This is a genomic window from Ralstonia insidiosa, from assembly GCF_008801405.1.
GTDB classification, from domain to species: domain Bacteria; phylum Pseudomonadota; class Gammaproteobacteria; order Burkholderiales; family Burkholderiaceae; genus Ralstonia; species Ralstonia insidiosa.
This window is the reverse complement of the sequence record NZ_VZPV01000001.1, coordinates 3,243,210-3,298,000: the sequence shown is the minus strand read 5'-3', so window position 1 is coordinate 3,298,000 and position 54,791 is coordinate 3,243,210. Positions and strand designations below refer to the sequence as shown.

Genomic DNA, 54,791 nt, shown 5'->3' with positions numbered 1-54,791 from the left:
CTGCGTTGGCGACGTTGGGCCACAGCTTGGTGTGGGAGAGCCGGCCGGTGCCGGCATCGGTCACCAGCTCGGCCAGGCGTTTGAGGATGTAGCGCAGCAGCCGGATCATTTCAGCGTGGCCAGCGCCAGGCGTACGCCTTCCTCAATGAGCGCAGCGCTGTAGGGCTGCATGCCGTTTTCGTGTCGGATGATTCCGCTCACGATGCAGCGCAGCGTGCCGCCGTCCGTCAGGTCGATGCGTGCGTCGGGGTGGACGGCCAGAGCCTGGGCCACTGCGGCGATGTACGACTCGGTGTCGTTTTCGTTGGGCGGTGCCCAGCGCGAAATCACCTCGCGCACCGTGTCGATACCTGGGCCACCGATGCCGGGCATGCCGGTCTTGCTGCGGTAGTTGAGCAACACGACCGCCATGGCACGGATGCCAAAGCGCGGCTCGGAGAACTGGCAAAAGTCCTTGTCCGTGCGCATGTGCGACGGAATCAGGCCCTGCCAGTCGTCTTTCCAGCGGATGTTGCCGGGGTTGTTGTTGCGGATACCACGTGGTTGCACGGTTCACTCCCTGACATGTGTCCAACTCCACGGCAGTCTCGCGCGTGCGTAGTGGGGACTGGAGTTGGACAGATGTCAGGGAGTACCAAAGACAAAGCCCCGCGCTTGGCGGGGCTTGTTGTCGGGGAAGGTAAAGAACGCCGGGTCAGTTTGATGCGTTGCGCCAGGCGCGAATCTGTGTGCGCGCGTCTCGGATGCGTGCGGCCAGCACCGGACGAGGAACGTCGGACAGATCAGCTTGGGTGAACTGGACGGCGATAAAGCAGTACCCCCGCGTCTGATCGCGGCGATACATCGCCCACTCATAGCCGCCTGAAATCGGACGCTTCTCGTTTGCGACCGACTTTCCGCGCCTCGCAACATACGTGGTCATAGCGGGCTCGTCGTCCTGGTAGTTATCGCGTGGTGTCGGTTGCTGCATAGGGCCTCCCGAAATTTCGGCCTATTGTGCCACTTACCGTTAAAACAACACATTCTGTGCGCTGGACGCCGGACCACTTCTATCGGTCTCGTTCAGGATGCGCCAGATCTGGCGGTCACTCTTGCGAAAGCGCGGCGCCATCTGGGCTACGGCGCGCATGGCAGCCATGCGCTCGACCTGCGTCAGTCGGTCGAACTCCGCGCGGATCTCCCGGTTGCGCAGCTCGCGCAGCGCCTCGGAACAGTTGGCGAAGTACAGTTCCTGGCCGCCGAACTTGCCGACAAGCTGCAGGGCCGCTTCATCTCCGATCACATCGGCAACCAGGCGGAACTGCTTTTCGCCTGCGGCGCTCTTGCGCACAGGCACGCGGTAGGTTGAACCGCCGAACGTCTCGACAAGCTGCAGCGCAGCGGCGGCGCCAACGGCGTCGACCACCTGGTGAATCACGCGGGGCAGCAGGCCCTGGACGCTTTCAAGCTGCATGCATCACCCGTTTCGGTTGGCGCTCATCTGGAGCGCGGCGGTCAGGCGCCAGAGCTGATCGCGGTCGCACCACTCCAGCTTGTCGACGTTAAACATGCGCTTGGCCATCGCCTCGGCGTAGGCCCACGGCTTGCCGCTGTCGGCCAGCAGCGCCTCGATCTTGCCGACCAGGCGTGCACGGTCGCCACCGATGCGCGGCTTGCGGCCGGTCTGCTTGGTCGGCTTGAAGCCCGAGCGCTGCAGGTGCGCCAGCACCTTGGTGGCGCCGGCATCGTCCAGGTCTTTGGACGACTGAACGCCGCCGACCGACTGCAGCATGGCGCGGTAGGTATCCTCATCCATGCCGAGCTGCTTTCGGGCAATGTGGATCTTGGCCAGGTTGGCGCGGGATGCCATGGTTATGCCGCCTTCGCTTCGGGCTTCGGGTAGCCGATGCACACCAGTTGGATGTCGCCGCACGTCTTGGCGAAATGCCGCAGCATCGGCTTGGCCGAGGACCAGGTCGGCGAGTAGTGGGTGACCTTGGCATCCAGGTCTGGAATTTCTTTTCGCACCCGACGTACACCGTAGACCTTAGTCATCCCTGTGCGGAATTCGGTCGTGTACTTGTGACGGTGCATCGGGCGCATGAAGCGCTTGGCCTCTTCGCAGTCGCCTTTGACCCAGCTTCCCTTCCACTCACCGTTGACGTACACCATCAATTCGTACTTGAGTGGTTTCACTTGCGAGACATGAATATCCACCCGATACCCGTCGCACATGAGACGGACCATTCCGTAGGGAACGGCCAGTTCGTCCTCAATAGCGATGATCTGCTCACGGGTCAGTTTTGCCACATCACTCTCCTTTGCTTTTCGTCGCTGCCTTTTCTGGCCGTCCCGCCATGACCGCGAACACGTTGATAACCGTCGCCGCGATCAGGAACGCCCAAGCGACGTAACGGAAAAAATCGACCATCCAGCTCATTCCTCCGCGTCGCCATGCTGCTCAGCGCGACGATGCTCGATGAAGGCCAGGACGATCACGGCGCTGGCAAGAACGTGGGCCAGCAGAACGATCCCTTCAGAACTCATCCAACACCCCCTGTTGGTTTTGATTTGGCTGCTCATCAGTGCCTGGTCACCACACCGGGCAGACGCCCGCTCACGCGGGCGTTTCGCTTGTCGCGTGGGGTCAGTTCACCAGCGCCTTGAGGTCGCTACCAGGTTTGAACTTGGGAACACGCGCAGCTGCCACCTCGATCTCTTCACCCGTGCGCGGGTTGCGTGCGAGACGTGCGGCGCGCTCGGTTACGCTGAAAGTGCCGAAGCCAATCAGGGTGACGTTCTCGTCGTTCGCTAGGCCGGCCTTGATACCGCTCAGCGTCGCCTCCAACGCCTTGGTCGCGTCCGCCTTGGTCCAGCCGGTTGCGACGGTGATGTGGTCGATCAGATCAGGCTTGTTCATGGTTCGATTTCCTTGTTGGTTGGGTTGCCGGGTTAAGCCGACCCGGCGCGGGTTGTACTCATCACGGCGGCCATAAATTCGATGGCGTCGCGTGTGTGGTTGCACGAGTCCTTGAAGACGTAAAGGGCATCCGCCTTCGCGCTGTCGATCGCCGCTTGCCACTCAGTCGTTGCCGCTTGCTGGCCGGTAACGAGGAAGTAGTCCCCGTCAGGCAAATGGCGCACACCGTCTTTCCAAGTGATGCCGATGGGCTTGCCATCTTCAACAGCTAGTAGTGCGATCTGGAGAGTCTTAGGCGTAGTCATTGCGCGCGCTCAGACCTTGGCGATATCGAGCAGCACCGCCTCGTACTCGTCGCTGCCCTCAATGCGCTTGTAGAACCGCACGTAGCTCTTGGTGCCGACCACCTGGAGGCTGTCCCCAATGGCCTGCATGGCCTGTTTCCAGCGCTCGTCCTTGATGTCCAAGTTGCGCAGCGACAGCACGCGACCGGTGTTCAGTTCGCCTTCCTTGTCGGTGTCGAAAGCGCGCTGGATGATGGCTTGAATCTCCGGGCGCGATCCCTCGGCCCACTCGGTCAGAAGCTCATCGATGATCGCCTTGGCCGCCTGCAGGCGCTCGTCGAATTTCAGGTTCTCGGCGCGCGAGAGCTGAACCTTGTACTTGCCGTCGAAGCTGTGCAACGTCACGTTGCCTTTCTTGCCACCGCGCTTGACGCCGTACTCCTCGGCCGACATCTCCACAAATGCCTCGATGTCCTGGTAGGCAGCCTGCTTGATCTTGCGCAGAACCTCCTGCTCGGCTTCGGCTTTCTGGAACAGCTCCTGCACCAGTTGGTCGCGCGCCAGGTCGATGGGCTTAACCAATTCCTTGGGCACCAGGTGTCCCTGGGCGTTGGTCATATAGCCCGCGTGAGCTGAGCTGTGTTGCGTTGGCATGAATTACTCCTGGTATGGATGGGTTAATGCTTGGTCGTGGAAGCCGGCGCGTGATGTGCTGTTGTGCCCTTGCCTGACACCACCACAACTTGTCCTTTCCACTTGCTCAAAGACCGGCGGCGTACCTCGGCTGCGTACGTGCTGGCCTGGTCGAATGCCTTATGGGAGATCCAGCCGATATTCCTGGCATAGACCGCCAGCGCGAGAGCGCTGGCCACCATCTGGCAGACCTGCAGCGGATTCAAATCGGGTTCGTGTGCGGCGTCCGCCAGGTACTTGCAGTAACCCGATGCCACTACTTCCAGCTCGCGCGTCCAGGCAATCGGCTCCCCGCACGCCTGCTGGAAAGCGCGCTTCTCGATGTCCGCGATCAGCTCTTTAGTCAGCATGAGTTTCCCCACTAGGTTGTGCGCGCCGGCTCCCTGCCGCGCGCAATAGGTTTTGACGAACGTCGGCCGGTGGAGCCGAACGTTGGGGTGTTTCAACGGTGACGGCCCGCATGCGCTCCGGTTGCGTGCCCATGCCGGCGTGTCCAGCCCGCTGCGCTTCGGCCCTTTGCTCGGCCGTCGCGGCTGCCTTGCTGGCCAGCCCGACGACAACGGTGTGCAGGTATCCGTGCGACTTCAGCGGCAGCTTCAGCGACCCGGCGTCACGCCGTGCGGCCATTTCCTCGAACGCCTGGCGCCAGTAGTCGAGCGGTGCCGGGTGCGTGACGCCGTGCACGTCGCGGACCGTGCCGGCCTTGATCGATGCAACGACCTCGGCCAGGACCGAAGCAACGCGCTCGTACCGCATTTCGGTCTTGACCGGCGCGAACATGCCGACGTAGCCGAGCAGCGGACGCAGCAGCTTGGCGCCGTCCGTGTGGGCGTTGACCAGTTGCAGGATCGCGTCACGCACGCCTTCGTGGGCGAACACCACGTCAACAGACAGCGGGTTTCTGCAAACCGGGCAAGTAAATGAGGGAAGTGGCATCAACCCTCCTTCAGACGGTCGGGCGCGGTTGGCTGTACACATGGCCTTGCGCTTGGTTTGAGATCTGACCTGCGTTGAAGGCCAGGAGAGCCACCACGAGCGTCCAAACGACGAAGCCCAGGCGGGTGTGGAGAAACTGGCGGATAGTCATGCGCTTGCGCATCACAGCCCCCGGTCCAGTTGTGCGAGGCGCGCCAGCAGCTTCTCTTCGTTCTGGCGGTACAACAGCTCCAGGGCGGATTGATTGCGCTCGGCCTTCATCAGCTCTTCGCGCATCCAGTCGACCTCGCGGTTTCCACGCGTCAGCTCTTTCGTCTGGCGGCGCAGCTTGCGTTGGATGGCCATGCGCTCCCGCATCAGCTTCCATTCCGCTGCCAGGCGTTTGGCAGCAGCGGCAACCTCGCTGCGAATGCGGGCCAGGCCGGTGCGCAGCTCAGCCGTGACCAGGTTGTCGAATTGCGGGCCTTTGGTGACGACCAGGCTGCCGTGGAGTGCCCGGGGCACTGTTCGTTGATTGCGCTTCATTGCGAGGGCTCCTTAACGGTTAAGTCGACTTGGGGGCCGCCCACTTCGGGCAGCGGCAGGGTCTTGGTGTCCAATGCGGCCATCGGCATGTCGGGCTGCTTGCCTGATTTGCTCGGCGCACGCTTGACGACGACTGGCGGCGGTGCTTTCGGCTTCGGCTTGTACTGGCAGCCCTGGCACGCTTGCCAGTGGTGCATCTTCATTGGGTTGTGATTCGGCGCCTTGCCCAGGGCCTTCTCGCGGCAGTGCTCGATATCGACCTGCTTGCCGTCATACGTGCACGTGATGCGCTCGAATGCCTGGCGATAGCGCATCTCGATCCGGGCGGTGCTGGCGGTGCCCTTGCCGTACTCGCCGAGTCCGTTCAGCAGGATCGAGAGCGTCGGCCGCGAGACACCCATGCGCTCTGCAACCTTGGCGGTCGTGCTGGCCTTGACCTCGCGCTGCAGGCCGATGAACCAGCTTTCGACCATGTATGCCGGCAGTGGCTTAACGTCATTGCTCATCGTCCATCCCCTTTTGCTCGGTCCACATCACCCGGTTGTATTTGGGGTTGGGATCGAAGACCTGGCACGCGCGCTGGATCATCGGGGCACGCGGGCCGGTGTCGAGCTTGAGGAAGTACCGAGCCGGCACAGGGCAACTGCCACGTACGGCAGGCTTCGTTTCTTGCAGGTAGCCAGCCGCAGCCAGGTACAGCACATAGTTCTTCGCGGTCTGCACCAGTACCGGGTGCGAGGCCGTGCTGCACATGCCCGCCAGCTCCCGATAGTTGAAGTCGTTGCCCGGCTTGCTGAACATGCGGCGCATCGTTCCCCACATGGCTTCGTTACCTCGGCCTTTGGTCACGATCTCCCCGGTCCTACGGACGCGGGGGGCCTCAACGCCGTTATCCCGGACGAGACGGTAGGACTTGCGCACCGCAATGCGGCCGGCCCTCTCGTCCGGGATAACCTCGATGAATCCAGCCTTGAGCAGGTTCCTGACGTAGTCTTCGATGACGCCTTCCAGGCCACCCACGACCTCGGCAAGGTCGCGTTGCGTAAAGCACTCGCGGTGGCGGCGCATGGCTTCCCAAACGCGCTGGCGCGGAGACTTGCCGCCTTTCATTTCGAGGTGGGCGGGCTTACGCGACATGGGCGTCCCCCTCCGCCTTCTGGCGCTTGCTGCCCGTTGCTGCAGGCTGGTACAGCTCGCGGTCGCCCCACAACGCCAGCGTCATTTCCGACTCGGCCAGCATCATGGCTTCCTCGTGAATGCGAGCGAGGTTCACGCAAACGCGGCGCACTGAGCCGGCGGCCTTGGCGACCACGTGTTCGAGCAGATCGTCGGCGATGGTGACGCCGCCGTGGCAGTAGATCGGCACGAGCTTGCGCGCGTCATCGAGCGAAACCGGGGCCGCTTCGATGCGGGCCATGACGCGGCTATCGAACGCTTCCCAGCTCCGGAGCTTGGCCGGGATGCGCTGATCACCCACGAGCAGCAGCGTGCCGTGGCTGGCTTCGTAGATGTCGCGTACCAGCTCGATCATCGAGCCGTTGCGCAGACAGTTGTTGAACTCATCGATGATCAGCGGACGGCGGCTGCCGCGCAGTTGGTCGGCCACCTGGTCGAGCATCGCCGGGATGGTCTTCTCGGGCTCGATGCTCATTTCGGCCAGGATCTTGGCCAGCAGCGTCTTGCGATTCCAGGCGCTGCGCACCTGCACGTAGTAGCCGCGCATTTCGGTGGCGACGGTGTTGCAGGCCACTGTCTTGCCCGTGCCGGGCGGGCCAAACATCACGCCGATGCCAGGCAGGCCATTGACGCGTGCGAGCAGCTTCTCCAGCGTGACGGCAACCAGGTGCAGGTTGGTGATGGGGGCGACCAGATTGACGGTCGCGGGGCGTTGGGTCATGATTCAGGCTCTCCTGTTGCTAATGCGTTGCTGCTGCTACAGCAGCGCGTTGGTTAAGCGGGTGTCTTCAAGCGGTCTTTCGCTGCCATGTCCGGAACTCGGCGGTCTCCTGGTAGGTGTGCCGCCATTTCCTTGCCTTCTCGCTGTCGATTTCCTCCTCTTTCAGGTTGATCAGCCGCTGCCATTCGGCGTAGCGGGCTTCTGTTGTCGTTGGCACTGACCAGACCGGCGCATGGGCCGTGCTCATCGGTGTGGCCACCGGCGCCTTAACGTCGATGGTTTCCACGTCCAGTGCCGCCTTCGCGCGCTCTTCGAGCTGGTCGCGGCGAATGTTCATGAAGCCGGGGATGACGATGGTGTCGCTGGGGTTCAACTCCAACGCAGGGGCGCCGTGCAGTTCCTCGCGTACTTCGGTGAGCTTTGCCTGCAGACGCTTCTCGCGGCCCTCGGCGCGCTTTTCGCGCGCACGCTCGATGACCGACATCGGCATGTAGTCCCGCTTGTTGGCGTCCAGCTCGGCGGTGCAGATGAAGCGGCCGGTGTCGTCGTACACCCACACCGTGCTGGGGTCGTGGATGTCGTAGCCCACGGCAAGCTGCTCGCCGTGGAACTCCTCCAGGTCGCGGTTGAAGTAGCGATTGCCGAACACCTCCAGCTCGGCGCGGCGCACGGTGCGCAGCACTTGCGGGCGGAACAGCGGCAGCGCGTCGTCGTCGTGCACGCGAGCCGGCTCGAAGCCCTTGTCTTCAAAGGCTTGCCATTGCTCGTTCGGCGTCATGTGGCGGCGGCGGCCGGATGCCGGGTCAACGATCTTGGGCAGCGAGCGGTGCGGGCGGTCGTTGTACTCGTCCACCTTCTGCTGCGCGAAGGTCACGAACTGCTGCCAGGCCATCAGAGGCATGGCCACCACCTCGCCGCGCGTGGCGATTGCCTTGCGGGACAGCTTGAAGGTGGCCAGCTTTGCCTCGCGGTCCATGTCGTGGCCGATGTAGCCTTCCACTTCGCGTGCAGCCTTAACCCAAATGGTCTGGTGCAGCTTCTCAATGACGCCGCGCGCTTGCGAGTTGTAGGGCAGGCTGTTGACCATCTCCATGCCCAGCCGACCCATCAGGCCGGTGGCTTCGTCGGTCATCATCGAGTTGACGTAGCCGGAGCCGTTGTCGACATAGAAGATCGCGCAGATACCGCGCTCGATGCATGCCATCCGCAGGGCATCGAGCACTGCAAGCGCGCTCTCGGCCAGGCCGACCGACCAGCCCACCACCTTGCGGGTGGCAATGTCGACCACGGTCGTGATTTCCGGGCGGAAGGGGCGACCGTGCAGCGGGTGCTGGACTTCAGCGTCGAAGGTGTGGCCGTCGGCGCTGTAGATGTCGCCCGGCAGCAGGCTCTCGAACCCGCGCCGGATGAACGGCTTAATCGTCTTCAGCTCGCGCGCACCCATGCGGCCGGCTTCGCGGCTCACGTTGCCGATCTTGGCCAGGAAGCGGCGCACCTGGTGCACGCTTGGTACCTCCACGCGTGGCACCTGCGTCCATTCCTTGAGGAACAGTTCGTAGGCGTGTGCCACCGAAGGCTTCTCCGGCCGCTGGAAGTGGCCCAGGAAGAACGGCGCCCATGCCGGCACGGACATGTCCCGCTCGGGGAGCTTGGGCACCAGGTTGCCGCAGCGCTCATATTCAACGAACCGCAGAATGCTACGAACCGAAGGCAGACCGTCCGCGCTGCTGCGCCCGCGTTCGTCGCGGGCGAGCTTGAGCATGGCGACCAGCTGCTCGCTGGCGGTGCCGATGCGTGCCATGTCGAGCAGGACCGTGGCGGCGCGCTTGCGGGTGTAGTGCGAGCGCTCCATCAGGGCGTTAAGTGCTGCCAGTACTCCCTTTCGTGCATCGGCCTTCAGCGTCTGTGCGCGGGTTTCGTCGCGGCGCTGGTGCGGCGTGAGTTCGCGGGCCGCAGCGGTCGGGGCGGCGACGGCCACCAACTGCTGGGCTGCCTTCGCGCGGATCGAGTCCATCACCTCGGCAGGCGGTGTGTACTCGCGGCGGGTACCGCCTACGCCGGTCGTTTCGACAAACGGCCAAGATTCGCGGGCAGCCTTTGCAATCAGCTTCCCTTTGGACGTCGGTAGGACAGGAAGACGCAACTCAGCAAGTTCGCTCGCGCTGTAGCTGGCTTTCACGACGACAGTGGAGGCCATGTTAAATTTGCCGTCCATTTTTGAACCGAGCCAGCAATGGGACTAGGCAACTACGCGTCAGCCAGCAGAACGCTCGCGGAAGAACTTGAAGCGCTTCTAAGCGAAGAAGACGTAGTCGAACTCGCAGACGAGTTAGGGCGCCTAGGATTCGATGCGTTGCTGGCGTGGACCGAGCAGAATGAGTTGGCGATTGCGCAGTTCGCTGCCGCAACACCGTCTGTACGCAAGCGGAGGAAGTGGAGCAGCCCGTTTGAGCGCTCACTTTTTGTGCTTGCCGCCGCAACGCATTGCCGCATGGGGCAGGCGCTGCTTGATGTGCTTGTCCGGAGCGAACCCTATCTGCAAGCAGGCGGCTCCTATCGTGACACCACATCCAGTGCTGGGTCGATATACCTAGAGCTTTGGCGCACGCGCATTCCGTACTGGCCAGAGGCCTTTCTTCGTTGGGCGCCGTCGCCTTTTGATTCGGATTGAGCACGACTTAACCCCGCTTGATCCGTTCGGCGATCTGACCGAACAGCTTCTCGTCCATCTGGCCTTCGATGGCCTTGGACTTCGCAGTCAGATGGCGCCGCAACACCTCCATGGCGCCGAACTCGGCGCACAGGACTTCCTCGGCGGTGAGCACCTTGCGTGCGAACTGCGCAGCAAGCCAGTCCAGCGGCGTGAAGTCCTGGCAGACCATCATCACCGCCATGAAGGCGTCCACAGGAATGCGGCGGTCGGCCTGGCTCGGGGCAACCCACAGGTCCAGGTGCGCCTTGGTGACCGGGCGGCAGAGGATGTCGGCCATGCCATCTGCAACACGTTCGCGGGACAGGCCCTTGCCGAAGGCGGCATCCAGCGCGGAGACGAGCGCCTGGCGGATGCCTGCGTCCAGAGCGTTCTCGCCTTTGACGGCAACCACGCCGGCGGGCGTCTCGACGGCGAAGACGTCGAAGTTAAGAGCGAGCTGGCCGGCGCTGTGCGCGGCGCGGCTGGATTGACGGCGCTTGTTCATGGTTAAACCCCGTCGATCCGGTTACGGGCTTCCTCGATCGACATGCCGCCGCTCAACAGCTCGGCCAGCATGTGCGTGAGATAGCCGACCTTCATGTTGGCGCGAATGTCTTCGGGCATCTGCTGCTGCCACTTGGGCAGATCAGCGTCGGCGCGGTCGCTAATGCGCTTAGCCAGGTCTTGGACGTCGAACATGTGTTCCCCCGGTGCTAAAAGTGGATCGAAGTACTAGGCAGCGGCTTTAACCGTGTCGAAGTGCGCCGTCCCGCTATACTTCTGGGCGTAGCGAGGGCGGATGCGCCGGCCTTCCGGCGTCCAGCGTTCGGGCCATAGTTCATGGCCCGGAACGTTCAGAAAATGCATGATGGCCAGTTCACCGGAGTAGGCGGGGCGGGTCAGAGCATTGCGGACGGTCGAAGGCGGCAAACCGTTCTCCCGCGCCAGGTCGTTCATCGTGCTGCCCTTCTTGCGGATGGCGGCCTTGATGTCTTCGCGGTGCCATCCGGCGGCTTGTTTTTTGCTCATGGCGGTCTCTTCGCATCCACCGGCATTCGCCGGTTTTTTGGTCGGGGCGTAGTCCCGAAGGTCTGGTTTAGCGAAGATTAAGTGTTCCGAAGAGTTCCGTCAAGACTATTCCGCATGGGAACACTTGGATGATTCGCGCCCTTAGCGCGTAATCCATGTAACCCATTGATTTTATTGATGCGAAAGCATCTGCCCCTTGGCGCATGAAGTGTGCCTTGACGGGAATACTTTTAGGGGATTGAGTGTGCCGCCCGAAAAGCTCTACTCGGCAGCCGAAATAGCCAAGATGCGCCTGGAAGGCTTGCCCACGACGAAGGGCAAGGTCATCGAGCGTGCCGCCTCTGAGGGCTGGCAATTCGAGGAGCGCAAAGGCATAGGTGGCACGCGCCGCATGTACGAGATACCAGCCCGTTACCTGCCGCGTAGCGGCGGGGCTGGGGTGGCGGACGTTACCGAGGCGCCTAGGCAGCCCGCCAAGGTTGTCGGCACCGTCGTGGCTGGTACATCAAAGGTTGACCCCAAGCTGTTGCAGCTCGCTGAGGAGGCTTTGGAGGAATGGCAGCGCGAGCGTGGCTTGCGGCTGGACGCTCAGCGCCGGTACGCGGTGGTTGCTGTACTGTACGACTACCTCGCCCGTGGTGCCGACCAAGCAGACGCCGCCGATATGCTCAGGGTGATTAGCGGGGAGTGATGCCGCTGCATTAACTCCCCCCGATCGGGGGCGGTTATACCGCCGGGCAAACGCTAGGTTTTTCCCCTTTTGGGGGATTTCCCGGTGGTTAATCTGCAAGAAAATAAGAACAGACTTAAGTCTATTTTAGATGACGTGGTTTGCGTTACTGCAGTGGGTGCCGGGAAACCCGCCAGGGGAGCGCTTCTTGGGGTAGTCGGCGACGGTGGCGCAGAAGCTGCGAACGACGGCAGATTCAGGGGTTTCTTGGTGTCTCGACTGCGTTTTGCCGCTCGCCGCGCACTTTCCAACTGGTTCTGGGACAAAACGCGCGCAAAAACGCGCATTTTGTTCGTAGTTTTTTGCGAAATTTCTGGGGAGCTGTTTAACGTGTGGGAACCCGACAACCCTTGCAGTCAGGCCGTTTTCGGCTTTTTGGGCCGTTTTGGTTGAGAGGTCAAAACGAGCACCCCCCCACATGAGGTTGGCCTTGTCGTTTGGGCTGGTGCCCAGGGGGGTTGGCTTTTGGTTTTTGACTTTCCCTGCCCTATGCGGCGCCTTGAATTTCTGTTGCAAGGAGGAAAAAAGAAGGGGAACTGTTTGAGCGAAGCGAGTTTTCCCCTTCTCCTCCTTGCGACATAAATTCAAGGAGTCTTTCGCCGCATCGGGCGCGCCTTTCTTTGCTTACTTTCTTTGGCAAGACAAAGAAAGTGAGTCGGCCCCGGCAGGGGACGATACCGGGGATAGACCACCCAGGCTCAATCCCGCCCAAACTCCTCACCCATCTCCTTACCGCGTGCAGCGGCTGCATGCATGGCACGTACAAACGCGGCCTTGATGCCGGCACCTTCCATCGAGGTGAGCGCCGCATAAGTCGTTCCCCCCTTGGACGTCACGCGCTCACGCAGCACCTCCACCGGCTCATTCGACTGCCCAGCCAGCGTGGCCGCGCCAATAAACGTTTCCACCGCCAGCGTGCGCCCATCTTCCGCCGACAGCCCCAGTTCCTGCGCCGCCTGCTGCATCGCCTCGATGAAATAGAACACGTAGGCCGGGCCGCTGCCCGAGATGGCGGTCACAGCATCAATCTGTGCCTCGGCAGGCACCCAGATGCTCTTGCCGACCGCATTGGCGATGGCGCTCGCCGTGGCGCGATCGACTTCCGACAGGCCATCGTTGGCCGCCAGCCCCGTCATGCCCAGGCCCGACAGCGCCGGCGTGTTCGGCATCGCACGCACGATGCGCGCATGCCCATTCAGCCAGCGCGACAGGTCCTGAATGCGAATACCCGCCGCGACCGACAGCACCAGGCTGTTACCCAGATGCGGTGCGAGCTGTGCACACACCTCACGCATCTGCTGCGGCTTGACGGCCAGGACGATCACGTCGCGGTCGGCCAGTTCGGCGCCGGGGGCAGCGGCGGTGTGGGCGCCCCAGGTTTGTTCGGCGCGTGTACGGGCCGGCTCGGTCGGGTCGACCACCACGATGTTGGCGCCGTGCGCGCCCTTGGCAATCAGGCCGCCGATGAGGGCTGCCGCCATGTTGCCGCCGCCGATGAAGCCGAGTTTCAGAGTGTCGAGCATGAGAGTGGTGGGGTCAGGAACAACGGGAAATCAGGCGGGCGCATGCGCATACTGCCGCGCCCCAAAGATGGCACTGCCGACGCGTACGATGGTGGCGCCTTCGGCAATCGCATCTTCCAAGTCTGCGGACATGCCCATCGACAGGGTATCGATGGCGATGCCCGCGTCCTGCAGTTGGTCGGCCAGCGTGCTCAGTGCAGCAAAAGGCGCGCGCTGGGCAGCCGGGTCGTTGGTCGGTTCAGGCACGGCCATCAGGCCGCGCAGTTGCAGGCGGGGCAGGGCCGCCACGGCACGTGCCACGGCAAGGACCTCATCGAAATCAGGCAGAAGGCCGTGCTTGCTCGCCTGGCGGCTGATGTTGATTTCGAGGCAGACCTGCAGTGGCGGCAGGGTATCGGGGCGCTGGGCGGAAAGGCGTTCGGCAATCTTGAGCCGGTCGACGCTGTGCACCCAGTCGAAGTGCTCGGCTACAGCGCGCGTTTTGTTACTCTGCAGGGGGCCGATGAAGTGCCAGCCGATCGGGTCTGCACCAGTGCGCAGATCGGCCAGTGCGTCAATTTTGGCGAGGCCTTCCTGCACGTAGTTTTCGCCAAAGAGGCGTTGCCCAGCGGCATGCGCGGCACGCACGGCATCGGCGTCGAACGTCTTGGAAACGGCCAGCAATATGACACCCGCGGGGTCGCGCGAAGCCAGTGTGCAGGCCGTTGTGATCCGCTGACGCACGGCTTGCAAGTTGGCGGCGATTACAGACATAATCCGGCGACGTTTGTTACAAATAAACAAGGCTCCGGCACGTTGTCAACAATGGCCGGCAGCCCCCGGGATGCGCCATTGCGACGCCTGGGCGACATAAAAAAGTCGGGGGTCATTATAAGATGGACATCGCGCAGCTTCTGGCGTTTTCCGCCAAGAACAAGGCGTCGGACTTGCACCTGTCGGCCGGCTTGCCGCCGATGATCCGGATCCACGGCGACATGCGCCGGATCAACGTGCCACCGCTCACGCACCAGGACGTGCACTCCATGGTGTACGACATCATGAGCGACGGGCAACGCAAGGTCTACGAAGAAAACCTGGAAGTCGACTTCTCGTTTGAGATCCCGGGACTCTCGCGTTTCCGGGTCAACGCGTTCAACCAGAACCGCGGCGCGTCAGCTGTGTTCCGGACGATTCCATCCAAGGTGCTCTCGCTGGACGACCTGAAGGCGCCGGCCGTGTTTGCCGACCTGGCGATGAAGCCGCGCGGTCTGGTGCTCGTCACGGGCCCGACGGGCTCGGGCAAGTCGACCACGCTGGCGGCCATGGTCAACCACCGCAACGAAAACGACATGGGCCACATCCTCACGGTGGAGGACCCGATCGAATTCGTGCACGAATCCAAGAAGAGCCTGATCAACCAGCGCGAACTCGGGCCGCATACGCACTCGTTCGCCAACGCGTTGAAATCGGCACTGCGTGAAGACCCGGACGTGGTCCTGGTCGGCGAATTGCGTGATCTTGAAACGATTCGCCTGGCGCTTACCGCCGCCGAAACCGGCCACTTGGTGTTCGGCACGCTGCACACCAGCTCGGCTGCCAAGACCATCGACCGGGTCGTCGACGTGTTTCCGTCGGACGAGAAGGAAATGGTCCGCACCATGCTTTCCGAATCGCTGGAAGCAGTGATCTCGCAGACGCTGCTCAAGACGCGCGACGGTTCGGGCCGGATTGCGGCGCACGAGATCATGATCGCCACGCCGGCCATCCGCCACTTGATCCGCGAGAACAAGATCTCGCAGATGTACTCGATGATGCAGACCAGCAGCGGCATGGGCATGCAGACGCTCGACCAGTGCCTGTCGGAGCTCATCAAGCGCTCGGCGATCAACTACGCAGACGCGCGCGCCATCGCCAAGAACCCGGATGCGTTCGCGAACTGATGCACGGACGCGCTAACTGGCACTGACACGTTAGCGCGCACACCAATTCCTTCTAGGAGGGGCACGCCATGCTGGATCGCGAAGCCGCCACCAAATACATCCACGAACTCTTGCAGTTGATGGTGAACAGCCGTGGCTCGGACTTGTTCATCACGTCGGAATTCCCGCCCGCCATCAAGGTGGATGGCAAGGTCACGCCGATCTCGCAGCAGCCGCTGAGTGCGGTGCAGGCCATCGGTCTGGTCAAGTCGATCATGAACGAGAGGCAGTTGCGCGAGTACGAAGACACCTCCGAGTGCAACTTCGCCATCACGGCACCGGGCGCGGGGCGCTTTCGCGTGTCAGCGTTCATCCAGCAGGGCCGTGCCGGCATGGTGCTGCGGACCATCAATACGAAGATTCCCTCGCTGAGTGAGTTGGACCTGCCGCCGCTGCTCAACGAGATCGTGATGAGCAAGCGCGGGCTGGTGATCGTGGTGGGTGCCACGGGCTCGGGCAAGTCGACCTCGTTGGCTGCCATGGTGGGCCATCGCAATGCCAACTCGTACGGCCACATCATCACCATTGAAGACCCGGTGGAATACGTGCACGCTCACCAGAACTGCGTGGTGACGCAGCGCGAAGTGGGTGTGGATACCGAGTCGTGGCACGTGGCGCTGAAGAACACGCTGCGCCAGGCGCCGGACGTGATCCTGATCGGCGAAATTCGTGATCGCGACACGATGGAATACGCCATCCAGTACGCAGAAACCGGCCACCTGTGCCTGGCCACGCTGCACGCCAACAGCTCGAACCAGGCGATCGACCGGATCATCAACTTCTTCCCGGAAGAGAAGCGTCAGCAGTTGCTGATCGACCTGTCATTGAACCTGCGCGCGATGATTGCGCAACGCCTGTTGCCGCGTCAGGGCAAGAAGGGCCGCGTGCCGGCAGTGGAGATCATGCTGGCGACGCCGCTGGTGCAGGACCTCATCTTCAAGGGCGAGGTGCACGAGCTGAAAGAGGTCATGAAGAAATCCCGCGAGCAGGGGATGATCTCGTTCGACCAGGCGCTCTTCGATCTGTATGAAGAAGGCAAGATCAGCTATGAAGATGCGCTGCGCAATGCCGACTCGCTGAACGATCTGCGCCTGCAGATCAAGCTGCACAGCAAGCGCGGCGGTCAGACTGATCTGTCGGCGGGGACCGAGCATCTGAACGTGGTGTGATGTTTGTTCTGGGATGGATGCGGTTGGTCCATCCCTTGTTTCATCCCCTGCCGGGGCTGACTCACTTTCTTTGTCTTGCCAAAGAAAGTAAGCAAAGAAAGGCGCGCCCAAGATGGCGACCCCCTCCTTGAATTTCTGTCGCAGGGAGGGAGAGCGGGCAAACTCGCTGCGCTCAGACAGGCCCGCTCTCTTTTTCCTCCCTGCAACAGAAATTCAAGGCGCCATCTAGGGCATCAACGGCCAAACCGGTGGTGTGCATGTGTCGGCGCTGCGCCGCGCTTTGATTCCCTGCCCCCTTGCCGCAGGGCAGGGAAAGCCACACCGGCGCGGGACTGGCGTTTCTGGCATTCTCCGGCCAGACTTGAATTGTCCTTTCCACCTTTCTCTCGGGGTTTCCCATGTCTGATGTCTACGCGTTCGAGGCAGATTCGCTGACAGGACAGCGCGTGCCGCTTTCGCAATATCGCGGCAAGGTGCTGTTGATCGTGAACACGGCAAGCAAGTGCGGGTTCACTCCGCAATACGCGGGGCTGGAGGCGGTGTACAAGCGCCTGGGCGAGAAGGGCCTGGAAGTGCTCGGCTTCCCCTGCAACCAGTTCGGCAAGCAGGAGCCGGGCGAGGCGGAGGAGATCGGCGCGTTCTGCGAGAAGAACTACGGCGTGTCGTTCCCGATGTTCAGCAAGATCGACGTGAATGGCGACAACGCGCATCCGCTGTACAAGTGGCTGACGTCCGAGAAGCCTGGCGTGCTGGGCTTGGAAGCGATTAAGTGGAACTTCACCAAGTTCCTGCTGCGCCGCGACGGTACGGTCTACAAGCGCTATGCGCCGTTGACCAAGCCGGAAGAGATCATCGGCGATATCGAGATGCTGCTGGCAGAGCCCGATCCGGTTTGACTAGCAGTCAGACCCACGCACCTTGCGCATGAAATCCGCCAGCGAGCGCTCGGCGGATTCTGCAAACTGCCGCTCCAGGATGTCGACCTTGACGCAACGGTCCAGGCGGAAGGTGCGGTAGTCCTGGCGGTGTTCGCACCACGCGGCCACCAGCCACACCTGCCCCCAGAAAAACAGCCCGAGCGGCTGGATGCACCGCTCGGTCAACTGGCCCTGCGCGTCACGGTAGGAGAGCCGCGCGACAGCGTGGCGGCCGAGTGCGGAATGCAGCGTATCGAAGACCTGCTTGACCTCGTTGCCCATGCCGTAGCCGGGCGCGAAGATGCGCGTGGTCTCGGCTTCGGAGCGGCGTTCGGCGGGCAGAGCGCCCATCAGCTTTTCCAACGCGGCTTCGACCGAGCCGGCCATCGTGCCGCCGCTCCACGCCTTGATCATCCGCGCGCCTGCGACCAGCGCCTCCACTTCATCCGCAGTGAACATGAGCGGGGCCAGATCGAAGCCGGCGCGCATGCGGTAACCGATGCCGGCCTCGCCTTCAATCGGCACGCCCGAGATAGAGAGATCGCGGATGTCCCGATACACCGTGCGTTCGGACACACCCAGGCGGTCGGCCAGCATCGCCGCCGTGGTTAAACGGCGGCCTCGCAGGATCTGGGCAATCTGGAACAGGCGGTCAGCGCGGCGGGTCATGCGCGGCATTGTAGTGGGCTTCGGGCCGGGTGCCATGCTCGCCATGATTCGACCACCTAAGCCCGCCTGAGCCCACTAAGCGCCGAAGGGCGTCAGCTCGCGCTGCGGGTGGATATCGACCACGTCGACCTGCTCGCCACGGCGCAGCATGCGCTTGCCCAGCCGGGGGAAATCGGCAATCTCGATGTTCAGATGCTCGCCACCGCACAGGTAGAGCAGGTCGTCCTTGCCGCAGTTGCGCAGGTGGTGCGCAATGCCGACGGGGAAGGCCATGAAATCGCCCGCGCGCACGGTAAAGATGCTGTCGTCGATATCCGCCTGCGCCTCGCCCGAGAGGATGTAGATCCATTCCTCTTCACGCTGGTGCGCGTGGTAGACAAACGACTCCTTGCCTGGCGGTACGCGGGCGTAATTGATGCCGGTGCGCTTGAGCCCGAGCAGCCGGCCCATCATCGTGCCGTGGATTTCCGACAGGCTGTTCCAGGGGTGCGAAAACGACTGCGTGCGCGCAGCAATGTCGGCGGCGCGCATGAGATACGGCGATTGACTCGGCATGGTGTTGTTCTCTATGTCTGTCAGGAGGCCGGCGCCCGCGCGCCGGCCGGTACAGTCGTCCCGCGCAGCGTTACTGCTGCAACAGGTACGACTGCGTCTTGGCATCGGGCTCGTGCAGGCCGACGCGGTTGCCTTCGGTGTCGACGATGTGGGCGATGCGGCCCATGTGGTCGGGCAGCGTCATCGGGCCAAACACGCACTGGCCACCGCTGCCGTTCACGCGCTCGAGCACGGCGTCCAGATTGGGTGCGTTCAGGTAGACCACGCTGCCCTTGTCAGACGGGGCAAAGCCTTCGCCCTTGACCAGCGCGCCGTGGATGGTCGTCTCACCTGCCGGGAACACGCCCATGGTCAGGTCGCCCATGTCTTCCTGCTTGAGCTGGGTGTCGAAGACGTTCTCGTAGAACTTCACCGCGCGCGGGAAATCGTTGGCGGGGATTTCAAACCAGTTGATGACGCTTGCCATGGTGCTCGCTCCGGTTGGTGAGGCAGGCAGCTTGAGGGGGAGGGGAGCCTGTCTCGTTAAGGTGGAGCGATTGTGGCGGGGGGCTCCTGACAGCGTTCTGTCAGGAGCCTTCAGGAAGACGCGAAGTGCCGTCGGCAAGGCCCGGACAGCCAGCGTCGGGTCAGAAAGACCCGGTGCTCGGTCTGCGAGTGTCAGCGGCGGCGCTCAAAGCGTCGGTGTCGGGTCCCGCAGGGCTGATGCCGAGTCTTCGAGCGTCTGCGTTGGGTTTCGGGGCGTGAGCGCCGGCTCTCAACGTGTCAGAGCCGGCTCTCAAAGTCTCGGCAATGGCTCTGAACGTGCCGCGTGTCGGGGCTTGGAGAGCCGGCGGCAGGTCAGAAAGAGCCGGCGGTGGCACTTGGAGAACCCGCGCTGGCTCCGGGAGCGCCAGCGGCCGGTTTGGAGACGGTCAGTGCGGAATCCAACCCGCCAGCAGCGGCACGAGTATCGCCGTCAGCACCCCGTTCAGGCCCATACCCAGCGCCGAGAATGCACCCGCTTCCGGGCTGACCTGGAACGCGCGCGCCGTACCGATGCCGTGCGCCGCAATGCCGGTCGCAAAGCCGCGCACGCTGTACGCACGGATGCGCAGCAGGTTCAACAGCCGCGTGGCGGTGGTTGCGCCCACGATGCCGGTAATCAGCACCAGCACGGCCGTGATGGTCGGGGAGCCACCGATCTTCTCCGAGATGCCCATGGCGATCGGGATCGTCACCGACTTCGGCGCCATGGAGCGCAGCGTTTCCGGCGTAGCACCCAACAGCCACGCGATGCCCACCGCCGACACCACCGCCACGACCGACCCGGCCAGCAGCCCGCACATCAGCGGCAGCGCATGCCGGCGCAGCTTCGACCACTGCTGGAACAGCGGCACGGCCAGCGCCACGGTGGCGGGCCCCAGCAGGAAGTGCACGAACTGCGCGCCGTCGAAGTAGGTCTTGTACGGCGTGCCCGTCAATGTCAGGAGCGTGCCCAGAATGACCACCGCAATCAGCAGTGGGTTGACCATCGGATTGAAGCCGCTGCGCTCGTGCAGGCGCACGCCGATCAGGTAGGCGATCAGCGTGGCGGTCAGGCCCAGCAGCGGGCTGGCGGCCAAGTAGACCCAGAGTTGGTACAGGTTGGGTGCCATCGTGTTCATGGGGCAAGCTCCTCGTTGGCCTCGCCGTGGTCACCCATCCGGCGCATCAGGGCGCGTGTGACGAGCGCGCCTGCAGCAATCGACAGCCATGTCGACACGACGGTCGCCACCACGATCGGCAGCCATTCCTGGCCGATGCGATGCAGTTGCGTGATCACACCCACGCCGGCCGGCACGAACAGGATGGTCAGGTGACGGAGCAAGTCGCTGACGGTGCCCTGCATGACTTCGAGCACGCGGCCTTTGTCCACCAGCAGGTAGATGACCAGCAGCACCATGCCGATCACCGGGCCGGGCACCGGCAGGTGCAGCGAGTACGTGAGCAGCTCCCCTATCGACTGGAACGTCAGCAGGATCGCGAAGGTTTGCAGCATGGGGCCTCCGGGCAAAACGAAGCGGGCAGTATAGAACCGACGCGCCGACGTTTCAGGCCAGCATCCGGTCCACCAGCTCGATCCAGTGCTCGACCGGCGTATCCGTGCCGCTCTGCAGATGCGTGACGCAGCCGATGTTGGCGGTGACGATGCGCTCGGGCTGCGTGGCCTGCAGCTTGGCGAGCTTGTCGTCGCGCAGGCGGTAGGCCAGCTCGGGCTGCAGCACCGAATACGTGCCCGCCGAGCCGCAGCACAGGTGGCTGTCGGCGCAGAGCTTGACGTCTACGCCCAGCGCGCTGAGCAGCGTTTCCACCGCACCACGAATCTGCTGCCCGTGCTGCAGTGTGCAGGGCGGGTGCCAGGCCACGCGCGGGCCTTTTGTCCCCCCGGCTTCAGGCTTGGCCTTCTGCAGCAGCGCATCGGAGAAGGCTGGCAGCACTTCGCACAGGTCCCGCGTCATGGCGGACACGCGCGCAGCACGCTTCGCATAGACGGGGTCGTCACGCAGCAGGTGGCCGTAGTCCTTGACCATCGCGCCGCAGCCCGAGGCCGTCATGACGATGGCCTCCGCACCGGCTTCGATATGCGGCCACCACGCGTCGATGTTGGCACGCGCGTTGCCGAGGCCGCCCACGTGGTCGTTCATGTGATAGCGGATGGCACCGCAGCAGCCTGCGCGGTCTGCGCTGATGAGCTGCACGCCCAGCTTGTCGAACACGCGCGCCGTGGCCGCATTGATGTTGGGCGACATGGCGGGCTGCACGCAGCCTTCGAGCAGCAGCATCTTGCGGGCGTGTGTGGCGATTGGCCGCACACCGGCGTACGGCTGTTTGGCCGGGACTTTGTTGCGCAGCACTTGCGGCAGCAGCGGACGTACTGCCTGCCCCAGCTTGAGCGCGGGGCCGAACAGTGCGGGCCGCGTCAGGCTCTCGCGCAGTACCCAGCGCACCGCGCGCTCGCCCAAGGGGCGCGATTCACCACGCGCATCGAGCTGGTCATCGACGATCTTGCGGCCGATCTCCACCAGCCGGCCGTAGGTCACGCCGGACGGGCAGGTCGATTCGCAGTTGCGGCAGGTCAGGCACCGGTCCAGGTGCAGGCGCGTGGCCTGACCGGCGGGCTGGCCTTCCAGCACCTGCTTCATCAGGTAGATGCGCCCGCGCGGGCCGTCCAGCTCGTCGCCGAGCAGTTGGTAGGTCGGGCAGGTGGCCGTGCAGAAGCCGCAGTGCACGCACTTCTGCACGATGCTTTGGGCTTCTTCGCCGTCGGGGGTGTTGCGCAGGAACGCCGCTAGCGTGATTTGCATGATGAGCGTGCTTTAGAAATCTGCGTACAGACGGCCCGGGTTGAAGATGCCGTGCGGATCGAAGCTGTCTTTCAGGCGCTTGTGCACCGCCATCAAGGGCGCAGCGACTGGCGTGAAGATGGTGCTCGTGCGATCGCCGTTGCGGAACAGCGTGGCGTGGCCACCGGCCTTGTTTGCGGCATCGCGGATGGTGTCGGCGGGGGTACTGGCGGTGTTGATCCACCAACGCTGACCGCCGCCCCATTCGACGAGTTGTTCATCGGCGGACGCGTGGCCGAGTGCGAGCGGCGGCGTGGCTGGGGGCAGGGCGATGCGCCACAGCGGCAGGTTGCCTTGCACTGCGCGGGCAAAGAACGCATGCGACTGCTCGCGCAAGTCACGCCAGAACGAAGCGGCTTCCGCATCGTCAACACGCTCGCCGCCGAGCTTGGCGATGGCGGCGCGCACTGCCGCATCGGCACCGCACAGGCGCACCCACAGCGCACCGTCGATCCACGCAGACGCGGCAATTGGCAGCGGCTGGCCGCCCCAGCGGTTGAGCGTATCGATGGCTTCCGCTTGCGGCAGGGCAAAGCGCAGCGTCGCATCGCAGAACGGCATCGGCAGCACCTTGAGTGACACCTGCACGACGAGGCCCAGCGTGCCCAGCGCACCCGCCATCAGGCGCGAGACGTCGTAGCCGGCCACGTTCTTCATCACCTGGCCGCCGAAGTTGAGCAGGTCGCCACGGCCATCCATCACCACTGCGCCGAGCACGAAATCACGCAGCGCGCCCACCGATTGCCGGCGCGGGCCGGACAGGCCGGAGGCAAATGCACCGCCTACGGTGGCGAGCTTGCCGTCCGCAGCAAAGTGCGGCGGCTCGAACGCCAGCATTTGCTTGTGTTCGGCCAGCGCGGCTTCGATCTCGACGAGCGGCGTGCCGCTGCGTGCGGTGATCACCAATTCGGCGCAGTCGTAATCGACGATGCCGGACCACTCGCGCGTGTCAAGCACGGTGCCATTCGGCGTCGGGGCGCGGCCGTAGAAATCCTTCGTGCCGCCACCACGCAAGGTCAGCGGCGTGCGGCTATCTGCGGCCTGCGCGATGGCGTCGCGAAAGTGGGCGAGCACGGGCGAGAGGGCGGTGTCTGGCGTGGTTGGCATGTCAAACCTTCGGGGTGCAGCTCACGGGTTGTTCGCGGTCTCTGCGGTTTCGGCAGGGAGAGGCGGCAGCTTGGTCGCGCAGCGCTTGCAGAACACGGCGTCTGCGTCGTGGCCTTCGGTGGCGCAGTGCGTGCAGGTGCGTGTCTTGGGCGAGCGCTCGCGCATGGTGTTCACCAGTTCCGCGCCGATGATGCCGGTGGGGAACGCGATGATGCTGTAGCCGAGCAGGATGGTCATCGACGTGATGAACTGGCCGAGCGGCGTTTTCGGCACCAGGTCCCCAAAGCCCGTGGTGGTGAGCGTGACCACCGCCCAGTACATGCTGACCGGGATGCTGGTGAAGCCATGCTGCGGCCCTTCCACCACGTACATCACGGTGCCCAGGATGATGGTGATGATGAACACCGTGCCCAGGAACACGAAGATCTTGTGCCGCGCGTTGACCAGCGCACGCAGCAGCACCTGCGCTTCTTCAAAGTAGATCGTGAGCTTGAGCACCCGGAACACGCGCAGCAAGCGCAGCAGGCGCACGTCGATCAGGTAAGCCAGTTCCGGTGCGAACACCGCCAGCCAGGTCGGCAGGATCGAGATGAAATCGATCACGCCATAGAAGCTCAGCACGTAGCGCCACGGCTTGCGCACCACCAGGATGCGCATGATGTATTCGGCCGTGAACAGCAGCGTGGCCAGCCATTCGATCACGGTGAAGAGCGTGCCCGCGCGCTCGTGCACGCTCGGCAGGCTGTCGAGCATCACCACCAGTACGCTGGCAAGAATGGCGACCAGCAAGGTCACGTCAAACTGGCGCCCGGCGCGGGTTTCGGCCTCGAAGATGATGATGTACCAACGGCGGCGCCAACCCTCTTCTTCGGGTTTGCCGAGGTATTCGCCCAGGCGCGCGTTATGGGCGTGCCACCGGTATCGGTTGGTGCTGGAGGGGTTCTGGCTCATGGGCAGGCTCAGAAGCGCGGCAGATCCGGATGCGGCAGCAGGCCGTTGCGCACGTGCAGCTTGCCGTACTCAGCGCAGCGCGCGAGCGTGGGGATGGCCTTGTCGGGGTTCAGCAAACGCACGGGGTCGAAGGCAGCCTTCACGCGCAGGAAGGCGTCGCGCTCTTCAGTCGAGAACTGCACGCACATCGAGCTGAGCTTTTCCACGCCAACGCCGTGTTCACCGGTGACGGTGCCGCCCAGCTCCACACAGGTCTCGAGGATGTCCGAGCCGAACAGTTCGGCGCGGTGCCATTCGTCTTGGTCTTCGCCGTTGAAGAGGATGAGGGGGTGCATGTTGCCGTCGCCCGCGTGGAACACGTTGATGCAGCGCAGGGCGTACTTCTGCTCCATCTCTTGAATGCGCCGCAGCAACGTGCCGATGTGCTTGCGCGGGATGGTGCCGTCCATGCAGTAGTAGTCGGGCGAGATGCGGCCCGCTGCGGGGAAGGCGTTCTTGCGGCCGCTCCAGAACTTCAGGCGCTCGGCCTCGCTTTGCGAGACCTGGATGCGCGTGGCACCGGATGCGCGCAGCACCTCGCTCATGCGCGCGATTTCTTCGGCCACCTCTTCGGGCGTGCCGTCGGATTCGCACAGCAGGATGGCGGCGGCGTTCAGGTCGTAGCCGGCGCAGACGAATTCTTCCACGGCGGCGGTGGCGGGCTTGTCCATCATCTCCAGCCCGGCCGGGATGATGCCCGCGGCAATCACGTCCGCCACGGCGTTGCCGCCGGACTCCACATCGTCGAAGCTCGCCATGATCACCTGCGCCAACTGCGGCTTGGGGATCAGGCGCACCGTCACTTCCGTCACCACGGCCAGCATGCCTTCGGAGCCGATCACGGTGGCCAGCAGGTCAAGGCCGGGCGCGTCGGGCGCCTCGCTGCCGAATTCGATCACCTCGCCGTCCATCATCACGGCGCGCACGCGCAGCACGTTGTGCACCGTCAGGCCGTACTTGAGGCAGTGCACGCCGCCGGAGTTCTCGTTGACGTTGCCGCCGATCGTGCAGGCGATCTGCGACGACGGATCGGGCGCGTAATACAGCCCGTGCGGGTTGGCCGCCTCCGAAATGGCGAGGTTGCGCACGCCTGGCTGCACGACAGCGGTACGCGTGTACGGATCAACCTTGATGATGCGCTTGAACTTGGCCAGCGACAGCACCAGCCCGCCCGGCGTGGGCATCGCGCCACCCGACAGGCTCGTCCCTGCACCGCGCGGCACCACGGGCACACCCATGCGGTGACACACGCGCAGGATCTCGACGACCTGCGCTTCGGTATCCGGCAACACCACGGCCAGCGGCACCTGCCGGTAGGCGGCTAGGCCGTCGCATTCATAGGGGGTGGTGTCTTCGCGCTCCCAGAGCAGGGCCTCGTCGGGCACGATCTGCGACAGCGCGGCGACCAGTTCGGCCTGCAGGGCAGACGGGTCGCGGGCGGTATTGGGGAGCGGCGCGTTCATGGGGTGTCTCTCTTGGTGATCGCCCGGCTACGGTGGCCGGGGCGAGAGGGACTATAGCCCGGCCGCCGCACCGCGCGGCGTGTTAAGGACTTTTGCGGTGATGAATTTGGCTCGCGCAAACGGCCAATCCGGTTCATCGCGGTGCAGCAAGGTGCTGCCGGCTTACCAATCCAGCCCAAGCAGCCAATCCACAAAATGCTGCGCCTCGGGCTTCATCGGCGCCTGCTCGCGCTGGACGATGTAATACGCATGCGGCGACGTCGACTCAATATCCAGCAACCGCACGATCTGCCCCGAGGCCAGCCAGTTGCGCGCCATGGCCTGCCGCACCAGCGCCACGCCCTGGTTGGAGGCCACGGCCTCCAGCATCAAACCGATGTCGTTGAAGAGCGAGCCGGTCGACGGCTCCGGCGCGTCCAGCCCCGCCGCCTCAAACCACGGGCGCCACGGCTCCAGCGGGCTGCGCAGCAGCGTGAGGTTCAGCAGTTGCGAGGCTTCGGTGATGGTGTTGCCGCTGATCTGCTCGAAGTACGCGCGCCCACATGCCGGGAAGACGGGCTCGTTGAGCAGCAGCGTGGTCTTCAGGTCCGGATAGCGGCCGGTGCCGTAGCGGATTTCGACGTCGGTGTCCTCGGCCTTCACGTCGAGGAACGGGATGGAGAGATGCAACTCCACGTCGATGTGCGGATACAGCGCGTTGAACTCGGGGATGCGCGGCACGAGGTGCTGGCGCCCGAAGGTGGGCGGAATCGCCACGCGCAGCCGCGCGCGCTGCTTGCTGAATTCGGGCCGCGCCAGCTCGTGCAGGCTCTTGAGCGCGTCCTGCACGCTGCGCAGGTATCGCGTGCCGGCGGCGGTCAGCCGCAGCGCTGTGCCGGTGCGCACGAACAGGTCTTCGCCCCACAGCTCTTCGAGGTTCTTGATGCGGTGGGACACCGCGCTGGGCGTGACCGACAGCTCTTCAGCGGCACGCGCAAAGCTGGCATGGCGCGCCCCCGCCTCGAAGGCAATCAGCAGATGCAGCGGAGGAACGCGCTTGAAGACGGAGGACATGCGGGCCGCGGACGGTTGCGTTACAGGTGGAAGATCTTGCCGGGGTTCAGGATGTGCTTCGGGTCCAGCGCTTGCTTGACGCTGCGCATCAGGTCGATTGCATCGTTACCGTGTTCGGTGATGAGGAAGTCCATCTTGTGCAGGCCGACGCCGTGCTCGCCCGTGCAGGTGCCGTCCATGGCAATCGCACGCGCGACGATGCGCTGGTTGATGCGCTCGGCTTCTTCCAGTTCTTCGGGCTTGTTCGGATCGATCAGCAGCGCGACGTGGAAGTTGCCGTCGCCCACGTGGCCGACGATGGGGGCGGGCAACTGCAGCGCGCTGGCGAGCAGGTCTTTCTCGGTTTCCACCACGCACTCGGCCAAGCGCGAGATCGGCACGCACACATCAGTGGTGACGGCGCGGCAGCCGGGCTTGAGCTGCAGGAAGGCGAAATAGGCGTTGTGACGGGCGTTCCACAGGCGGCTGCGGTCTTCGGGGCGCGTGGCCCATTCGAAGCCCTGGCCCTTGTGTTCGGTAGCGATTGCCTGGACGGTCTCGGCTTGTTCCTGCACGCCGTGCTCCGAGCCGTGGAACTCGAAGAACAGCGTCGGCATTTCGGGCAGCGTCAGCTTGTCGTACTGGTTGATCGCGCGGATGGCCAGCGCATCGACAAACTCCACGCGCGCAATCGGCACGCCCATCTGGATGGTGTCGATCACGGCGGACACCGCATCGCCCATGCTCGGGAACGCGCACACGGCGGCGGACACGGCCTCCGGCTGCGGATGCAGCTTCAGCGTGATCTCGGTGATGATGCCCAGCGTCCCCTCGCTGCCGATGAACAGGCGCGTCAGGTCGTAGCCCGCCGACGATTTGCGTGCACGGTTGGCGGTCTTGATGATGCGGCCGTCGGCGGTCACCACCGTCAGGTTCAGCACGTTCTCGCGCATCGTGCCGTAGCGCACGGCGTTGGTGCCGGACGCGCGTGTTGCGCACATGCCGCCAATGGACGCATCGGCGCCCGGGTCGATCGGGAAGAACAACCCGGTATCGCGGATCTCGGTGTTCAGTTGCTTGCGCGTGACGCCCGGCTCCACCGTCACCGTCAGGTCTTCCGGGTGGACGGACAGCACGCGGTTCATCTGCGAGAGATCGAGGCTCACGCCGCCGGCCACGGCCAGCAGATGGCCTTCGAGCGACGAGCCCGCGCCGTACGGGATCAGCGGAATCTCATGCTCGAAGCACAGTTTGGCGACGGCAGCGACGTCCTCGGTGGTCTGCGCGAAGACGACGGCGTCGGGCAGCATCGGGTCGTAGGCGGATTCGTCGCGGCCGTGGTGGGCACGCACGGCTTCAGCGGTGGACAGGCGATCGCCAAAACGGGCACGCAGTGCATCGAGCATGGCCTGCGGGATGGGCCGGCGAATCAACTGGGAGGGCGGTGCGGGGTGGTTCATGGCTGCGGGTGTCTCCGACAATGTTGTGCGGCTCTGGCCGGCCTAGACGATGATTCTAACGCCGGGGCTGTCTGTGGCTTGCGATAATGTCGGCTAGACACACTAGGAGACGCACCGTGGGCAACCGCTTATCGAAGATCGCCACGCGCACCGGCGACGACGGCACCACTGGCCTTGGCGATGGCAGCCGCACAGCCAAAGACAGCCTGCGCATCGCCGCCATTGGCGATGTCGACGAGCTGAACTCGCACATCGGTGTACTGCTGACGGAAACGCTGCCCGAGGGCGTGCGCGTGGCACTCACTGCCATCCAGCACGACCTGTTCGACCTGGGCGGCGAGTTGTGCATTCCCGGTTACACGATGGTCACCACCGCGCACGTGTTGCGGCTCGACCAATGGCTGGCGGACTACAACGCCGACCTGCCGCGCCTGGCGGAATTCATCCTGCCCGGCGGCAGCCGGGCGGCGGCGCAGGCGCACATCTGCCGCACCGTCGCGCGCCGGGCGGAGCGCAGCATCGTCGCGCTCGGCCGGGCCGAGACCATTGGCGAGGCACCGCGCCATTATGTGAACCGCCTGTCGGACCTGCTGTTCGTGCTGGCGCGTGTGCTCAATCGCGCGGACGGCGGCACGGATGTGCTGTGGAAGCGCGACGAGCACAAGCCGGCGTAATTACCGTCGACGCCAAAACAAAACGGCCCGGTCGTTGCACCGGGCCGTTTGCTTCTTGCGGACGCGTGGATCAGTTCACGCTCGTTGGCGTTGTGGTGCTCTGTGCCACGGCGGTCAGGCCTGCCAGCTGGCCCGGCGTCGTGATGGTCAGGGCTTGCGACGGCGTCGGCGCCGGGAAGCCGCCTTCGGCCAGCGCTTCCTTGATCGTGCGGTTGGTGTCGAAGTAGACCTGCCAGTAGTTGTCGTTGTGCGTGTACGGGCGTACCGCCAGCACCGGTCCGACCAGGTTGAACTCCAGAATCTCCACGTCGACCGCCGGATCGGCCAGCACGTTGGGGATGGCCGCGATTTTTTCCTTGAGCAGCGCGATGGCGGCACGGTGGTCGGCGCTGCCGGCCAGTTGCGCCTTCAACTCGACGCGGCGGAACGGGTTGGAGGTGTAGTTCTGGATCGTGTCGGCGAAGATCTTGCCATTGCCGACAATGGTGATCACGTTGTCCGGCGTGTTGATGGTCGTGGCAAACAGGCCGATCTCCTTGATCGTGCCTGTGGTGCCGCCAGCCGTCACAAAGTCGCCCACCTTGAACGGCCGCAGCACGATCAGGAACGCACCCGCTGCAAAGTTCGACAGCAGGCCCGACCACGCCATGCCGATGGCCACGCCGGCCGCCGCAATCAGCGCCGCGAACGTCGTCGTCTGGATACCGAAGTAGCCCAGGATGCCGATCACCAGCAGCACGTTCAACGTGACGGTGATGATCGAGCCGACATAGCGCAGCACGGTGGGGTCGACCTTCTGCCGGCCCAGGGAGTTTTCCACCAGGCGCACGGCCAGGTTGATCAACCAGCGCCCAACCACCCAGAAGACGATGGCGCCGAGGATCTTCATGCCGACATCAGCGGCGTACTGCTCCACGATCGCCTGGTACTTGCTTGCCGTGGTGACGGCGGTATTGACGGCGGTGTCCGCCAGGGTGTCTGCCATGGTTGCCTCCGGGGTGGGCAGGGGAATCCTCCTACGATATGTCAAAGACAACGCACTTGTGTGACTTTGATGTCTTTTGCTCACATTTGTTATATATCCGGCGCTTTGTGCAGCGGACAACAAAAAAGGACGCCCGCAGGCGTCCCTTCTCAAATCACGTTGATGCAGCGTGTGGGCTTAGTTGCCGCTGCCCGGCACCAGGCGGCGCTTGCGTACCGCGTCGGCCAGCGTTTCCAGCACCTTCAACGAATCGTCCCAGCCGATGCAGGCGTCAGTCACGCTCTGGCCGTAGGCGAGGTCGGACACCGGCGTGCCTTGTACGTGGTCCTGGCGGCCGGCGTTGATGTGCGATTCCACCATCACGCCGACGATGCGGTTGTCGCCCGCTGCCATCTGGCGGCCGATGTCTTCGCACACCGGGATCTGGTTCTCGTGTTTCTTGCTGCTGTTGGCGTGCGAGGCGTCGATCATCAGGCGCGCGGCCAGGCCCGACTTGGAGATGGCGTCGCAGGCTTCCTGCACGCTGGCGGCGTCATAGTTGGGTGCCTTGCCGCCGCGCAGGATGATGTGGCAATCCTCGTTGCCCGCCGTCGACACGATGGCCGAATGGCCGCCCTTGGTGACCGACAGGAAGTGGTGCGGCTGCGATGCGGCCTTGATGGCGTCCACGGCGATCTTCACGTTGCCGTCGGTGCCGTTCTTGAAGCCGACCGGGCACGACAGGCCGGAAGCCAGCTCGCGGTGCACTTGGGATTCCGTCGTACGCGCACCGATCGCGCCCCAGCTCACCAGGTCAGCGATGTACTGCGGGCTGATCACGTCGAGGTATTCGGTGCCGGCGGGCAGGCCCAGCTCGTTGATGTTCATCAGCAGCTCGCGCGCGGTGCGCAGGCCGTCGTTGATCTTGAAGCTGCCATCCATGTGCGGATCGTTGATCAGGCCCTTCCAGCCGACCGTGGTGCGCGGCTTTTCGAAGTACACGCGCATGACGATTTCCAGCTCATTCTTGAAGCGCTCGCGCTGCTCGACCAGGCGGCGGGCGTAGTCCATCGCGGCCTTGGTGTCGTGGATGGAGCAGGGGCCGATGATGACGATCAGGCGGTCGTCCATGCCGTGCAGGATGCGGTGCATCGCGTTCCGGCTTTGGTAGATCAGGTCGGAAACGGCATCGCTGCACGGGAATTCACGAATCAGATGTGACGGCGGCGTCAGCTCTTTGAGTTCGCGAATGCGCAAATCATCGGTGTTCTTCGGCATGGAAAGCTCCTGGGGTGTCTTGTTCGTATTGGAAACGTCTACTGTGTTCGGATCATGTTTCGCGTCGGTGCCGGGGTGGGGCAGGTGACAGGGCGAAAAAAAACCGCCAGGGTCGCTGGCGGTTTTCGGTATCTGCTGGGTGCTTTTATTTTTGCTGCAAGCGCCCCTCTCCTTCCGCCAGCGGTGCGAGATGCCAAAAGTAAAAGTAAAAAAACTTGGCGAAGGACATGGAGAGAATGCTAAGTGCTGCAACAAAAATCAGGGAAGCGCGGGTGACTGCAACTACCGCGCCGCACCAATCGAACCGTCTTTATAGCCGCTTTTTCTGAGCGCCGCAAGCGCGGGTTTTCCGGGCCTGCGGCATCAAAACGACGGCTTTGTGGCGATTACGCCGTCCCGCCCACCGTCATGTTCTCCATGCGCAGGGTCGGTTGGCCGACGCCTACCGGTACGCTCTGGCCTTCCTTGCCGCACACGCCGATACCCGAATCGAGGCGCATGTCGTTGCCGATCATGGTCACGTGCTTGAGCGATTCCGGGCCGCTGCCGACCAGCGTGGCGCCCTTGACGGGGTAGGTGATCTTGCCGTCCTCGATCATGTAGGCCTCGCTGGCGGAGAACACAAACTTGCCGTTGGTGATGTCGACCTGGCCACCGCCGAAGTTGACCGCATACAGCCCCTTCTTCACGCTGGCGATGATCTCCTGCGGGTCCTTGTCGCCGCCGAGCATGTAGGTGTTGGTCATGCGCGGCATCGGCAGGGCGGCGTAGCTTTCGCGGCGGGCGTTGCCGGTCACGGGCATCTTCATCAGGCGCGCGTTGAGCGTGTCCTGCATGTAGCCGGTGAGGATGCCGTCTTCGATGAGCGTGTTGCACTGCGTGGGGTTGCCCTCGTCGTCGAGGTTGAGCGAGCCGCGGCGATTGGCCAGCGTCCCGTCATCCACCACGGTGACGCCTTTGGCCGCCACGCGTTCGCCCATGCGGCCGGAGAACGCCGACGAGCCCTTGCGGTTGAAGTCGCCTTCCAGCCCGTGGCCGATGGCTTCGTGCAGCAGCACGCCGGGCCAGCCCGGGCCGAGCACGACGGTCATGGTGCCGGCCGGTGCCGGCTTGGCTTCCAGGTTGACGAGTGCGGAGGAGACCGCTTCGTCCACGTATTCGCGCAGCAGGTCGTCGGTGAAGTAGCCGTACGCATAGCGGCCGCCGCCGCCGGAGCTGCCCATTTCGCGGCGCCCGTTCTGCTCGGCGATGACGGTGACGGAGATGCGTACCAGCGGGCGTACGTCGGCGGCGATCACGCCGTCGCTGCGTGCGACCAGCATCACGTCGTATTCACCGGCCAGGCCGGCCATGACCTGCACCACGCGTGGGTCTTTGGCGCGGGCGAGCTTTTCGATGCGCTCGAGCAGGGCGACCTTTTCGGAGGCCGTCATCGAATCGAGCGGGTCGTTCGGTGCATACAGCGAATGGCCGCTCGGGCCGCTGACCAGGCTGTTCGCCACCTTGACGCGGCCAGAGCCGGCCTTGCCGATGGTGCGCGTGGCACCGGCGGCTTGCATCAGCGCGGGCAGGCTGATGTCGTCGGAGTAGGCAAACGCGGTGCGGTCGCCCGAGACGGCGCGCACGCCCACACCCTGGTCGATGCTGAAGCTGCCGGACTTGACGATGCCTTCTTCCAGGCTCCACGCCTCGTTGCGCGTGTACTGGAAGTAGAGGTCCGCGTAGTCCACACGGTGCGTGAAGATGTCGGCCAGCGCGCGCTGCAGGTGCGCTTCATCGAGGCCGTACGGATCGAGCAGCACACGGCGCGCGATGGACAGATTCTGGATGGCGATGTCGCCTGCGTTCATGGTGAGTTCTCGCAAAGAAATTCGGTTGGCTTACATCACACGGTGTTTCAACGCCGGCAAGTCCTGGCGCACTTGTGCCAGGCGGGCCGGGTCCATGTCGCCGACGACCACGCCTTCGCCTTCAGGCAATGCGGCGATGACTTCGCCCCACGGGTCGACCAGCATGGAATGGCCCCAGGTGCGGCGGCCGTTTTCATGGCGCCCGCCCTGTGCGGCAGCGAGCACGTAACACTGGTTCTCGATGGCGCGGGCGCGCAGCAGGATTTCCCAGTGCGCGGCGCCCGTCACGTAGGTGAAGGCCGCCGGCATCAGAATCAAGTTCAGGTTGCCCTGCGCTGACAGCGCACGGTACAGCTCTGGAAAGCGCAGGTCGTAGCACACCGACATGCCCACGCGCCCGCACGGCGCATCAAAGGCCACCGGCGTGGCACCGGGCTCGATGGTGCGGGCTTCGTCGTAGCGCTCTTCGCCGCGCACGAAGTTGAACAGGTGGATTTTGTCGTAGCGCGCCACGCGCACGCCGGCCGGGTTGTAGGCGAGCGACGTATTGCGCACGCGCTGTTCGTCCTCGCACCACATCGGCAAGGTACCGCCGACGAGCCATAGCTTGTGGCGGCGCGCGGCATCGGCCAGGAACGATTGGATGGGGCCATTCTGGTCATCCTCGCGGATGGCGACCTTGTCGCTGTCCTTGCGGCCCATCTTGCAGAAATATTCGGGCAGCAGCGCCAGTTGCGCGCCTTGGGCGGCGGCCTCGGCGAGCAGCGCATCGGCGCGCGCCAGGTTGGCGTCCACCTCGACACTCGTCACCGTCTGGATGGCGGCGACACGGAAAGGTGCCTCAAAGGGCATACCGGAGCCGGATGCGGCGTGGGCGGGAGCAACGGTCGTGGAAGTCATGGTGCCTATTTTGCCGAGGTTTCGGAATGGCTGCCTGCGCCTGTGCCTGAACTGGACGCGACCTTGTCGATCTTCGGATTGGCCCAGCTTCCTGTGACGTGGTACTGCGTAGCGAATGCCTTCGACAGTTGGTCGCCCAGGACCAGCTGTGCGGCCAGCGTGCCCAGCCCGATGGCCGGGTTGATGAACGCCGCGGCCAGCGACGCCGATGTGGCGTCCACCTTGGGCGTGACCTTCACGTGCAGATCCTGTGTTTCATCGAGGATGTTGGCCGAGCCCTGCATCGCCACCTGGAACTGCGGGCCCTTGACCGTGAAATCTTCCGTGCGGGCGACGCCGCCGGCGATGCTGCCGGTGGCAGCCACACTCTCGAACGGCGTACCGCGGCCGGTGGCGCTGCGCAGGTCGGTGGCGAAGTGCAGCAGGCCCTGCAGGCTCAGCACACCGGCCAGCTTGGCCAGGCCCGGGTCGACCGGCAGGAACTGCCCGCGCTCCAGGTTCAGCGCCATGCGGCCGTTGAGCGTCGGGTAGTCGATCGACATGGGCGAGCCGCGCCACACCACGCGGCCTTCAAACTTGCCCTTGGCACCGTCGATCACCTTGGCCAAGCCCATCTTCTGCAGCAGGTCGCCGGTGTCGCGCAGGTCGAGGTTGAAGTCGAGCAGGGTGCGGCGCTCCGGATCATCGCCACCGCCGCGCAGACGGCGCGGAATGCGCCACGTGCCGCGCGCAGTGAGCGTGGCGGCCGGCTGCTCAATCTTGAGTGTCTCCAGCGTCCACACCGGCGCGCCGTCGGTGATCTGGCTGCGTGCCTTGATCTCCAGCTTGCCGAGCGCCTTGCCGCGCAGGTCGAACTTGTCGGCCACGAGGTCGAGCGACGGAATTTCCTGCGAGCTGCTGGCCAGGGACTCGGTCAGCGCGGTCTCTTCCTGCGCATCGGGAATGTTCATGCGGGACAGGCGCATCGTCAGCTCACCGAAGGGCACGGCGGCGCTCTCTGCGTGCCAGCGCGTGGTGCCGGCGATCTCGCGCGAATCAATGGTCGATTGCCAGTTGGCGCCATCGCGCGTGGCATCGACGCTGACGCTGCTGAAATCACGGCCGAGGATGCGCAGCGTCTGCGCGCGCCCACTCAGGCGGGTGGGCAGGTAGGCGTTGTGGCTACCGGCGGCGCTGGCGGCAGCATGATCGGAAGCCGATTGCGCGGCGCTTTTCTCACCCGCCGGCGTGGCGAAGATCTGGCGCCAGGCATCGACGTCGAGCCGGTCCAGCGTCAGGTTGGCCTGCACGCCCTCGGTGGGTTGCGGCACGGGCTGGCGCACGCCGATGCCGCCGCGGAGCACTTCGGTGCCGTTGCCGTTGCTGCGCAGTTCGTAGCGCGCGGAGGCAATGTTGCCGATCTGCAGCGTGACTTCGTCGAGTGCGTTGTTGGCCGCCAGCGGCTGCATGTCGAAGCGCACCGGCAGCGGCTGGCCGGCGGCCTTGTTCAGCGGTGCGGGCAGGCGCACCGTCATTGGCGTCAGGTCGGATTGCACCTGGATGACGGGCCGATGCTGCTTGACGCTGATGGTGGCGCTGTACGGGGCACTGCCGTCCAGTGTGCGGGCAATGGCGGCGATGGGGCTGCCTTCCGGCGTGGTTTCACGCAAGCCCTGGGCCGAGGCGGTGCCGGCGACCTGGATGCGGATCGTGCCGTCAGGCGCGGTGCCGCCGGTCGGGCGAATCTCGCCGCCGGCAAAGCGGGCACGCAGGTTATCAAAGCCGATGCCCTTGTGCGTGAAGGTGAGCGCCCCGGTCACGTCGGTCAGTGGTGGCGCCTGCGGGATCAGCGTGATGTCGTTGCGCAGGAAGGTCACGCTGCCCTGGGCACGGGCCGTGTGCATTTCGTTGAGCGGCAGGTCGAGCTTGAGCGCGAGCGCGGCGTTGCCTTGCGCGCGCGCATCTTTGGTGAAGTGGCCGATCCAGCCACTAACCGGGCTGGCCTCGATGTACTGCAGGAAGCTTTGCGTGGCGCCATCGGCATGGCCGTCGATGGTGAGCAGCGGATGGTGGTCGCCCATGTCGGGCAGGGTGCCGCTCACGTCGGTCAAGGTCACGTCGGCAACTTTGGCGCGCGCCACCTTGAACGACATCGATGGCCCGTCGAACACAACCGTGCCTTCGGTATCGGTGAATGCGGGCCAGCCGGTCGGGTGCGAGGCATCCGCGGGGGCCGGCTGGTAGGTCACGTCCTTGACGGGCACCTCGACGCGGAACACGCCCTTGTGCGGCGGGCGGTACGGGAAGTCGTACAGGTCGCCGGTCAGGACAAGGGTGACGTCACTGGCGATGCCGCCTTGCAGGGCGCCCGCCAGGTACTCGCGCGTGTGCGGCCCGACGGACAGCGGCAGATAGCGCGGCACACGTGTGACGGTGGCGCGCTCCAGCGTGCCCTTCAGGTCGATGGTGCCGACATGGCTGGTGTCCGGCGCATGGCGGTAGCTGCCCGCAAACCGGGCCGACAGATCGCCATTGGAGAGCGTCAGGTTGTCGCTGCTGACGATCAGTTCCTGCTTGCGATACGTCCAGTTGAAGGTGCCTTGCAGGCGGTCCAGCGGCACCCGTGCTTCATCGAAGAGGCCGGGCAGGAGCAGGGCGGTATCGGAGGAATCGATGCGCAGCGTGCCCCGCTGTGTCCCATCCTGGTCAGAGAAGACGGCGTTGCCGGAGAGGTTCTCAACGCCGGGCACGGCCGGCTCGGGGTGGTGGCCGGCCGGCACGACGGGCAGTGCGCCGGGCCCGAAGGACACCTGCCGCAGCGTGGCGCGCCCTGTGAAGTGCACCGGCGCTGGCGTATTTGGCCGCCAGCGGGAGACATCGCGCTGCCAGTTGATGTCGAGATCGTCGATGCGGCCGGCGGGCTGCTTGGCGCGCAACGGCTCCAGCACACCGGCGGGCAGCGGCATGGCGGTGGCAATGCTGCGCAGATCGGTCAAATCCAGCGTTGTGGCCTTCACCTGCAGACTGCGCAGCTCGTTGCGTGTATCCAGGGCCCAGCCGACGCTTGCGTTGCGCAGCCCGCGTGGCGTGCCGGCCGGGTTGGCCGGGGCTTCGATGCCGGGGCCTGCCAGTTCGGGCGCGGGCGCCGGTTGGGCGGGCAGGTTCAGCGGCTGCCAGAGCAGCGTGTCGATGCGCAGTGTGTGTTCGCCGTTTGCGGTGCGCTGCTGCGTGGCGAGCGCCTGCAGGCTGCGCAGCTGGAGCGGGTCGAGATCTTTCCGGATCTGCAGGTCGAGCTGCTGGCCGGTCAGCCGCGCCTGGCTGCGCGTGAAGACGCCGTGGGCAAACTCCACCGAGCCGTCTGAACTGATGGTGCCGCTCTTGGCGGCCGCCATCAGCGGCACATAGCGTTGCACTGCGGCCAGCTGCAGCGTGTCGATCTGCCAGTTGGCCTGGCCATGCCAGTGTCGCCAATCGCCCGGGCGGGCCAGCAGTTCATGGCGGAAATCGGCGTGCAGCTTGATCACGCCGTTGAAGAGGCTGGGCGAAGTGCCGCTGGCGTCCAGCCGGTGGCGGGTCGGGCCGCTGCGCAATTGAACGTGCACATTGCCCAGTGCCACTTCGGGCAGCTTCTGCTGCTCGTCGAGCCAGCGCACAGCGCCCTCGCGGAAGTCGATGTCGCCCTGGGAGAGCAGTTGGTCGAAGAAGTTGCTGTCACCACCGGTGTCGGGGCCAAGCGGCATGCCGGCTACGAGCAGGGCACCCTCGGGCGTGCGGCGGACCAGCACGTCGGCGCGGCTGGCGTGCAGCGCGGCAAACGTGATCTGCATGCGCAGCAGCGAACGCCACGACAGCCGCGCCTGCACGTCCTGCACGGCAAAGGTCTGGCGGCCGGCGGTGTCAAGCGCTTCGATGCGCTGCGCGCGGAAGGCAGGGTGCCAGCCTTCCCAATAGGTTTCCAGCGAGCCGATGCCGACGTTGGCGTGCAGTGCGCTCGACGCCTCGCGCTCCATCCATTCGCGTGCCACGCTCACGCGCGGCCACAAGACAAAGCGCACCAGCACCATGCCGACCATGGCCAGGACGACCAGTGCGACCACCGTTTTCCACAGGATGCGCCACAGCTTGCGCCAGATCGGCGCGCGGATGCAGGCAAGAACGCCGCCGACGATCTTGCCGGCCAGCCGCGCGATCCATGCCCAGGTGGCGCTGACGGCGCGCAGGCCTGTCCGGCGGGTGGACAGGGTGCTGGCGTGTCCGCCATCGGACTTCGGCGATTCTGGGGGCTGTGGCAGGCGGGGCATGACCGGGATTATCCGATATTCGTGGCGCAGTGCCACATTTGGAGCCTGGAGAAGCCCGGATGCAGCCCTCGCCGGGTGGCAGGCCAGCCCGATGCCCGTGAAAGTGCGTGACCACCGACCGGCCTGCGTGCATTTCAGCGAGAATGGGCGTTTCCTCGCAGCTCCCTTGATGGTTCGCATGACCCGCATGACCGATTCCACCTTGTCTGCCCAGCCGTACCTGCAAGCCCCGGCCCGTGCGCCGGAAGCCCCCTCTGCTGCGTTGCCGTATGCGCAGGCCTATTCCCGTTACGTCCAGCGCTTGGCGCAGGCGCGTGAAGGCTGGGCTGAGCGTGTGCAGAGTGCCGCCGCGCGCCCGGTTGACGCAGCTTGGCTGTCAGCGCGCTTTACCGAACTGTTCGATGCCACGGCCGTGGAGATCGAGCCCGCGCTCAAGCGCGCACTGCGCTTGCTGCGCAACGAGGTCTTCGCCACGCTCATCGAGCGCGATCTGTCCGGCGCGGCCACGCTCGATGAAGTGACCGGCAGCATGACGGATCTGGCCGAGTTTGCCGTGCGTGCGTCCATCTCCGTGATCGGCCAGGAGCTGCAGGCGCTGCACGGCCAGCCGATCGGGCAATCCTCGGGCGAGGTGCAGGAGCTGGTGGTGGTCGGTATGGGCAAGCTGGGTGGGCGCGAGTTGAACGTCTCGTCCGACATCGACCTGATCTTTCTGTACGACGACGACGGCGATACGCAAGGCGGCCGGCGTCCGCTTTCCAATCACGAGTACTTCACGAAGCTGGGCCGGCGCCTGATCAATGCGCTGGCCGATGTGACCGAAGACGGCTACGTCTTCCGTGTCGACATGCGCCTGCGCCCGAACGGCGATGCCGGGCCGCTGGCCTGCAGCCTGGGCATGCTGGAGGAGTACTTTGTCGTGCAGGGCCGCGAGTGGGAGCGCTACGCCTGGATCAAGGGCCGCGTCATTACCGACCCGACCAGTCCGCACGCAGCGCGCGTGATCCAACAGCTTGATCGGGTGACCGGGCCGTTCGTGTTCCGGCGCTATCTGGACTACGGCGTGATCGCCGCCATCCGCGCGCTGCACGCGCAGATTCGCGCGGAGGCGGCCAAGCGCGGCAATGGCGCCAACCGACAGCCGGGCGAAGGCGACGCTCTGGTGCATGCGCGTTCGCCGAACATCAAGCTGGGGCGCGGTGGTATCCGCGAGATCGAGTTTGTTGCGCAGGTCTTCCAGCTGATTCGCGGCGGGCAGGATTTCGGGCTGCGTGTGCGGCCCACGCTGGAGGTGCTGCGCGCCGCCGCCGAGCGTGGCCTGATCGACGACGACGTGGTTGCGCGCCTGACCGAGGCCTATCGCTTCCTGCGCCAGCTTGAACACCGCCTGCAATACGTGGAAGACGCGCAGACGCACAACCTGCCGGGCGCGCCGGAAGACCAACTGCGTGTGGCCCGCATGATGGGCTTTGACGATTACGCCGCACTGGTTGCCAAGCTGGAGGCCTATCAGGACGAAGTGGCGCAGCAGTTCGAGCAGACCTTCTCTGACAAACAAGACAGCCAACCGCCGTGCGCCTCCATCTGGCAGGCCGATCTGCTTGACGACGAGCGTACCGAGTCCGCCCGCGCGCAGCTTGCCGACCTGGGCTATGCCGACGCCGATGGCGTGCTCGAACGCCTGCGCGCGACGCGCAACTCGCCGCGCTACCGTGCGCTGACCGAGGTGAGCCGCCAGCGTTTCGACCTGCTGATCAACCGCGCGCTCGACCACGCTGCGCGGCAGACGGATTCGGACGTCACCATCGCGCGCTTCCTGAACTTTTTTGATGCGATCAGCCGGCGTTCGTCGTATCTCTCGCTGCTGTGCGAGTACCCACAGGCGCTGGAGCGCGTGGCCCACACGCTGCACGCGTCGCGTTGGGCGGCAGACTATCTGACGCGCCATCCGCAACTGCTTGACGAGTTGCTCGACGTTGAGGCGCTGTCGGCCGACCCGGACTGGCCCGCTTTCCGCGAGCGCGTGCGCGACCGGCTGCGCGCTGCCGAAGACCACGTCGAGATGCAGATGGACATCCTGCGCCAGGAGCACCATGCGGAGACTTTCCGCATCCTGCTGCAGGACCTGCAAGGCATGCTCAGCGTTGAGCACATCAGCGACCGGCTCTCTGACTTGGCCGACGCGATGCTGGACCTGACGCTGGAGACCGTGTGGAAGCAGGTGTCCACGCGCCACTGCGAGGTGCCGCGCTTTGCCGTGGTGGCCTATGGGCGCTTGGGCGGCAAGGAGCTTGGTTATGCGTCGGACCTCGACATCATCTTCCTTTACGACGACGACCATGAGCGTGCGCCCGAGGTGTATGCGTCGTTCGCGCGCAAGCTCATCACCTGGCTGACCAGCCATACCGCCGCCGGCACGCTGTTTGATGTGGACACGCGCCTGCGCCCGAACGGCGCGGCCGGCCTGATGGTGACGCACTTCGAAGCCTTCCGCCGTTACCAGATGCGCGAGGGGGACAACGCTGCGTGGGTGTGGGAACACCAGGCGCTGACGCGCGCGCGCTTCTGCGCGGGCGATGCAGAGATCGGCACACGCTTTGAAGCGCTGCGCACCGCTGTGCTGCGGCAGGCGCGCGAGGCTGGTCCGCTGCGCGACGAGATCGTGGCGATGCGTGAGCGCGTGCTGGAAGGCCACGCCAATCCCACGGAACTGTTCGACCTCAAGCACGACCGCGGCGGCATGGTCGATATCGAGTTCACCGTGCAGTTTTTGGTGCTGCTGCATAGCGCTGCGCATGCTGAACTCACCCGTAACAAAGGCAACATCGCGCTGTTGCACATGGCGGGCGAGCTGGGGTTGATCGATGCCACGCGGGCAGCGCAGGTGGCCGATGCCTACCGCGATTTCCGCGCACGCCAGCACAAGCTGCGGCTGGATGGGCAACCTGCTGCACGTGTCCCTGCGGGTACCTGTGCACACGAGGCCGCCCACGTGCGGGCGTTGTGGGAGCAGGTGTTCGGCACCGTGCCCGCGCCGTCCAGCTCACACGGCGGATGAGCGGGCGTCTGCACGCGGTGCATACCTGGGCTGCGTGCCTGGGTGTGGCCGCGTTGTCGGCTGCGTTCTCGTTCGTGCCGTGGTTGCATGCCATCGGGCTGTATCAGCGCGATGCCGTGCGCGCGGGCCAGTGGTGGCGCATCGTCACGGCCATGTGGGTGCATCTGGATACGTGGCACTGGTTGGCCGATGCGATGGCGGCGGCGGGGATCATGCTCCTGCTCGCGCGCGTGCTGCGGGCGCAGGCCATCGTCGGTGCGCTGGTGGTGTGCGGTGTGCTGGTACAGATTGCGTTGCTCAGTCAGCCGGGGGTGCAGTGGTACGGCGGGCTCTCGGGCGCGTTGCATGGTCTTGCCGCCTGGGGTGGGCTGCGCCTGCTGCGGCCGCTTACAGAATCGGCGGAAGACACCGGCGACCGCTTCTCACGCTGGATCGGCTTGCTGCTGTGTGCGGGCGTGCTGGTGAAGGTGTGGTTCGAGCAATCGTGGCTGTCGCCCATTGCCTATGACCCGCACTGGGGCTTTGGCGTGGTGCGTATCGCACATGCCTTTGGCGCGGCGAGCGGGCTACTGATCTGGGTATTGGGGGAGTGGCGCGCTCGCGGCAAGCGGCTGCGTATGTGAGCAGCAGGGCGCCGGAAGGGGTGGGGCGGGGGAGGGGAGAATGCCCGCCCGCGCCAGAAAAAGGCGCGGGCGGAGAGAAACAACAGGCTTATTTCACACGACGCCGACGGCCAGCCAAGCCGGCGGCCAGCAGCAGTGCTGCGCCGCCCAGGCCGATCGCGCCGCCACCGCCACCGCCGCTGCTGGAGGTGGTTGCGGGCGTGGTGGTGCCGGTGCCGCCGCCAGTGCTGCCACCAGTGCTACCGCCGCCCGTGCCGCCGCCGGAGGCCGGAGCCGCCGCCACGCTCACTTGCGTTGAATCGGTGGCGGTGCCGCCCGTGCCGTTCGTCCATGTGACGTTAAAGGCGTAGGTGCCCGCCGCAGTCGGCGTGAACGTTGCCGTGTAATTGCCGTTGGTATCCGGCCCGGCAGTCGTCAGAGAGGCCGTCGGCCCAGACGTTTGTGTCCACTGCACGCTCGCCGTGGTGCTGCCGAAGCCGGGGGTGCCGGAGGCGGTCAGCGTAACGGCATTGTTTGCGGTGATCGAGCTTGCCGAGGTCGCGGCATGCACCAGCGGCTTACCTGATGCCACGGACACAGCGTCGCCAGCGTCGAGCATGCCGGCTCCGCACACGCCTGCGTGCGTGGCGCAGTAGGTGCCGGCCGGGAACGGACGTGCCGACTGTTGAAGGATGGTCGTGATCTGTGCCGGTGTCAGGGCATTGTTGATCGACAGCAGCAGCGCCGCGACGCCTGCCACGTGCGGCGTGGCCATCGAGGTGCCGCCTTCCGCGGTGTAATTGTAGGTGGTGGCCGTGGTTGTGCCGTCGTTCGTCAGCGACGGTACCAGTGCCCCCAGACCGCTGACCACCGAACCGTTGCCACCGCCAGGCGCACTCAGTGTCGTGCCGGTGCCGACGTTGGCGTAGCTGGCCCTGTCGCCTTCGAAGGTATGTGCGGTGACGGCGATGGTGCCTGCGCAGTTGGCGGGTGTGCCAATGGTCGTGTTGCCATCATTGCCGGTAGCCACCACGATGGCAGCACCGCGAGCACGCGCTGCCGAGATAGCGTTTTGCGTGGGGGTGTCGCAACTGCCGACGCCGCCCAGGCTCATGTTGACGACCTTGGCGGGCGACGTATTGACCGTGGTGACGCCAGAGACGGTGCCACCCGTGGCCCATGTCAGCGCATCGACTACGTCGGAGGTGGCGCCGCCGCATTTGCCCAGCACGCGTGCCATCAACAGGCTGACGCCCGGGGCAATACCGGCGACGCCTTTGCTGTTGTGTTGTGCGATGAGCTGGCCGGTGACAAACGTGCCATGCCAGGAGCTGTCAGAAGGCGACCGGCCGCCACATATCGTCGAGTTGTTGGTGATATCTGCGCTGGTGACCCAGTCGCCCGGGTCGGTCGGGTCGCTGCTACGCCCGGTGCCGCCCTTGTTATTCATAAATGGGTCCGTGACGAAGTCGTAACCCTGCTTGATCTGCGCCCCAGACAGGTCGGGGTGGCCCGGAAGAATACCGGTATCGAGCACGGCAACGTTGACGCTGCTCGCCCCTTTGGTCGTGTCCCAGGCGGTGGTCACGTTGGCACCACCCACCGTTGTCGCGCCATTGGCGGGCGCCATGCTGCTGACGGTGACGACGTTGTTGACCGTGCCGGTCTTGGACAACAGGTTCCATTGGTATTGGAACAACGGATCGGACGGCGTGGAAGCGGCGTGCAAGATCCGATCAGGCGCCACATATTCAAATTGGCCGCTGGCTTCCATGCGTTGTGCCACGGCTTGAGCGTCCGCCGCCGACATGGTTTGCGGCAGCGTGACCACATGGGCACCGCCCGACATGGCGCGCTTGTACGTCATCGGCAATTGCGCGGCGGCCGACCAGCGTTGCACTGTCGCGACATCCACGCGCGTAGCTGCCGATTGCAACTGGTACGTGCCGCTCGAGCCGCTCTTTTCCTTGACGATCAGCTGCGACACCCATTGCGTTTGGGCGCCAACGTTTGCTGTCTGACCGACGGCAAGCGCCGGAACAGCGTGATACGAAACCAGTCCGAGCGCGATCAGCGCACGGACCATCCCCCCGGAGACAATCGCCTTCATTTGAGAAGTCCTATTGTTGTAACAAAAAGAGGCGGAATTATCTCAATAGTGATGATGCGGCACTGAAAAAAGAACTAAATACGGAATTGAAAATTTCTTACAATTCCACAGAGGCCGACACGATGGGGTACTAGGGGATGCAACCCCACGCTTGAGGGGGCAACGTGAAACGGGCCGGCCTTCGCTTAACGGGCGCTGCGTCCAAGCCGATGCGCGAGGCTTGCTGCAAGCAATAGCGCCGCATAGGCGAATCCGATTGCCCCACCGCCCCCCCCACCGCCCGACGAAGCTCCAGTGCCGGCCCCCGTATCGGTGCCGGGCGACGTGGGCGCCCCCGCAACCGTGACGCTTACGGTGTCGCTGGCTGTGATGCCCGCGTTGTTGGTCAACGCAACGCTAAAGCTGTAGACCCCGGCCGCGGCTGGCGTGAAGGTGGCCGTGCTGTTGCCGTTGGCATCGGGCGCGGAGGTCGTCAGCGAGACGGGCGTGCCTGCTGTCTGCGCCCAGATCGGGTTACCAGCGCTTCGTCCATAGCCGGGGCCGCTGACGGCTGTGAGCGTGACATTGGCACTGGTGGAAACGCTCGAAGCTGATGCGCCAACGTGCACGGTCGGCTGGCCCTGCGTCTGCGCGATGGCTGAGCCGGCGTCGAGCATGCCGGCGCCGCATACGCCCGGGTGCGTGCTGCAATAAGTGCCTGCTGGGAATGGACGGGCCGATTGCTTGAGGATCGCGGTGATCTTGTCAGGTGTGAGCGCCGGCTGGATCGACAGCATGAGCGCCGCCACAGCCGACACGTGCGGTGTGGCCATGGATGTGCCGATGTCGGTGGCATACCGGTCGCCGCTGGGGGATGCAACCGGCCCGTTGGTGCCCGTGTTGGACAGCGACACGATCCCAGTGCCCACGCCACGAATGACTGTGCCCACGCCACCGCCCGGCGCGCTGATCGCCGTCTGCGTGCCCACGTTGGCGTACCAGGCGCTGTCGCCCTCGACCGTGTGCGCGGTCACGGCGATGGCACCCGCACAATTGGCGGGAGCATCCACCGGTCCGGACTCATTGCCGGCCGCCACCACGATGGTGACCCCCAGCGCGCGCGCCGCATTGATCCGACTTTGTTCCAGTGCGGAGCAGGCCCCCGATCCCCCCAGGCTCATGCTGATGACCTTGGCCGGCGTCGGGTTGCTGATGACACCAGGGACCGCGCCGCCGGCCAGCCACGTCATCGCGTCCATGATGTCGGACGTCACGCCGCCGCACTTGCCCAGCGCCCGCGCCATCTGCACGCGCACGCCCGGTGCGATGCCCGCAATACCGACGCCGTTGTTGCGCTGTGCTGCTATCTGTCCGGTCACGAAGGTGCCGTGCCAGCTGCTGTTGCTCTGGCTGCCGCAGAGCGTCGGGAAGGACGCGGCATCGGCGGCGCTGATCCAATCACCGGGGTCGGACGGGTCGACATTGCCGGCACCATTGTTGGCGCCGTTGTTGACGAACCCGCTGGGGATGGCGGCGCCGGTCTTACGGTCGGTAGCGCCCGCCATTGCGTTGCTGCTGACAAAGTTGCGGCCGATACCGAAGTTCGTGCCGGCAAAGTCCGCGTGGTCTGCGCGGATGCCGGTGTCGACGATCCCGATGCCCACGGTGGGCGCGCCGGTGGTGGTGTCCCAGGCCGATGTCACGTTGGCGCCGCCAGCCACGCTAGTGCCAGATAGCAGGTTCCATTGCTGGCTGAACAGCGGGTCGGTGGCCAGCGCCATTGGCCGCAGGATGCGATCGGGCGACACGTATTCGAACTGGCCGCTGGCTTCCATGCGCTGCGCAACGGTTTGTGCGTCATCCAGCGTCATGATCCTGGGCAGGGTCACCACATGGGCGCCGCCCGACATTGCACGCTTGTACGTCATGGGCAATTGCGCTGCGGCTGACCAGCGTTGCACGGTCATCGTATCCGCCGGATTGTCGACGCCGCCTGCCGATGTGGATTGCAGTGTCAACGCCCCAGAGGTGGTGGCTTTTTCCTTGACGATCAACTGGGTAACCCACTGCAACTGCGTGTTGAACGTGGTCGATTTTTCAGCTGCCAGCACGGGTGCTGCGTGATACGACACCAACCCGAGCGCCACCAGCGCACGAGCCACACCCCCGGAAACCATCGTCTTCATCTGAGCAGTCCTTTTTTTGTAAAGAATCGATGAATTTATGGATGCATTGTCAAAAAGAATGGAGGCGAGGTGGTCTAGCTGGGCTTAAGTGGAAGTCCTGATATGCGGATAAGACGCAAAAGAAAACCGCCTCCACATGGGAGGCGGTCTCGGTCAATCTGAAGACGTTGTTACTGCGGCGCAGAGCGCTTGCGTCGGCAGGCGAGTCCCAACGCCAGCATCAGCGCTGCCCCTGCGAGCGGGACGGCACCGCCGCCGCCACCACTACTACTGCTCCCGCTCGTGCCACCAGTGCTGCCCGAGCTTGCCGTACCGTTGCCGATGCCGGCGGGCGTCGTCCGCTGGGCGTAACCCACTGCGCCTGCGGTATCCAGCAAGCCTGCGCCGCACACGCCGGTATTGACGGCGCAATACGTGCCGCTTGGGTGCGGGCGCGCTGTCTGTTGCAGACCGGCCAGTATCTGTGCATTCGACAACTGTGGTTGCACGCTCAGCATCAGCGCGATGGTGCCGGCCACTTCCGGTGTGGAGAAGCTCGTGCCCGCCACGGATTTGACGACGTAGTTGCCGAGGGTTTGCGCGCCATCGTTGGAGTCAGCCTGGATGACCGATGTGGTGCCCGTGCAGCCGCTGCTGGTCGCCTGCGAATTGGCGCAACCGCCGCCTGGCGCCGACAGCGCAACCTGCGAGCCGACGTTGGCATAGCTGGCGTTTTCGCCACTATCCACGTGCGCCGTGACGGCGATCGCGCCCGTGCAGTTGGCCGGTGCGTCGGCGTTTTGTGCAGCTTCATTGCCCGAGGCGGCCACCACGGTGGTGCCGATCGACGCCAACCGGTTCACTGCGTCCTGTTCGGCCGCCGAGCACGCGCCCGTGCTGCCCAGGCTCACGTTGACCACGCGCGCTGGGTTGGCATTGGTGGGCACACCTGATACGGCGATGCCGCCGGCCCACAGCATGCCGTCCACCGTATCGGACAGCAGTGCGCCGCACTTGCCCGACACGCGCACCGGCACGATCCGGGTGTTCCAGCCCACGCCGGCAATGTCGAGCGCGTTATTGGTGTTGGCTGCCAGCACGCTGCTGACCTCGGTGCCGTGCCAACTGCTCTTAGCCGGATTGCTGATGTCACTGGTGGTGCAGCCAGAGATGTTTGGGACATCAGCTGCTGTAACGATGTCGCCCAGATCATGTGCGTCAGTGCCGCGCCCGGTGGTATTGCCCGCACGCGCTGGGTCGGAGATGAAGTTGTAGCCGGGCAGGATCTTGCCCGACAGGTCCGGGTGATCGGTATAGCCGGTATCGACGACCGCCACCACGATGCTGCTCGAGCCCTGCGTGATGCTCCATGCCGCCGCCGCGTTGATACCGCCCGGCACGAGCGTCGGCGAGGCGAGATTGTTCTGTGTGGCAAACAGCGGATCGTTGGGGATGGTGTTGGGCCGCAGGATGCGATCCGGCACCACATAGGCCACGCGCCCGTCCTGCGCGATCTTGGCGGCGGTGGCTTCAATGCTGGTGGCGTCGGTCAAGCCGGTGTGCATGAGCTGCGCTTGCGTGCCCAACGTGCGTTTGACTTGCAGCGTGCTGCCCGCGGTTTGCGCGACTGACAGCAGCCGGTTGCCGGATTCCGCCGCCGATAGCGTCTTGCGTGTGCCGCTGGTGTCGTCGCGCCACTTGATGATCAGGTCGCCCGTGTACTGCGGTTGCGGCGTGGCGGCCACGGCAGGGGGGCCGCCCATCAACCAGGCGATACCGGCGACGCTGGCGCCTGCACGGAGCCAGGACTTCAACCGAAAGGAGGGGTGTGTCATCAGTGCGCGCTCCGAGGCATCTATCTTGTCGTCATCAGAAACGTCATCAGGATGCGATTCTTGACAGTACGTTACACAAAACCAAAGGTAGCACGCGACCTGCCCGCCTGTGATGGCAGAAACTCGATTGCCAAGGGTGGGGGAAAGCGCGCCTGTGCGCTGGCGCCCTAGCAGGACATGCGCCCGCGACAAGGCCCGATGGGCCCAGAATCGGGCCCATCCGTTTTTCACACTGTGGAGGTCTGGTGTGAGCGGTGCTGAATCGCACCGCATTGCGTTTTGCGGTTCAGCGCTGGATTTTCACCACACGATCCGGATCGGCCGACGCGACGCCGGGCGCGGAGCGCAACGCCGCGACCGCGCCATCCAGCGTGGCCGCTGCATCGCCCGAGCTGGCGCGCACAACCCAGAACCCGCCCGACATCGGCCGCACCACTGCAAAGGCCAGGCGTGGCGTTGCATGCGCGCCGGCCGTGTCCAGTAGGCCTTGCACGGCGGTGGAAGAGGTCGTCGGCGTGCTCAGGCCAACAATGATGTCGCCCAAGTTGTGCGCGGCCGACACCGAAGCCGGTGGTTGGGTGTTGACGGAAGCAGGGTCCATGGCAGGCGGTTTGCCCGGATCAATCGCGGGCACCGACTTGCACGCCGCCAGCAGGCACAAGCCAAGCGCTGCCGCCAGCAAAGGCTTGGCGGACGACAGCAGGGATCGGGGACGGGCAGCCTTTTGGGCCATGGGGGCCATGGAGTTCTCCAGGAATATGTTCATTGGTGTTGGCAGCATGCGGCTCCGGAGCGGCCATGCCAGAGATGGCCGCAATGGTTCCGGTATAGGCGATCACTGCGCCACGCGCCGCGATTTACGTGTGACTGGCGCCGGTGCCGGTTGGGCGCGGCCGGCGGCCAGCATCTCGTCGGCGTGGCGGCGTGTGGTGTCGGTTAGCGACGCGCCGCCCAGCATGCGGGCGATTTCGTCCACGCGGCTGGTGGCGTCCAGCACCACCAGGTCGGAACGCGTGCTGCCGGCCACCGTTTGCTTGGCGACCTGGATGTGGTGATTGGCGAGCGCGGCCACCTGCGGCAGGTGGGTCACGCACAGTACCTGGCGGCGCGTGCCCAATTCGCGCAGGCGCCGGCCGACCACTTCGGCCACTGCGCCGCCGATGCCGGAATCGACCTCGTCGAAGATCAGTGTGGGGGTCGGGCTCGCTTCGCTGGCAATCACGGAGATGGCCAGGCTGATCCGCGCCAGTTCGCCGCCCGACGCGACTTTTGCCAACGGGCGTGGCGATACACCTGCATGCCCGGCGACGAGGAATTCGATTTGCTCCAGCCCCGCCGCACCGCCTTGCTCCAGCGCATGCAGCGCGATGTCGAAGCGCCCGCCGGCCATCGACAGGCCTTGCATGGCGCCGGTCACGGCTTCGGCCAGCTCGCGTGCCGCTTTAGCGCGGGCGCGCGACAGCGCCTGGGCGACCACCATGTAGGCGGCGTGGGTTTGCGCTTCCTGCGCCTGCAGCGCGTCGAGGTCGGATGCGGCTTGCAGCGCGGCCAGCTGTGCTTGGCGTTCGGCCAGCTCGGCGGGCAGCGTTTCGGGGGCGACGCGGTACTTGCGCGCCATGGTGTGCAGCGCCTGCATGCGCGCGTCGACTTCGGCCAGGCGGTCGGGGTCCAGCTCGGCGCGATCGGCATAGCGCGCAAGCGTGTGCACGGCTTCCTGGATCTGCACCTCGGCCGGCTCCAGCGCAGCCAGCACGTCGGCCAGCGCAGGGTCGATCTCGGCAAGTTCGCGCAGCGTGTGGAGCGTGGCCCCCAGTTGTGCGAGCACGGCGCCTTCGGATTCGGACAGGCCATCGAGCGCTGTGCGCGTGCCTTCGATCAGGCTGGCGGCGTGCGACAGGCGATGGTGTTCGGCCTGGATGTCTTCCCACTCGCCGGGTTGGGGAGCGAGCTTCTGCAGTTCGTTCACCTGCCACTCGATGCGTTCGCGCTCAAGCTGGGCTTCGCGCGATTGCTGCTCGGCGGCTTCGCGCAGGCGCACCACGGCGTGCCATGCGCGATAGTGCTCGCTGACCACGCGCACGCTGCCTTCCAGGCCGGCGTGGGCGTCGAGCAGGCTGCGTTGCGCGTCCGTCTTCAGCAGCAGTTGATGTGCGTGCTGGCCGTGAATGTCGACCAGTTGCTCGCCCACTTCGCGCAGTTGCGCCAGCGTGACGGCCGCGCCGTTGATGAAGGCCTTGCTGCGGCCGGCGGCGTCGACCGTGCGGCGCAGCAGGATCACGCCTTCGTCGTCGTGTAACTCGTGCGCTTCCAACCAGGCGGCCACGTGCGGATGCACGTCGAACTCGGCCGTGATGTCAGCACGCGGCGCACCTTCGCGCACGACGGCGGCATCGGCACGCTCGCCCAGCGTGAGCGCCAATGCGTCGATCAGGATGGATTTGCCCGCGCCGGTTTCGCCCGTGAATACGGTAAAGCCGTCGGCCAGGTCGAGGTCCAGCGCGTGGACGATGACGAAATCGCGGATGGTGAGGCTGCGCAGCATGGCGGAGGGATTTAAAGCCGGTTGTCTTCAGTCGGGTACTCGTGCCAGTGCAGCTTCTTGCGCAGCGTGGCGTAGTAGTTGTAGCCGACCGGGTGCAGCAGTTGCACGGTGCGCTCCGAGCGGCGCACCACGATGCGGTCGCCCGGCAGCAGGGAGGTGAGCGACTGCATGTCGAAGTTGACGCTCGCATCGCGCCCGCTGGTGACCTGGATGACCACTTCCGCATCCTGCGGAATGACGATCGGCCGGTTCGACAGCGAATGCGGCGCGATGGGCACCAACACGAGGCCGGAGAGCGCCGGATGCAGGATCGGCCCACCCGCCGACAGCGCATACGCCGTCGACCCGGTGGGCGTGGAGACGATCAAGCCGTCCGAGCGCTGGTTGTACATGAAGAAGCCATCGACCGACACGGCCAGCTCCACCATGCCCGAGGTGCCTGAGCGGTTGACCACCACGTCGTTGAAGGCCAGGGCGGAGAAGATGACCTCGTCGTCGCGCACGACCTGGGATTGCAGCAGCGTGCGGGTTTCGGCTTCGTAGCGGCCGGACAACATGTCGGGCAGCACGGTATGCACATCGTCGAACGGGATGTCGGTCATGAAGCCGAGCCGCCCGTGGTTGACGCCGATCACGGGCACGCTGGCGCCGGCCAGGTGACGCCCGATGCCGAGCAGCGTGCCGTCGCCGCCGAGCACAACGGCCACGTCGGCCTGGCGGGCCATTTCTTCGGGCGGCAGGGCAGGGTAATCCTGCACACCGATATTGAGCGCCGTTTCGCGCTCGAACACGATGTCATGCCCGCGCGCGGCAATGCACGACGCCAACTCCATGAGCGGGCCGGCAATGTTGGCGGCCGAATACCGGCCGACCAGTGCGACGGTCTTGAAAGGCGAGGCAGACAAGGCAGCAGGAGGTTTCGAGGCCACGGCGGACGGGGGAATCGACATGCGCGCATTACACCATATCGATATGACCCCCGCTACGTTTGACGTTGTTTGGCGAGAAACGCCAACGTCACCCGCTGGTTGCAGTCGATTTTGCGTAAAATCGAAGAATCATGGATAAGCGCGCCACCATCCTCCTCAAGACCCTGATCGAACGGTACATCGCCGAGGGCCAGCCCGTGGGCTCGCGCACCTTGTCGAAGTATTCGGGGCTTGATCTGTCGCCGGCCACCATCCGCAATGTGATGTCCGACCTGGAGGAGATGGGTTTCATCGCCAGCCCGCACACCTCGGCCGGGCGCATTCCGACGCCGCGCGGCTACCGGCTCTTCGTCGACACCATGCTGACGGCCAGCCCGCTGGACGCGATGGGAGCACTCGGCGCGCACGACCGCATGGCGCAGCAGATGGCCGGCGTGATTGCCGAGCAGGTGCGCACGCAACTGGCGTCGCACGGGTCGGAATCGTCGCAGCGGGTGATTGCGGCGGCGGCGCAGACGCTGTCCAACCTGTCGCAGTTTGCCGGGGTGGTGATGACGCCGCGCCGCTCGCACGCGTTCCGCCAGATCGAATTCCTGCGGCTGTCGGAAAACCGTATCCTGCTGATCGTCGTCACGCCCGAGGGCGACGTGCAGAACCGCATCATCCATACCGATACGCCCTACACGCCGTCGCAGCTGGTGGAGGCGGCCAACTACATCAACGCGCATTACGGCGGCCTGACCTTCGACGCCGTACGCGAACGCCTGCGCGGCGAGCTGTCGGTGCTGCAGGCCGACATGACCTCGCTGATGCAGGCGGCGGTGGAGGCGGGCAGCAGTGCCGCGTCGGACGAAGAGCCAGTGGTGATCTCCGGCGAGCGCAAGCTGCTGGATGTGGAAGACCTGTCTTCCTCCATGGACAAGCTGCGGCGCCTCTTTGCCGTGTTCGAGCAGAAGACCGGCCTGCTGCAGCTGCTGGATGTATCTAGCCGCGCCGAGGGCGTGCAGATCTTCATCGGCGGCGAAAGCAGCCTCGTGCCGCACGAAGACATGGCTGTCATCACCGCGCCGTACGAGGTCGACGGCAAGATCGTCGGCACGCTCGGTGTGATCGGGCCGATGCGCATGGCGTATGAGCGCGTGATCCCCATCGTGGACATCACCGCCAAGCTGCTGTCGAGCACGCTCAGCCAATATTGATCTACCGAGTTTAGGTCTGCATGCGGGCTGCATAAGCTCAGCCGATTTTCTTCGACGACAGCGCGGTCTGCCGTCTCCCACAATCGACTCCGGCGCATGTGCGCGTTCTTCTTTTGCCGGAGTCTTCCATGGCTGGTTTCTCTCTTCCCCGTTTGCTGGCTGCGGCGTTGACCGCAGCCGTTTCGTTGGCGTTGTTTGGTGCCGCACCGGCACGCGCGGCGGACCGCGAGGTCGTCATCGCCTATCAGGACATGGTGCTGCCGTGGCGCTACGCCCAGGCCACCGGCGAGGTTGAGCGCGCCACCGGCTACAAGGTGACTTACCGTCAGCTCGCCAGCGGCGCCGATGTGGTGCGCGCCATCGCGTCGGGTTCCGTACAGATTGGCGAGGCAGGGTCGAGCCCGATTGCGGCCGGCGTATCGCAGGGCGTGGATCTCTCGCTGTTCTGGATTCTCGACAACATCAATGATGCCGAAGCACTGGTCGCCCGCAACGGCAGCGGCGTGTCGCGCGTGGCGGACTTGAAGGGCAAGACGCTGGGCGTGCCATACGTGTCGACTTCGCACTTTCACGCGCTGGTGGCGCTCCAGCAGGCCGGGCTGGACCCGCGCGACGTGAAGGTCGTCAACCTGCGCCCGCAGGAGCTGTCTGCCGCGTGGGACCGGGGTGACGTGGATGCCGCCTTCATTTGGGATCCGGTGCTCGCCAAGGTGAAGAAGAACGGCACGGTGCTGACCACCTCGGGCAAGATCGCTGCCGCCACCGGCAAGTCGACTTTCGATGGCTTCGTGGCAGACCGCAAGTTTGCGCGTGACAACGCGGAGTTCATCGCCAAGTTTGTCGAGGTGCTGGCCAAGGCCGATGCCGCCTATCGCGACAACAAAGCTGCCTGGACGGTGACCTCGCCGCAGGTGGCGGCGGTTGCCAAGACCTCGGGTGCCGCTGCGGCGGATGTGCCGGCAAGCCTGGCGCTGTATGCCTTCCCGGATGCGGCGGAGCAGGCTTCCAAGCGTTGGCTGGGCGGTGGCGCGCAGTCGGGTGCGGCACAGTCGCTGCTGGCGACCGCGCAGTTCCTGAAGACGCAGGGCACGATCCAGGCGGTGCTGCCCGATTACGGTGCGACCATCGATTCGCGCTTTGTGCAGCGAGTGGCCAGCGGAACCAAAGCCGTTGCAACCGCATCGCGATGAGCCGCATTGAAGTCCGCGGCCTGCGCGTCGACTACACCGATGCGCGCGGCCGCACCACACAAGCCTTGGGCGGCGTGGACTTGTCGATCAATGCTGGCGAGTTCGTTGTTGCCCTGGGGGCCTCGGGTTGCGGGAAGACCACGCTGCTGAACTGCCTGGCCGGCTTTGTCGCGCCGACGGCGGGGCAGATCCTGCTCGATGGGCGCGAGGTGGATGGCCCCGGTGCCGAGCGCGGCGTGGTGTTCCAGCGTTATGGTCTGATGCCTTGGCTGAACGTGCGCGACAACGTGGCCCTTGGCTTGAAGCTGCGCGGCCTGGACCGCAAGACGCGCCACGCACGGGCGCTTGAACTGCTGCGACTGGTCGGTCTGGAGGCACATGCCACTTCGCCCGTGTACGCCCTGTCAGGCGGCATGCAGCAGCGTGTCGGTATTGCCCGCGCGCTGGCGACCGAGCCGCGCGTGCTGTTGATGGACGAGCCGATGGGCGCGCTCGACGCCTTCACGCGCGAGACCATGCAGACGCTGGTGCTGGATGTGTGGCAACGCACGGGCACCACCGTGTTCTTCATCACGCACGACGTGGAAGAAGCGCTGTTCCTGGCGACGCGGCTGGTGGTGATGTCGCCGTCGCCGGGGCGGATTGTGCAGACGTTCGATCTGCCGTTCTCGCGGCAGGCGCTGGCGGGCGCAGATGCACGGGCGGTGAAGTCGTCGCCGGAATTCATTGCGTGGCGTGAGCGCGTGCTGGCGCTGATCCACCGTGCCCCCGAGGAGTTGGCCGCATGAGCGCGATCGAAACGGCAGTGTTCAAAAGCGTCCCCGTTGAGACGGCGGCGCCTTCCGTTCAACTGCCGCGCAAGCTGCGCGGCTACCGTTTGCCCGGCGAGGGCAGTGCGCTGGGGTTGAGCCTGCTTTCGGTGGGCGCGTTGCTGCTGCTGTGGTGGGCAGCAACGACCTTCCATTGGGTCCCGCCGCTGTTCCTGCCGTCGCCACAGGCCGTCGGCCACGCCTTCCTCGACGCATGGCGCGGCGATATCCAGGGCGGTCAGCCACTGGCTGCCCATCTGGGCTGGAGCGCATTGCGCGTGTTCGGCGCATTTGCGTTGGCGGCTGTCACCGCTGTGCCGGTCGGCTTGGCGATGGGCGTATCGCGCACCGCCCGCGGCTTGCTCGACCCACCCATCGAGTTCTATCGCCCGCTGCCGCCGCTGGCCTACCTGCCGCTGGTGGTCATCTGGCTGGGCATCGATGAGCGCGCCAAGATCGTCGTCATCTACCTGGCCTGCTTTGCGCCGATTGCGATGGCTGCGCGCGCCGGCGTGCGCAGCGCTACGCGCGAGCAGA

At 65.0% G+C, this 54,791-nt stretch carries 57 protein-coding genes and 1 other RNA gene (2 of these 58 cut by a window edge); 13 read left to right on the top strand and 45 right to left on the bottom strand.

Going from position 1 to position 54,791, the window contains the following annotated elements:
• The 18 genes from F7R11_RS15705 to F7R11_RS15625 form a co-directional block, all read right to left on the bottom strand.
• Nucleotides 1-109: the 5' end (the start) of a hypothetical protein gene (locus tag F7R11_RS15705; RefSeq protein ID WP_064804979.1), read on the bottom strand. 149 nt of this gene lie to the left of the window's left edge; only the first 109 of its 258 coding nucleotides appear in the window; the start codon lies at nt 107-109; its stop codon lies beyond the left edge, outside the window.
• Nucleotides 106-549 carry a structural protein P5 gene (locus F7R11_RS15700; protein ID WP_064804977.1) on the bottom strand — a complete coding sequence of 148 codons (444 nt, stop codon included), beginning with the start codon at nt 547-549 and terminating at the stop codon, nt 106-108. Before F7R11_RS15700 ends, F7R11_RS15705 begins: the two co-directional genes overlap by 4 nt.
• A gap of 145 nt (nt 550-694) precedes the next feature.
• Nucleotides 695-970: a hypothetical protein gene (locus F7R11_RS15695; RefSeq protein WP_064804976.1), complete on the bottom strand. Its 276-nt coding sequence runs from the start codon at nt 968-970 to the stop codon at nt 695-697.
• A gap of 39 nt (nt 971-1,009) precedes the next feature.
• Nucleotides 1,010-1,453, bottom strand: a complete 444-nt coding sequence (locus F7R11_RS15690) for a Mor transcription activator family protein (RefSeq protein ID WP_064804973.1) — start codon at nt 1,451-1,453, stop codon at nt 1,010-1,012.
• A gap of 3 nt (nt 1,454-1,456) precedes the next feature.
• Nucleotides 1,457-1,849, bottom strand: coding sequence for a gp16 family protein (locus F7R11_RS15685; protein WP_064804971.1), 393 nt, complete (start codon nt 1,847-1,849; stop codon nt 1,457-1,459).
• A 2-nt stretch (nt 1,850-1,851) separates the two neighbouring features.
• Nucleotides 1,852-2,289 carry a hypothetical protein gene (locus F7R11_RS15680; protein ID WP_064804969.1) on the bottom strand — a complete coding sequence of 146 codons (438 nt, stop codon included), beginning with the start codon at nt 2,287-2,289 and terminating at the stop codon, nt 1,852-1,854.
• 1 nt (nt 2,290) lies between these two features.
• Entirely contained in the window at nt 2,291-2,419 is a 129-nt protein-coding gene (locus tag F7R11_RS27420; RefSeq protein WP_257784458.1) for a hypothetical protein, read from the bottom strand.
• A 129-nt stretch (nt 2,420-2,548) separates the two neighbouring features.
• Nucleotides 2,549-2,615: hammerhead ribozyme type II (locus F7R11_RS15675), an RNA gene on the bottom strand.
• A gap of 11 nt (nt 2,616-2,626) precedes the next feature.
• Entirely contained in the window at nt 2,627-2,899 is a 273-nt protein-coding gene (locus tag F7R11_RS15670; protein WP_064804967.1) for an HU family DNA-binding protein, read from the bottom strand.
• Nucleotides 2,900-2,931: 32 nt separating this feature from the next.
• The gene (locus tag F7R11_RS15665) at nt 2,932-3,204 is read right to left on the bottom strand and encodes a hypothetical protein (RefSeq protein WP_064804964.1); all 273 of its coding nucleotides are present in this window, start codon (nt 3,202-3,204) and stop codon (nt 2,932-2,934) included.
• A 9-nt stretch (nt 3,205-3,213) separates the two neighbouring features.
• Entirely contained in the window at nt 3,214-3,837 is a 624-nt protein-coding gene (locus F7R11_RS15660) for a DUF3164 family protein (protein ID WP_064804958.1), read from the bottom strand.
• Nucleotides 3,838-3,860: 23 nt separating this feature from the next.
• Nucleotides 3,861-4,226: a hypothetical protein gene (locus F7R11_RS15655; RefSeq protein WP_064804956.1), complete on the bottom strand. Its 366-nt coding sequence runs from the start codon at nt 4,224-4,226 to the stop codon at nt 3,861-3,863.
• A complete protein-coding gene (locus F7R11_RS15650) occupies nt 4,216-4,758 on the bottom strand; it encodes a hypothetical protein (RefSeq protein WP_231973105.1) in 543 nt (180 codons plus the stop codon). The genes F7R11_RS15655 and F7R11_RS15650 overlap by 11 nt, the downstream gene beginning before the upstream one ends.
• A gap of 216 nt (nt 4,759-4,974) precedes the next feature.
• Nucleotides 4,975-5,337 carry a hypothetical protein gene (locus F7R11_RS15645; RefSeq protein ID WP_064804951.1) on the bottom strand — a complete coding sequence of 121 codons (363 nt, stop codon included), beginning with the start codon at nt 5,335-5,337 and terminating at the stop codon, nt 4,975-4,977.
• Nucleotides 5,334-5,843 carry a MarR family transcriptional regulator gene (locus tag F7R11_RS15640; RefSeq protein ID WP_231973103.1) on the bottom strand — a complete coding sequence of 170 codons (510 nt, stop codon included), beginning with the start codon at nt 5,841-5,843 and terminating at the stop codon, nt 5,334-5,336. Before F7R11_RS15640 ends, F7R11_RS15645 begins: the two co-directional genes overlap by 4 nt.
• Nucleotides 5,833-6,474 (bottom strand): OTU domain-containing protein, encoded by a 642-nt coding sequence (locus F7R11_RS15635; protein ID WP_064804946.1) that lies wholly within the window; start codon nt 6,472-6,474, stop codon nt 5,833-5,835. The genes F7R11_RS15640 and F7R11_RS15635 overlap by 11 nt, the downstream gene beginning before the upstream one ends.
• On the bottom strand, nt 6,464-7,234 hold the full coding sequence (locus F7R11_RS15630) for an AAA family ATPase (protein WP_064804944.1): 771 nt from the start codon (nt 7,232-7,234) through the stop codon (nt 6,464-6,466). The genes F7R11_RS15635 and F7R11_RS15630 overlap by 11 nt, the downstream gene beginning before the upstream one ends.
• 67 nt (nt 7,235-7,301) lie before the next feature.
• On the bottom strand, nt 7,302-9,431 hold the full coding sequence (locus F7R11_RS15625) for a Mu transposase C-terminal domain-containing protein (protein WP_064806428.1): 2,130 nt from the start codon (nt 9,429-9,431) through the stop codon (nt 7,302-7,304).
• A 36-nt stretch (nt 9,432-9,467) separates the two neighbouring features.
• Between F7R11_RS15625 and F7R11_RS15620 the strand changes: the two genes are divergently transcribed.
• Entirely contained in the window at nt 9,468-9,905 is a 438-nt protein-coding gene (locus tag F7R11_RS15620) for a hypothetical protein (protein ID WP_064804941.1), read from the top strand.
• A 7-nt stretch (nt 9,906-9,912) separates the two neighbouring features.
• Here the strand turns inward: F7R11_RS15620 and F7R11_RS15615 are convergent, their stop codons facing one another.
• Genes F7R11_RS15615 through F7R11_RS15605 form a run of 3 tightly spaced genes read right to left on the bottom strand, consistent with a single transcriptional unit; the run spans nt 9,913 to nt 10,955 of the window.
• The gene (locus F7R11_RS15615; RefSeq protein WP_064804938.1) at nt 9,913-10,431 is read right to left on the bottom strand and encodes a hypothetical protein; all 519 of its coding nucleotides are present in this window, start codon (nt 10,429-10,431) and stop codon (nt 9,913-9,915) included.
• 2 nt (nt 10,432-10,433) lie between these two features.
• On the bottom strand, nt 10,434-10,625 hold the full coding sequence (locus F7R11_RS15610) for a hypothetical protein (protein WP_064804935.1): 192 nt from the start codon (nt 10,623-10,625) through the stop codon (nt 10,434-10,436).
• Between the two features lie 33 nt (nt 10,626-10,658).
• Entirely contained in the window at nt 10,659-10,955 is a 297-nt protein-coding gene (locus F7R11_RS15605) for a helix-turn-helix domain-containing protein (RefSeq protein ID WP_064804932.1), read from the bottom strand.
• A gap of 244 nt (nt 10,956-11,199) precedes the next feature.
• On the opposite strand from F7R11_RS15605, the gene F7R11_RS15600 reads away from it, so the two are divergent.
• Nucleotides 11,200-11,646 (top strand): MerR family transcriptional regulator, encoded by a 447-nt coding sequence (locus F7R11_RS15600; RefSeq protein WP_151180532.1) that lies wholly within the window; start codon nt 11,200-11,202, stop codon nt 11,644-11,646.
• 84 nt (nt 11,647-11,730) lie between these two features.
• Nucleotides 11,731-12,078 carry a hypothetical protein gene (locus F7R11_RS15595; RefSeq protein ID WP_151180531.1) on the top strand — a complete coding sequence of 116 codons (348 nt, stop codon included), beginning with the start codon at nt 11,731-11,733 and terminating at the stop codon, nt 12,076-12,078.
• A gap of 305 nt (nt 12,079-12,383) precedes the next feature.
• On the opposite strand, the gene proC is transcribed toward F7R11_RS15595, so the two are convergent.
• Nucleotides 12,384-13,208: a pyrroline-5-carboxylate reductase gene (gene proC / locus F7R11_RS15590; RefSeq protein ID WP_064804928.1), complete on the bottom strand. Its 825-nt coding sequence runs from the start codon at nt 13,206-13,208 to the stop codon at nt 12,384-12,386.
• Between the two features lie 30 nt (nt 13,209-13,238).
• Nucleotides 13,239-13,961, bottom strand: a complete 723-nt coding sequence (locus F7R11_RS15585; RefSeq protein WP_064804926.1) for a YggS family pyridoxal phosphate-dependent enzyme — start codon at nt 13,959-13,961, stop codon at nt 13,239-13,241.
• 122 nt (nt 13,962-14,083) lie between these two features.
• Between F7R11_RS15585 and F7R11_RS15580 the strand changes: the two genes are divergently transcribed.
• The 3 genes from F7R11_RS15580 to F7R11_RS15570 all read left to right on the top strand — a co-directional run bounded on the left by F7R11_RS15580 (nt 14,084) and on the right by F7R11_RS15570 (nt 17,231).
• Nucleotides 14,084-15,127: a type IV pilus twitching motility protein PilT gene (locus tag F7R11_RS15580; RefSeq protein ID WP_009241469.1), complete on the top strand. Its 1,044-nt coding sequence runs from the start codon at nt 14,084-14,086 to the stop codon at nt 15,125-15,127.
• 68 nt (nt 15,128-15,195) lie between these two features.
• On the top strand, nt 15,196-16,335 hold the full coding sequence (locus tag F7R11_RS15575; protein ID WP_064804923.1) for a PilT/PilU family type 4a pilus ATPase: 1,140 nt from the start codon (nt 15,196-15,198) through the stop codon (nt 16,333-16,335).
• 398 nt (nt 16,336-16,733) lie between these two features.
• Nucleotides 16,734-17,231 (top strand): glutathione peroxidase, encoded by a 498-nt coding sequence (locus F7R11_RS15570; protein ID WP_021195930.1) that lies wholly within the window; start codon nt 16,734-16,736, stop codon nt 17,229-17,231.
• Here the strand turns inward: F7R11_RS15570 and F7R11_RS15565 are convergent, their stop codons facing one another.
• The 11 genes from F7R11_RS15565 to F7R11_RS15515 all read right to left on the bottom strand — a co-directional run bounded on the left by F7R11_RS15565 (nt 17,232) and on the right by F7R11_RS15515 (nt 27,890).
• Nucleotides 17,232-17,930 carry a helix-turn-helix transcriptional regulator gene (locus F7R11_RS15565; protein WP_064804921.1) on the bottom strand — a complete coding sequence of 233 codons (699 nt, stop codon included), beginning with the start codon at nt 17,928-17,930 and terminating at the stop codon, nt 17,232-17,234. It abuts the gene before it with no gap.
• Nucleotides 17,931-17,996: 66 nt separating this feature from the next.
• Nucleotides 17,997-18,476, bottom strand: a complete 480-nt coding sequence (locus F7R11_RS15560; protein WP_031329682.1) for a cupin domain-containing protein — start codon at nt 18,474-18,476, stop codon at nt 17,997-17,999.
• A 70-nt stretch (nt 18,477-18,546) separates the two neighbouring features.
• A complete protein-coding gene (locus F7R11_RS15555; protein WP_064804919.1) occupies nt 18,547-18,942 on the bottom strand; it encodes a VOC family protein in 396 nt (131 codons plus the stop codon).
• 445 nt (nt 18,943-19,387) lie between these two features.
• On the bottom strand, nt 19,388-20,119 hold the full coding sequence (locus F7R11_RS15550) for an LrgB family protein (RefSeq protein ID WP_064804917.1): 732 nt from the start codon (nt 20,117-20,119) through the stop codon (nt 19,388-19,390).
• Complete coding sequence (locus F7R11_RS15545) at nt 20,116-20,493, bottom strand: CidA/LrgA family protein (RefSeq protein WP_021195925.1); 378 nt, start codon at nt 20,491-20,493, stop codon at nt 20,116-20,118. The genes F7R11_RS15550 and F7R11_RS15545 overlap by 4 nt, the downstream gene beginning before the upstream one ends.
• A 52-nt stretch (nt 20,494-20,545) precedes the next feature.
• The gene (glcF, locus tag F7R11_RS15540) at nt 20,546-21,799 is read right to left on the bottom strand and encodes a glycolate oxidase subunit GlcF (RefSeq protein WP_064804915.1); all 1,254 of its coding nucleotides are present in this window, start codon (nt 21,797-21,799) and stop codon (nt 20,546-20,548) included.
• A gap of 12 nt (nt 21,800-21,811) precedes the next feature.
• Complete coding sequence (gene glcE, locus F7R11_RS15535; protein WP_064804912.1) at nt 21,812-22,945, bottom strand: glycolate oxidase subunit GlcE; 1,134 nt, start codon at nt 22,943-22,945, stop codon at nt 21,812-21,814.
• Between the two features lie 21 nt (nt 22,946-22,966).
• Entirely contained in the window at nt 22,967-23,896 is a 930-nt protein-coding gene (locus F7R11_RS15530; RefSeq protein WP_064804910.1) for an ion transporter, read from the bottom strand.
• A gap of 8 nt (nt 23,897-23,904) precedes the next feature.
• Entirely contained in the window at nt 23,905-25,398 is a 1,494-nt protein-coding gene (locus tag F7R11_RS15525; protein WP_064804908.1) for an FAD-linked oxidase C-terminal domain-containing protein, read from the bottom strand.
• A 162-nt stretch (nt 25,399-25,560) separates the two neighbouring features.
• Nucleotides 25,561-26,451 (bottom strand): LysR substrate-binding domain-containing protein, encoded by an 891-nt coding sequence (locus F7R11_RS15520; RefSeq protein ID WP_021195920.1) that lies wholly within the window; start codon nt 26,449-26,451, stop codon nt 25,561-25,563.
• 20 nt (nt 26,452-26,471) lie between these two features.
• Entirely contained in the window at nt 26,472-27,890 is a 1,419-nt protein-coding gene (locus F7R11_RS15515) for an FAD-binding oxidoreductase (RefSeq protein WP_064804906.1), read from the bottom strand.
• 116 nt (nt 27,891-28,006) lie between these two features.
• On the opposite strand from F7R11_RS15515, the gene F7R11_RS15510 reads away from it, so the two are divergent.
• On the top strand, nt 28,007-28,564 hold the full coding sequence (locus F7R11_RS15510) for a cob(I)yrinic acid a,c-diamide adenosyltransferase (RefSeq protein ID WP_064804904.1): 558 nt from the start codon (nt 28,007-28,009) through the stop codon (nt 28,562-28,564).
• Nucleotides 28,565-28,634: 70 nt separating this feature from the next.
• On the opposite strand, the gene F7R11_RS15505 is transcribed toward F7R11_RS15510, so the two are convergent.
• The 5 genes from F7R11_RS15505 to F7R11_RS15485 all read right to left on the bottom strand — a co-directional run bounded on the left by F7R11_RS15505 (nt 28,635) and on the right by F7R11_RS15485 (nt 37,836).
• On the bottom strand, nt 28,635-29,549 hold the full coding sequence (locus tag F7R11_RS15505) for a mechanosensitive ion channel family protein (protein ID WP_021195917.1): 915 nt from the start codon (nt 29,547-29,549) through the stop codon (nt 28,635-28,637).
• A 177-nt stretch (nt 29,550-29,726) separates the two neighbouring features.
• The gene (aroG, locus tag F7R11_RS15500) at nt 29,727-30,806 is read right to left on the bottom strand and encodes a 3-deoxy-7-phosphoheptulonate synthase AroG (protein ID WP_021195916.1); all 1,080 of its coding nucleotides are present in this window, start codon (nt 30,804-30,806) and stop codon (nt 29,727-29,729) included.
• Between the two features lie 386 nt (nt 30,807-31,192).
• Complete coding sequence (gene tldD / locus F7R11_RS15495) at nt 31,193-32,656, bottom strand: metalloprotease TldD (RefSeq protein WP_064804902.1); 1,464 nt, start codon at nt 32,654-32,656, stop codon at nt 31,193-31,195.
• 30 nt (nt 32,657-32,686) lie between these two features.
• A complete protein-coding gene (locus tag F7R11_RS15490; protein ID WP_064804900.1) occupies nt 32,687-33,556 on the bottom strand; it encodes a carbon-nitrogen hydrolase family protein in 870 nt (289 codons plus the stop codon).
• A 5-nt stretch (nt 33,557-33,561) separates the two neighbouring features.
• Nucleotides 33,562-37,836, bottom strand: a complete 4,275-nt coding sequence (locus F7R11_RS15485) for a YhdP family protein (RefSeq protein WP_064804898.1) — start codon at nt 37,834-37,836, stop codon at nt 33,562-33,564.
• Nucleotides 37,837-38,023: 187 nt separating this feature from the next.
• On the opposite strand from F7R11_RS15485, the gene glnE reads away from it, so the two are divergent.
• On the top strand, nt 38,024-40,894 hold the full coding sequence (gene glnE, locus F7R11_RS15480; RefSeq protein ID WP_064806427.1) for a bifunctional [glutamate--ammonia ligase]-adenylyl-L-tyrosine phosphorylase/[glutamate--ammonia-ligase] adenylyltransferase: 2,871 nt from the start codon (nt 38,024-38,026) through the stop codon (nt 40,892-40,894).
• A complete protein-coding gene (gene rrtA, locus F7R11_RS15475; RefSeq protein ID WP_064804896.1) occupies nt 40,891-41,517 on the top strand; it encodes a rhombosortase in 627 nt (208 codons plus the stop codon). The genes glnE and rrtA overlap by 4 nt, the downstream gene beginning before the upstream one ends.
• Nucleotides 41,518-41,605: 88 nt before the next feature.
• On the opposite strand, the gene F7R11_RS15470 is transcribed toward rrtA, so the two are convergent.
• From F7R11_RS15470 to F7R11_RS15445, 6 genes are all read right to left on the bottom strand, one after another.
• Complete coding sequence (locus tag F7R11_RS15470) at nt 41,606-43,606, bottom strand: S8 family serine peptidase (protein ID WP_064804894.1); 2,001 nt, start codon at nt 43,604-43,606, stop codon at nt 41,606-41,608.
• 185 nt (nt 43,607-43,791) lie between these two features.
• On the bottom strand, nt 43,792-45,771 hold the full coding sequence (locus F7R11_RS15465) for a S8 family serine peptidase (RefSeq protein WP_104577712.1): 1,980 nt from the start codon (nt 45,769-45,771) through the stop codon (nt 43,792-43,794).
• A 170-nt stretch (nt 45,772-45,941) separates the two neighbouring features.
• On the bottom strand, nt 45,942-47,585 hold the full coding sequence (gene mprA / locus F7R11_RS15460) for an MprA protease, GlyGly-CTERM protein-sorting domain-containing form (protein ID WP_064804892.1): 1,644 nt from the start codon (nt 47,583-47,585) through the stop codon (nt 45,942-45,944).
• Nucleotides 47,586-47,871: 286 nt separating this feature from the next.
• Nucleotides 47,872-48,318 (bottom strand): hypothetical protein, encoded by a 447-nt coding sequence (locus F7R11_RS15455; protein ID WP_064806426.1) that lies wholly within the window; start codon nt 48,316-48,318, stop codon nt 47,872-47,874.
• A 102-nt stretch (nt 48,319-48,420) separates the two neighbouring features.
• Nucleotides 48,421-50,127 (bottom strand): DNA repair protein RecN, encoded by a 1,707-nt coding sequence (gene recN / locus F7R11_RS15450; RefSeq protein WP_064804890.1) that lies wholly within the window; start codon nt 50,125-50,127, stop codon nt 48,421-48,423.
• A gap of 11 nt (nt 50,128-50,138) precedes the next feature.
• Nucleotides 50,139-51,077 carry an NAD kinase gene (locus tag F7R11_RS15445; RefSeq protein ID WP_031329674.1) on the bottom strand — a complete coding sequence of 313 codons (939 nt, stop codon included), beginning with the start codon at nt 51,075-51,077 and terminating at the stop codon, nt 50,139-50,141.
• A 110-nt stretch (nt 51,078-51,187) separates the two neighbouring features.
• Between F7R11_RS15445 and hrcA the strand changes: the two genes are divergently transcribed.
• From hrcA to F7R11_RS15425, 4 genes are all read left to right on the top strand, one after another.
• The gene (gene hrcA, locus F7R11_RS15440; protein ID WP_021195904.1) at nt 51,188-52,255 is read left to right on the top strand and encodes a heat-inducible transcriptional repressor HrcA; all 1,068 of its coding nucleotides are present in this window, start codon (nt 51,188-51,190) and stop codon (nt 52,253-52,255) included.
• A 128-nt stretch (nt 52,256-52,383) separates the two neighbouring features.
• On the top strand, nt 52,384-53,445 hold the full coding sequence (gene tauA, locus F7R11_RS15435; protein WP_064804889.1) for a taurine ABC transporter substrate-binding protein: 1,062 nt from the start codon (nt 52,384-52,386) through the stop codon (nt 53,443-53,445).
• The gene (locus F7R11_RS15430; protein ID WP_021195902.1) at nt 53,442-54,233 is read left to right on the top strand and encodes a taurine ABC transporter ATP-binding protein; all 792 of its coding nucleotides are present in this window, start codon (nt 53,442-53,444) and stop codon (nt 54,231-54,233) included. Before tauA ends, F7R11_RS15430 begins: the two co-directional genes overlap by 4 nt.
• On the top strand, nt 54,230-54,791 hold the 5' portion of the coding sequence (locus F7R11_RS15425) for an ABC transporter permease subunit (protein ID WP_064804888.1). 308 nt of this gene lie beyond the right edge of the window; the window shows 562 of its 870 coding nt (coding positions 1-562); its start codon is at nt 54,230-54,232; its stop codon lies beyond the right edge, outside the window. The genes F7R11_RS15430 and F7R11_RS15425 overlap by 4 nt, the downstream gene beginning before the upstream one ends.

Excerpts from the sequence above, each read along its gene's own strand:
- F7R11_RS15620 (WP_064804941.1), top strand. The coding sequence starts at position 9,468 with ATGGGACTAGGCAACTACGCGTCAGCCAGCAGAACGCTCGCGGAAGAA.
- F7R11_RS15630 (WP_064804944.1), bottom strand. The coding sequence starts at position 7,234 with ATGACCCAACGCCCCGCGACCGTCAATCTGGTCGCCCCCATCACCAAC.
- F7R11_RS15670 (WP_064804967.1), bottom strand. The coding sequence starts at position 2,899 with ATGAACAAGCCTGATCTGATCGACCACATCACCGTCGCAACCGGCTGG.
- F7R11_RS15525 (WP_064804908.1), bottom strand. The coding sequence starts at position 25,398 with ATGAACGCGCCGCTCCCCAATACCGCCCGCGACCCGTCTGCCCTGCAG.
- F7R11_RS15455 (WP_064806426.1), bottom strand. The coding sequence starts at position 48,318 with ATGGCCCAAAAGGCTGCCCGTCCCCGATCCCTGCTGTCGTCCGCCAAG.
- glnE (WP_064806427.1), top strand. The coding sequence starts at position 38,024 with ATGACCGATTCCACCTTGTCTGCCCAGCCGTACCTGCAAGCCCCGGCC.
- F7R11_RS15560 (WP_031329682.1), bottom strand. The coding sequence starts at position 18,476 with ATGCCGAGTCAATCGCCGTATCTCATGCGCGCCGCCGACATTGCTGCG.
- F7R11_RS15465 (WP_104577712.1), bottom strand. The coding sequence starts at position 45,771 with ATGAAGACGATGGTTTCCGGGGGTGTGGCTCGTGCGCTGGTGGCGCTC.
- F7R11_RS15445 (WP_031329674.1), bottom strand. The coding sequence starts at position 51,077 with ATGTCGATTCCCCCGTCCGCCGTGGCCTCGAAACCTCCTGCTGCCTTG.
- hrcA (WP_021195904.1), top strand. The coding sequence starts at position 51,188 with ATGGATAAGCGCGCCACCATCCTCCTCAAGACCCTGATCGAACGGTAC.
- mprA (WP_064804892.1), bottom strand. The coding sequence starts at position 47,585 with ATGACACACCCCTCCTTTCGGTTGAAGTCCTGGCTCCGTGCAGGCGCC.
- F7R11_RS15490 (WP_064804900.1), bottom strand. The coding sequence starts at position 33,556 with ATGACTTCCACGACCGTTGCTCCCGCCCACGCCGCATCCGGCTCCGGT.
- F7R11_RS15565 (WP_064804921.1), bottom strand. The coding sequence starts at position 17,930 with ATGCCGCGCATGACCCGCCGCGCTGACCGCCTGTTCCAGATTGCCCAG.
- F7R11_RS15635 (WP_064804946.1), bottom strand. The coding sequence starts at position 6,474 with ATGTCGCGTAAGCCCGCCCACCTCGAAATGAAAGGCGGCAAGTCTCCG.
- F7R11_RS15685 (WP_064804971.1), bottom strand. The coding sequence starts at position 1,849 with ATGGCATCCCGCGCCAACCTGGCCAAGATCCACATTGCCCGAAAGCAG.
- F7R11_RS15520 (WP_021195920.1), bottom strand. The coding sequence starts at position 26,451 with ATGTCCTCCGTCTTCAAGCGCGTTCCTCCGCTGCATCTGCTGATTGCC.
- F7R11_RS15530 (WP_064804910.1), bottom strand. The coding sequence starts at position 23,896 with ATGAGCCAGAACCCCTCCAGCACCAACCGATACCGGTGGCACGCCCAT.
- F7R11_RS15585 (WP_064804926.1), bottom strand. The coding sequence starts at position 13,961 with ATGTCTGTAATCGCCGCCAACTTGCAAGCCGTGCGTCAGCGGATCACA.
- F7R11_RS15695 (WP_064804976.1), bottom strand. The coding sequence starts at position 970 with ATGCAGCAACCGACACCACGCGATAACTACCAGGACGACGAGCCCGCT.
- F7R11_RS15645 (WP_064804951.1), bottom strand. The coding sequence starts at position 5,337 with ATGAAGCGCAATCAACGAACAGTGCCCCGGGCACTCCACGGCAGCCTG.
- F7R11_RS15505 (WP_021195917.1), bottom strand. The coding sequence starts at position 29,549 with ATGGCAGACACCCTGGCGGACACCGCCGTCAATACCGCCGTCACCACG.
- F7R11_RS15610 (WP_064804935.1), bottom strand. The coding sequence starts at position 10,625 with ATGTTCGACGTCCAAGACCTGGCTAAGCGCATTAGCGACCGCGCCGAC.
- tldD (WP_064804902.1), bottom strand. The coding sequence starts at position 32,656 with ATGAACGCAGGCGACATCGCCATCCAGAATCTGTCCATCGCGCGCCGT.
- F7R11_RS15640 (WP_231973103.1), bottom strand. The coding sequence starts at position 5,843 with ATGAGCAATGACGTTAAGCCACTGCCGGCATACATGGTCGAAAGCTGG.
- F7R11_RS15470 (WP_064804894.1), bottom strand. The coding sequence starts at position 43,606 with ATGAAGGCGATTGTCTCCGGGGGGATGGTCCGTGCGCTGATCGCGCTC.
- aroG (WP_021195916.1), bottom strand. The coding sequence starts at position 30,806 with ATGCCGAAGAACACCGATGATTTGCGCATTCGCGAACTCAAAGAGCTG.
- F7R11_RS15665 (WP_064804964.1), bottom strand. The coding sequence starts at position 3,204 with ATGACTACGCCTAAGACTCTCCAGATCGCACTACTAGCTGTTGAAGAT.
- F7R11_RS15550 (WP_064804917.1), bottom strand. The coding sequence starts at position 20,119 with ATGAACACGATGGCACCCAACCTGTACCAACTCTGGGTCTACTTGGCC.
- F7R11_RS27420 (WP_257784458.1), bottom strand. The coding sequence starts at position 2,419 with ATGAGCTGGATGGTCGATTTTTTCCGTTACGTCGCTTGGGCGTTCCTG.
- F7R11_RS15615 (WP_064804938.1), bottom strand. The coding sequence starts at position 10,431 with ATGAACAAGCGCCGTCAATCCAGCCGCGCCGCGCACAGCGCCGGCCAG.
- F7R11_RS15430 (WP_021195902.1), top strand. The coding sequence starts at position 53,442 with ATGAGCCGCATTGAAGTCCGCGGCCTGCGCGTCGACTACACCGATGCG.
- F7R11_RS15625 (WP_064806428.1), bottom strand. The coding sequence starts at position 9,431 with ATGGCCTCCACTGTCGTCGTGAAAGCCAGCTACAGCGCGAGCGAACTT.
- rrtA (WP_064804896.1), top strand. The coding sequence starts at position 40,891 with ATGAGCGGGCGTCTGCACGCGGTGCATACCTGGGCTGCGTGCCTGGGT.
- proC (WP_064804928.1), bottom strand. The coding sequence starts at position 13,208 with ATGCTCGACACTCTGAAACTCGGCTTCATCGGCGGCGGCAACATGGCG.
- F7R11_RS15515 (WP_064804906.1), bottom strand. The coding sequence starts at position 27,890 with ATGAACCACCCCGCACCGCCCTCCCAGTTGATTCGCCGGCCCATCCCG.
- F7R11_RS15555 (WP_064804919.1), bottom strand. The coding sequence starts at position 18,942 with ATGGCAAGCGTCATCAACTGGTTTGAAATCCCCGCCAACGATTTCCCG.
- recN (WP_064804890.1), bottom strand. The coding sequence starts at position 50,127 with ATGCTGCGCAGCCTCACCATCCGCGATTTCGTCATCGTCCACGCGCTG.
- F7R11_RS15570 (WP_021195930.1), top strand. The coding sequence starts at position 16,734 with ATGTCTGATGTCTACGCGTTCGAGGCAGATTCGCTGACAGGACAGCGC.
- F7R11_RS15545 (WP_021195925.1), bottom strand. The coding sequence starts at position 20,493 with ATGCTGCAAACCTTCGCGATCCTGCTGACGTTCCAGTCGATAGGGGAG.
- F7R11_RS15655 (WP_064804956.1), bottom strand. The coding sequence starts at position 4,226 with ATGCTGACTAAAGAGCTGATCGCGGACATCGAGAAGCGCGCTTTCCAG.
- F7R11_RS15605 (WP_064804932.1), bottom strand. The coding sequence starts at position 10,955 with ATGAGCAAAAAACAAGCCGCCGGATGGCACCGCGAAGACATCAAGGCC.
- F7R11_RS15660 (WP_064804958.1), bottom strand. The coding sequence starts at position 3,837 with ATGCCAACGCAACACAGCTCAGCTCACGCGGGCTATATGACCAACGCC.
- F7R11_RS15575 (WP_064804923.1), top strand. The coding sequence starts at position 15,196 with ATGCTGGATCGCGAAGCCGCCACCAAATACATCCACGAACTCTTGCAG.
- F7R11_RS15690 (WP_064804973.1), bottom strand. The coding sequence starts at position 1,453 with ATGCAGCTTGAAAGCGTCCAGGGCCTGCTGCCCCGCGTGATTCACCAG.
- F7R11_RS15580 (WP_009241469.1), top strand. The coding sequence starts at position 14,084 with ATGGACATCGCGCAGCTTCTGGCGTTTTCCGCCAAGAACAAGGCGTCG.
- tauA (WP_064804889.1), top strand. The coding sequence starts at position 52,384 with ATGGCTGGTTTCTCTCTTCCCCGTTTGCTGGCTGCGGCGTTGACCGCA.
- F7R11_RS15485 (WP_064804898.1), bottom strand. The coding sequence starts at position 37,836 with ATGCCCCGCCTGCCACAGCCCCCAGAATCGCCGAAGTCCGATGGCGGA.
- glcF (WP_064804915.1), bottom strand. The coding sequence starts at position 21,799 with ATGCAAATCACGCTAGCGGCGTTCCTGCGCAACACCCCCGACGGCGAA.
- glcE (WP_064804912.1), bottom strand. The coding sequence starts at position 22,945 with ATGCCAACCACGCCAGACACCGCCCTCTCGCCCGTGCTCGCCCACTTT.